Source organism: Microbacterium sp. LWO14-1.2 (assembly GCF_038397715.1).
Taxonomy (GTDB): Bacteria; Actinomycetota; Actinomycetes; order Actinomycetales; family Microbacteriaceae; genus Microbacterium.
This window is the reverse complement of record NZ_CP151633.1, coordinates 2522419-2577564: the sequence shown is the minus strand read 5'-3', so window position 1 is coordinate 2577564 and position 55146 is coordinate 2522419. Positions and strand designations below refer to the sequence as shown.

Annotated in this window: 55 protein-coding genes and 2 pseudogenes (2 of these 57 cut by a window edge); 21 read left to right on the top strand and 36 right to left on the bottom strand. The window is 65.5% G+C overall.

Going from position 1 to position 55146, the window contains the following annotated elements; all coding sequences use genetic code 11:
- Positions 1-566, bottom strand: the 5' portion of a protein-coding gene (locus tag MRBLWO14_RS12340; RefSeq protein WP_341933453.1) for a hypothetical protein. 319 nt of this gene lie to the left of the window's left edge; only the first 566 of its 885 coding nucleotides appear in the window; it begins with the start codon at positions 564-566; the stop codon falls past the left edge of the window.
- Between the two features lie 300 nt (positions 567-866).
- On the opposite strand from MRBLWO14_RS12340, the gene MRBLWO14_RS12335 reads away from it, so the two are divergent.
- On the top strand, positions 867-1385 hold the full coding sequence (locus MRBLWO14_RS12335; protein WP_341933452.1) for a hypothetical protein: 519 nt from the start codon (positions 867-869) through the stop codon (positions 1383-1385).
- Positions 1386-1387: 2 nt separating this feature from the next.
- Positions 1388-2851 carry a relaxase/mobilization nuclease domain-containing protein gene (locus tag MRBLWO14_RS12330; protein ID WP_341933451.1) on the top strand — a complete coding sequence of 488 codons (1464 nt, stop codon included), beginning with the start codon at positions 1388-1390 and terminating at the stop codon, positions 2849-2851.
- Between the two features lie 7 nt (positions 2852-2858).
- Here the strand turns inward: MRBLWO14_RS12330 and MRBLWO14_RS12325 are convergent, their stop codons facing one another.
- Entirely contained in the window at positions 2859-3389 is a 531-nt protein-coding gene (locus MRBLWO14_RS12325) for a helix-turn-helix transcriptional regulator (protein ID WP_341933450.1), read from the bottom strand.
- On the opposite strand from MRBLWO14_RS12325, the gene MRBLWO14_RS12320 reads away from it, so the two are divergent.
- The 5 genes from MRBLWO14_RS12320 to MRBLWO14_RS12300 all read left to right on the top strand — a co-directional run bounded on the left by MRBLWO14_RS12320 (position 3320) and on the right by MRBLWO14_RS12300 (position 7112).
- Complete coding sequence (locus MRBLWO14_RS12320) at positions 3320-4141, top strand: hypothetical protein (RefSeq protein WP_341936249.1); 822 nt, start codon at positions 3320-3322, stop codon at positions 4139-4141. The two genes, MRBLWO14_RS12325 and MRBLWO14_RS12320, sit on opposite strands and share 70 nt — an antisense overlap.
- Positions 4125-4736, top strand: coding sequence for a helix-turn-helix domain-containing protein (locus tag MRBLWO14_RS12315; protein ID WP_341933449.1), 612 nt, complete (start codon positions 4125-4127; stop codon positions 4734-4736). Before MRBLWO14_RS12320 ends, MRBLWO14_RS12315 begins: the two co-directional genes overlap by 17 nt.
- Entirely contained in the window at positions 4729-5295 is a 567-nt protein-coding gene (locus tag MRBLWO14_RS12310; protein ID WP_341933448.1) for a hypothetical protein, read from the top strand. Before MRBLWO14_RS12315 ends, MRBLWO14_RS12310 begins: the two co-directional genes overlap by 8 nt.
- A gap of 114 nt (positions 5296-5409) precedes the next feature.
- Positions 5410-6240, top strand: coding sequence for a hypothetical protein (locus tag MRBLWO14_RS12305; RefSeq protein ID WP_341933447.1), 831 nt, complete (start codon positions 5410-5412; stop codon positions 6238-6240).
- Positions 6237-7112, top strand: coding sequence for a DUF3037 domain-containing protein (locus MRBLWO14_RS12300; RefSeq protein WP_341933446.1), 876 nt, complete (start codon positions 6237-6239; stop codon positions 7110-7112). The genes MRBLWO14_RS12305 and MRBLWO14_RS12300 overlap by 4 nt, the downstream gene beginning before the upstream one ends.
- A 453-nt stretch (positions 7113-7565) precedes the next feature.
- Here the strand turns inward: MRBLWO14_RS12300 and MRBLWO14_RS12295 are convergent.
- Together MRBLWO14_RS12295 and MRBLWO14_RS12290 are read right to left on the bottom strand one after the other, a co-directional pair.
- Positions 7566-7945, bottom strand: a pseudogene (locus tag MRBLWO14_RS12295) (pyruvate carboxylase); the annotation flags it as partial.
- A gap of 148 nt (positions 7946-8093) precedes the next feature.
- On the bottom strand, positions 8094-8576 hold the full coding sequence (locus tag MRBLWO14_RS12290; RefSeq protein ID WP_341933445.1) for a MarR family transcriptional regulator: 483 nt from the start codon (positions 8574-8576) through the stop codon (positions 8094-8096).
- A gap of 112 nt (positions 8577-8688) precedes the next feature.
- Between MRBLWO14_RS12290 and MRBLWO14_RS12285 the strand changes: the two genes are divergently transcribed.
- Complete coding sequence (locus MRBLWO14_RS12285) at positions 8689-9312, top strand: NADPH-dependent F420 reductase (protein ID WP_341933444.1); 624 nt, start codon at positions 8689-8691, stop codon at positions 9310-9312.
- Positions 9313-9676: 364 nt separating this feature from the next.
- On the opposite strand, the gene MRBLWO14_RS12280 is transcribed toward MRBLWO14_RS12285, so the two are convergent.
- The 8 genes from MRBLWO14_RS12280 to MRBLWO14_RS12245 form a co-directional block, all read right to left on the bottom strand.
- On the bottom strand, positions 9677-10543 hold the full coding sequence (locus MRBLWO14_RS12280) for an NAD(P)-dependent oxidoreductase (RefSeq protein WP_341933443.1): 867 nt from the start codon (positions 10541-10543) through the stop codon (positions 9677-9679).
- A gap of 37 nt (positions 10544-10580) precedes the next feature.
- Positions 10581-11636 carry a LacI family DNA-binding transcriptional regulator gene (locus MRBLWO14_RS12275; protein ID WP_341933442.1) on the bottom strand — a complete coding sequence of 352 codons (1056 nt, stop codon included), beginning with the start codon at positions 11634-11636 and terminating at the stop codon, positions 10581-10583.
- 141 nt (positions 11637-11777) lie between these two features.
- Positions 11778-13034: a M24 family metallopeptidase gene (locus tag MRBLWO14_RS12270; RefSeq protein WP_341933441.1), complete on the bottom strand. Its 1257-nt coding sequence runs from the start codon at positions 13032-13034 to the stop codon at positions 11778-11780.
- 262 nt (positions 13035-13296) lie between these two features.
- A complete protein-coding gene (locus MRBLWO14_RS12265) occupies positions 13297-13686 on the bottom strand; it encodes a RidA family protein (protein ID WP_341933440.1) in 390 nt (129 codons plus the stop codon).
- A gap of 39 nt (positions 13687-13725) precedes the next feature.
- Positions 13726-14289, bottom strand: a complete 564-nt coding sequence (locus MRBLWO14_RS12260; protein ID WP_341933439.1) for a flavin reductase family protein — start codon at positions 14287-14289, stop codon at positions 13726-13728.
- Between the two features lie 55 nt (positions 14290-14344).
- A complete protein-coding gene (locus MRBLWO14_RS12255; RefSeq protein WP_341933438.1) occupies positions 14345-15631 on the bottom strand; it encodes an acyl-CoA dehydrogenase family protein in 1287 nt (428 codons plus the stop codon).
- A gap of 74 nt (positions 15632-15705) precedes the next feature.
- Complete coding sequence (locus MRBLWO14_RS12250) at positions 15706-16374, bottom strand: GntR family transcriptional regulator (protein WP_341933437.1); 669 nt, start codon at positions 16372-16374, stop codon at positions 15706-15708.
- 7 nt (positions 16375-16381) lie between these two features.
- Entirely contained in the window at positions 16382-16924 is a 543-nt protein-coding gene (locus tag MRBLWO14_RS12245; RefSeq protein ID WP_341933436.1) for a VOC family protein, read from the bottom strand.
- 155 nt (positions 16925-17079) lie between these two features.
- On the opposite strand from MRBLWO14_RS12245, the gene MRBLWO14_RS12240 reads away from it, so the two are divergent.
- From MRBLWO14_RS12240 to MRBLWO14_RS12230, 3 genes are read left to right on the top strand one after another with little or no spacing between them, the layout of a single operon-like run.
- A complete protein-coding gene (locus MRBLWO14_RS12240; RefSeq protein ID WP_341933435.1) occupies positions 17080-19257 on the top strand; it encodes a thiamine pyrophosphate-dependent enzyme in 2178 nt (725 codons plus the stop codon).
- A 2-nt stretch (positions 19258-19259) separates the two neighbouring features.
- A complete protein-coding gene (locus MRBLWO14_RS12235) occupies positions 19260-20561 on the top strand; it encodes a dihydrolipoamide acetyltransferase family protein (RefSeq protein WP_341933434.1) in 1302 nt (433 codons plus the stop codon).
- 20 nt (positions 20562-20581) lie between these two features.
- The gene (locus MRBLWO14_RS12230; protein WP_341933433.1) at positions 20582-21964 is read left to right on the top strand and encodes an aldehyde dehydrogenase family protein; all 1383 of its coding nucleotides are present in this window, start codon (positions 20582-20584) and stop codon (positions 21962-21964) included.
- A gap of 172 nt (positions 21965-22136) precedes the next feature.
- Here the strand turns inward: MRBLWO14_RS12230 and MRBLWO14_RS12225 are convergent, their stop codons facing one another.
- Positions 22137-23351, bottom strand: coding sequence for an acyl-CoA dehydrogenase family protein (locus MRBLWO14_RS12225; protein ID WP_341933432.1), 1215 nt, complete (start codon positions 23349-23351; stop codon positions 22137-22139).
- A 422-nt stretch (positions 23352-23773) separates the two neighbouring features.
- The gene (locus MRBLWO14_RS12220) at positions 23774-24109 is read right to left on the bottom strand and encodes a RidA family protein (RefSeq protein WP_341933431.1); all 336 of its coding nucleotides are present in this window, start codon (positions 24107-24109) and stop codon (positions 23774-23776) included.
- Between the two features lie 237 nt (positions 24110-24346).
- Here MRBLWO14_RS12220 and MRBLWO14_RS12215 point away from each other — a divergent pair, with 237 nt between their 5' ends.
- Complete coding sequence (locus MRBLWO14_RS12215) at positions 24347-25246, top strand: N-acyl homoserine lactonase family protein (protein WP_341933430.1); 900 nt, start codon at positions 24347-24349, stop codon at positions 25244-25246.
- A gap of 187 nt (positions 25247-25433) precedes the next feature.
- Here the strand turns inward: MRBLWO14_RS12215 and MRBLWO14_RS12210 are convergent, their stop codons facing one another.
- Genes MRBLWO14_RS12210 through MRBLWO14_RS12185 form a run of 6 tightly spaced genes read right to left on the bottom strand, consistent with a single transcriptional unit; the run spans position 25434 to position 32422 of the window.
- The gene (locus MRBLWO14_RS12210) at positions 25434-26450 is read right to left on the bottom strand and encodes a TerC family protein (RefSeq protein ID WP_341933429.1); all 1017 of its coding nucleotides are present in this window, start codon (positions 26448-26450) and stop codon (positions 25434-25436) included.
- Between the two features lie 27 nt (positions 26451-26477).
- Entirely contained in the window at positions 26478-27929 is a 1452-nt protein-coding gene (locus tag MRBLWO14_RS12205; protein ID WP_341933428.1) for a glyceraldehyde-3-phosphate dehydrogenase, read from the bottom strand.
- 21 nt (positions 27930-27950) lie between these two features.
- Positions 27951-28790, bottom strand: a complete 840-nt coding sequence (locus MRBLWO14_RS12200) for an aldolase/citrate lyase family protein (protein WP_341933427.1) — start codon at positions 28788-28790, stop codon at positions 27951-27953.
- A gap of 21 nt (positions 28791-28811) precedes the next feature.
- Positions 28812-29555 (bottom strand): cupin domain-containing protein, encoded by a 744-nt coding sequence (locus MRBLWO14_RS12195; RefSeq protein WP_341933426.1) that lies wholly within the window; start codon positions 29553-29555, stop codon positions 28812-28814.
- A 4-nt stretch (positions 29556-29559) separates the two neighbouring features.
- Positions 29560-30972 carry an NAD-dependent succinate-semialdehyde dehydrogenase gene (locus tag MRBLWO14_RS12190; protein WP_341933425.1) on the bottom strand — a complete coding sequence of 471 codons (1413 nt, stop codon included), beginning with the start codon at positions 30970-30972 and terminating at the stop codon, positions 29560-29562.
- A gap of 25 nt (positions 30973-30997) precedes the next feature.
- The gene (locus MRBLWO14_RS12185; protein ID WP_341933424.1) at positions 30998-32422 is read right to left on the bottom strand and encodes an SLC13 family permease; all 1425 of its coding nucleotides are present in this window, start codon (positions 32420-32422) and stop codon (positions 30998-31000) included.
- A 96-nt stretch (positions 32423-32518) separates the two neighbouring features.
- On the opposite strand from MRBLWO14_RS12185, the gene MRBLWO14_RS12180 reads away from it, so the two are divergent.
- Positions 32519-33220 carry a GntR family transcriptional regulator gene (locus MRBLWO14_RS12180; protein ID WP_341933423.1) on the top strand — a complete coding sequence of 234 codons (702 nt, stop codon included), beginning with the start codon at positions 32519-32521 and terminating at the stop codon, positions 33218-33220.
- On the opposite strand, the gene MRBLWO14_RS12175 is transcribed toward MRBLWO14_RS12180, so the two are convergent.
- Positions 33213-33536, bottom strand: a complete 324-nt coding sequence (locus MRBLWO14_RS12175; protein ID WP_341933422.1) for an antibiotic biosynthesis monooxygenase — start codon at positions 33534-33536, stop codon at positions 33213-33215. The genes MRBLWO14_RS12180 and MRBLWO14_RS12175 overlap by 8 nt on opposite strands.
- Before the next feature lie 95 nt (positions 33537-33631).
- Here MRBLWO14_RS12175 and MRBLWO14_RS12170 point away from each other — a divergent pair, with 95 nt between their 5' ends.
- The gene (locus MRBLWO14_RS12170) at positions 33632-34705 is read left to right on the top strand and encodes an Ldh family oxidoreductase (RefSeq protein ID WP_341933421.1); all 1074 of its coding nucleotides are present in this window, start codon (positions 33632-33634) and stop codon (positions 34703-34705) included.
- Positions 34706-34773: 68 nt separating this feature from the next.
- Here the strand turns inward: MRBLWO14_RS12170 and MRBLWO14_RS12165 are convergent, their stop codons facing one another.
- Genes MRBLWO14_RS12165 through MRBLWO14_RS12150 form a run of 4 tightly spaced genes read right to left on the bottom strand, consistent with a single transcriptional unit; the run spans position 34774 to position 38985 of the window.
- Positions 34774-35838, bottom strand: a complete 1065-nt coding sequence (locus MRBLWO14_RS12165) for an isocitrate/isopropylmalate dehydrogenase family protein (protein ID WP_341933420.1) — start codon at positions 35836-35838, stop codon at positions 34774-34776.
- A 9-nt stretch (positions 35839-35847) separates the two neighbouring features.
- Positions 35848-37470, bottom strand: coding sequence for a tripartite tricarboxylate transporter permease (locus MRBLWO14_RS12160; RefSeq protein WP_341933419.1), 1623 nt, complete (start codon positions 37468-37470; stop codon positions 35848-35850).
- Between the two features lie 10 nt (positions 37471-37480).
- Positions 37481-37972 (bottom strand): tripartite tricarboxylate transporter TctB family protein, encoded by a 492-nt coding sequence (locus MRBLWO14_RS12155; RefSeq protein WP_341933418.1) that lies wholly within the window; start codon positions 37970-37972, stop codon positions 37481-37483.
- Positions 37969-38985, bottom strand: a complete 1017-nt coding sequence (locus MRBLWO14_RS12150) for a tripartite tricarboxylate transporter substrate binding protein (protein ID WP_341933417.1) — start codon at positions 38983-38985, stop codon at positions 37969-37971. The genes MRBLWO14_RS12155 and MRBLWO14_RS12150 overlap by 4 nt, the downstream gene beginning before the upstream one ends.
- Before the next feature lie 138 nt (positions 38986-39123).
- On the opposite strand from MRBLWO14_RS12150, the gene MRBLWO14_RS12145 reads away from it, so the two are divergent.
- The gene (locus tag MRBLWO14_RS12145) at positions 39124-39780 is read left to right on the top strand and encodes a GntR family transcriptional regulator (protein WP_341933416.1); all 657 of its coding nucleotides are present in this window, start codon (positions 39124-39126) and stop codon (positions 39778-39780) included.
- A complete protein-coding gene (locus MRBLWO14_RS12140; RefSeq protein WP_341933415.1) occupies positions 39780-40949 on the top strand; it encodes an MFS transporter in 1170 nt (389 codons plus the stop codon). The genes MRBLWO14_RS12145 and MRBLWO14_RS12140 overlap by 1 nt, the downstream gene beginning before the upstream one ends.
- 29 nt (positions 40950-40978) lie before the next feature.
- Here the strand turns inward: MRBLWO14_RS12140 and MRBLWO14_RS12135 are convergent, their stop codons facing one another.
- On the bottom strand, positions 40979-41920 hold the full coding sequence (locus MRBLWO14_RS12135) for an aromatic alcohol reductase (RefSeq protein WP_341933414.1): 942 nt from the start codon (positions 41918-41920) through the stop codon (positions 40979-40981).
- Positions 41921-42027: 107 nt separating this feature from the next.
- Between MRBLWO14_RS12135 and MRBLWO14_RS12130 the strand changes: the two genes are divergently transcribed.
- Complete coding sequence (locus tag MRBLWO14_RS12130) at positions 42028-42411, top strand: MerR family transcriptional regulator (protein WP_341933413.1); 384 nt, start codon at positions 42028-42030, stop codon at positions 42409-42411.
- Between the two features lie 37 nt (positions 42412-42448).
- On the opposite strand, the gene MRBLWO14_RS12125 is transcribed toward MRBLWO14_RS12130, so the two are convergent.
- Genes MRBLWO14_RS12125 through MRBLWO14_RS12115 form a run of 3 tightly spaced genes read right to left on the bottom strand, consistent with a single transcriptional unit; the run spans position 42449 to position 44696 of the window.
- Positions 42449-42796, bottom strand: coding sequence for a cupin domain-containing protein (locus MRBLWO14_RS12125; RefSeq protein ID WP_341933412.1), 348 nt, complete (start codon positions 42794-42796; stop codon positions 42449-42451).
- Entirely contained in the window at positions 42793-44199 is a 1407-nt protein-coding gene (locus MRBLWO14_RS12120; protein WP_341933411.1) for an FAD-dependent oxidoreductase, read from the bottom strand. Before MRBLWO14_RS12120 ends, MRBLWO14_RS12125 begins: the two co-directional genes overlap by 4 nt.
- A 29-nt stretch (positions 44200-44228) precedes the next feature.
- Positions 44229-44696: an Lrp/AsnC family transcriptional regulator gene (locus MRBLWO14_RS12115; protein WP_341933410.1), complete on the bottom strand. Its 468-nt coding sequence runs from the start codon at positions 44694-44696 to the stop codon at positions 44229-44231.
- Positions 44697-44796: 100 nt separating this feature from the next.
- Between MRBLWO14_RS12115 and MRBLWO14_RS12110 the strand changes: the two genes are divergently transcribed.
- The 4 genes and pseudogenes from MRBLWO14_RS12110 to MRBLWO14_RS12095 all read left to right on the top strand — a co-directional run bounded on the left by MRBLWO14_RS12110 (position 44797) and on the right by MRBLWO14_RS12095 (position 49265).
- Entirely contained in the window at positions 44797-46230 is a 1434-nt protein-coding gene (locus tag MRBLWO14_RS12110; RefSeq protein WP_341933409.1) for a gamma-aminobutyraldehyde dehydrogenase, read from the top strand.
- 23 nt (positions 46231-46253) lie between these two features.
- Positions 46254-47142 (top strand): annotated as a pseudogene (locus tag MRBLWO14_RS12105) (amidohydrolase family protein).
- A gap of 81 nt (positions 47143-47223) precedes the next feature.
- Positions 47224-48027, top strand: coding sequence for an IclR family transcriptional regulator (locus MRBLWO14_RS12100; RefSeq protein WP_341933408.1), 804 nt, complete (start codon positions 47224-47226; stop codon positions 48025-48027).
- A gap of 53 nt (positions 48028-48080) precedes the next feature.
- Positions 48081-49265, top strand: a complete 1185-nt coding sequence (locus MRBLWO14_RS12095) for a 4-hydroxybenzoate 3-monooxygenase (protein ID WP_341933407.1) — start codon at positions 48081-48083, stop codon at positions 49263-49265.
- 49 nt (positions 49266-49314) lie between these two features.
- Here MRBLWO14_RS12095 and MRBLWO14_RS12090 read toward each other — a convergent pair whose 3' ends face one another.
- The 7 genes in view from MRBLWO14_RS12090 to MRBLWO14_RS12060 are tightly spaced (at most 33 nt apart) and all read right to left on the bottom strand, a layout consistent with a single transcriptional unit that may run on beyond the window.
- Positions 49315-50022, bottom strand: a complete 708-nt coding sequence (locus tag MRBLWO14_RS12090; protein ID WP_341933406.1) for a substrate-binding domain-containing protein — start codon at positions 50020-50022, stop codon at positions 49315-49317.
- Entirely contained in the window at positions 50019-50990 is a 972-nt protein-coding gene (locus MRBLWO14_RS12085) for an aldo/keto reductase (RefSeq protein ID WP_341933405.1), read from the bottom strand. Before MRBLWO14_RS12085 ends, MRBLWO14_RS12090 begins: the two co-directional genes overlap by 4 nt.
- Entirely contained in the window at positions 50987-51940 is a 954-nt protein-coding gene (locus MRBLWO14_RS12080) for a Gfo/Idh/MocA family oxidoreductase (RefSeq protein ID WP_341933404.1), read from the bottom strand. Before MRBLWO14_RS12080 ends, MRBLWO14_RS12085 begins: the two co-directional genes overlap by 4 nt.
- Before the next feature lie 33 nt (positions 51941-51973).
- Positions 51974-53377, bottom strand: coding sequence for a protocatechuate 4,5-dioxygenase subunit alpha/beta (locus tag MRBLWO14_RS12075; RefSeq protein WP_341933403.1), 1404 nt, complete (start codon positions 53375-53377; stop codon positions 51974-51976).
- Positions 53378-53379: 2 nt separating this feature from the next.
- Positions 53380-54315, bottom strand: coding sequence for an amidohydrolase family protein (locus MRBLWO14_RS12070; RefSeq protein WP_341933402.1), 936 nt, complete (start codon positions 54313-54315; stop codon positions 53380-53382).
- A 1-nt stretch (position 54316) separates the two neighbouring features.
- On the bottom strand, positions 54317-55009 hold the full coding sequence (gene ligK / locus MRBLWO14_RS12065) for a 4-carboxy-4-hydroxy-2-oxoadipate aldolase/oxaloacetate decarboxylase (RefSeq protein ID WP_341933401.1): 693 nt from the start codon (positions 55007-55009) through the stop codon (positions 54317-54319).
- A gap of 10 nt (positions 55010-55019) precedes the next feature.
- Positions 55020-55146, bottom strand: partial view of an amidohydrolase family protein gene (locus MRBLWO14_RS12060; RefSeq protein ID WP_341933400.1) — the 3' portion only. It continues 902 nt past the right edge of the window; 127 of the gene's 1029 nt are visible here — the last part of the coding sequence; the start codon falls outside the window, past its right edge; the stop codon is at positions 55020-55022.

The window sequence follows — 55146 nt, the reverse complement described above, 5'->3', positions numbered from 1 at the left end:
GGAACAAAGTACACAGCCCCAAGGCGCTGCTCAGCGGCAAGCTTCCTCAGAGAGGATCTCCCAGCCTGAGTCGAGTAGACGCGCTCCCAGTTCGCAATAAACTGTCCCCCGGTTCCGCTGATGTCGTCCAGGAAAACGATCGGTCGAAGCGTCTTGGCGCTCAGCAACTCGTGGATCAAGCGCTCGCTGTCGATGCACCTGGCGAAGCCCAACGCGCGAGCTGTTCGCAGGTATTGATATCCCGAGGCCGCGCCATCGCCCGCGAATGAAAGCGGGATCGAGGCGATCGCCTCCCCAAGGAATCTCTCCCACGCCTCGACCCGAGCGGACGCATCCCCGAACTCGGGTCGCGTCGATAGCGATCGGATGGTTGAACTGAGTGCGGCGATCCGGTGATCATCGTTGATGAAGACGAAGGAGTCAAGAAGCGCGTGCGCAACCTCACGGTCAATCCCGTGCTCAAAGTTCTCGACCCAAGCCTCGACATGGAGGTTTCGAGCCTTGGGCCAGACGCGGATACGCGAGAGGTAACGCCGAGCTTCGACGATGTCCCTCTCGTGGGTCATGAGTGCTCCTGGATGTCAGCGCGACACGGCCGACTTCCTGGCGATCGAGCCTGCGTCGGCGACGGGTGGCCGCTAGGAACTCGCCGTCAGCTAGAACCTAGCAGAGACGCGGACGGCCCCTGCGAGGCGTGCGCTCCGGACTCTTTAGCGAACCCATTACCGGCCGGCTCCGGATAGGTCACTTGATAGAGCGTCATACAGATAAACTGCTTGCCGTCTATGCGATAGGGTGATGAAACGCTCATATACGAGCAAGCAGTGGGCCGGTCTGCTAGGAACTCGATCGAGGTGGACCGACAGATGGCAGCGACCGGAAACGCGAAGAAGCAGACGACGAGTCACACGCGCCGAAAGAAGACGACCTTCGGTGAACGCCGCAGCATCCGCTTCAGCGAAGAGGAGGAGCGCAGCGTTCAGGACCTGCGCGAAGCGATCGCGGTGCGGTCAGGACGCGCGTTTGAGGACGTCACATTCAGCGAGGCCGTTCGACTCCTAGTGCGCGACAAGAAGAGCGCTGCAGAGATCGAGGCCCGCGCTCTCGCCATTCAGCGCGGCGGCGGGAACGCATCCGAGTGGGGCCTCTGGGCGATCTCGGAGCGACTCGGATACGAGCTCGCGCCGATGCGGCGGTACATCGCACGCATCGGCGGCGACCTCAATCGAATCGCTGGTCGGCTTGCCAAAGAGGAGAAGATTCCCTACGAGGAACTCGCAGATGCTCTGCAGGCCGCGGCTGACCTGCGGCATGTCCCCGATGACATCGAACGGCGCATCGCTCACCTAGTGCAACGCGGTCTTCCCGAGCGAGGCGTGAAGTAGATATGGCTGTCGTGATGGCGAGCTCCACACGCTCCGCCGACGACCTCATTCGTTACGTCCTCGAGCCCAAGAGCGATCAGCGCGGCGAGCGCTACGTGATGGCATCCGGGACGGGTGGGCTGCTCGTGTCGCTGGCCCGGGACCAGATGCGAGATGTCCGCGAGAGGTGGGGTAAGAACGAGCCCGGGGCGTACGTGCAGGCCTATCACGTCATCCAGAGTTTCTCAGCAAGAGATGAGCTCGACCCGGCCGATCCGAGCGATTGGATGACCGCACAGGACCTCGGGATTGCACTCGCCGAAGAGGTGTTCGCAGGACGGCAAGTGCTCGTCGTTACACAGCGGGATGGCGCCGGCGGTTGCCTCCACAACCACTTGGTCGCCTCGAGCGTGAACACTGAGACGGGCGACAGCTTGAATAGTTCGGTGGTCATGCATGCGCGTCTGGTCGAGACGCACGAGGCGGTTCTGGAGCGCGAGGGATTCCATCAGCCCGACGATTTGAGACAGGCATACACCGACGCGCTGGATCGCCGCGATCGTGGCGAGTCCAGCAGGCTCCGCCGCGCGCCAACGAAGGAGCAGCGCGCACTGATCGAGGCAACGCGCCACGCACAGTGGCAAGCCTTGCGCGCGACTGCCGAGTCGGGCACAGCACGTCGGCTCGAGCCATTCAGCTTGCTCGTTCTGAAGCACCGCATCGACAGTGCAGTGACGGCCCGAAGCACGACAGACTGGGTCACGTTTGTCACAAACGCGCGGACCGAAGGGGTGAGCGTGGAACGCGCGGAGGGAGATGATCTCGTGTCGTTTGGCATGATGCGTCGAATGCACGACGGATCCTTCCGCGCGCCTACGGCCAGCGATCGCCGCCGCGGTTCCACGATTGGCGAGGGTTACACCGTAACTGCCCTCGAACAACGGATCACCAGCCAGCTCGACGCGATCGCGAGGTCTGCGCGCACGATGACATTCGTCTTGACCGCGGAGGACGAAAGAGAAGTCGAGGCCCGCATGGCCATCTACTGGGCCGAGTTCGAGAATGAGCGCGCAAAACCGTTCCGCGCGCGGGGGTCGCTTGAACAGCAGCCTCCGCGAGACATCCCGTCAGCGGCGACAGGCGATGCGGATCCGAGCGACTCTGCGACTGGCGCACCGACGAGCGACCTGCAGAGAGAACGCGACTTGGACGACCTCCGCGTAGAGCTTGAAGGCAGCTCTCCCGGAAGTCTCCCAGCGCCGGTCTCTGCCGGCGCCAACGATAGCCTCAATCTGTCTGATCCCAGCACCGAGATCTGCGCTGACTACGAAGCTCCGCGGTCAACTCCGACGTCACCCGCACCCGAGAACCGCGATGCTAACTCGATCGCGGAGGCGAGACGACGTCGACCAAGACGACAGGCGATGTTCGACTTCGATTTGCAGGACGACACCTCGCCGCGTGTTGAGGGCGAGCTGGAACTATAGTCGACGGCTATCGACTGCGGAGATCCGGTACCGGCTTCGGAAGAAGATCCTCAATGGGCACCTGAAGGACCTGAGCGATCGAAAGGACTGAACGAAGCGCGGGGTTGGCTGCTGTGCCCCGCCGGGATTCACCGCTCTCGTACTGGCGGTAGATGAAGCGGCTCAGGCCAGCGCGAGAAGCCACTTCCTCCTGGCTCAGTCCCGCCTCGAGGCGAAGCCTGCGCAATTGCACCGAGAGCCCCAGGACGAACCTCTGCCACTCTGCATCCGCTGCGCTCGCGCCGTCCGTCACATCTTCAAGCGTTGCGAGAATGGCAGCCTTGTATGGGCTTACGCGTAAGCCATAGTGTTGTGCGCGGGGAGGCGGATCCGCAACGCATGCGAGATCGGCCACGCCCCCCCTTTCGGCCGAGCGACGTGCGCAGGCTGTCGGGACGACGGAGTAAGAGCGAAAGGACGATAGCGGCGATGCCCAATCCGCGATCAAAACGCAAGTCCGCCACCTGGTGGGGCGGTAAAGGCTGCCCGCCGGCCGCATGGATCGCAGCATTCGACGACTTCACCCAGGGAGCTTCCGGCCGCGAATGGGGCCTGGCAGCCTCGCTATTCGTCATGCACCATCATCGCAAACACTCTGAGGGGCCGACCTTCCGCGAAGTGTTCGAGCACCTTTTACCCGAGACAAACGGAGCGCCTTCGCTTCTTGCCGGGTGGGAGCCATCCGAGCGGTTGCAAACCGTCCACCGCTTCAGGTACTTCGTTCTGTCGAAGTGGAGCCAGCGAGGGTTCGTCGAGTTTGACAAGGGTGTCAGCCGAAGCCTCCGCACGGGGCCACAGTTCCGAGAGATCGCGATCCGGGAACGCCGCATCCAAGACCTGGTTCGCAAAAAGCCCCCGCGATCTGGGCGCGGGCCGAGCGACGCCGTGGCGGCTGCGACGCTCGCCCCGGAGGGCGCGGCGGCTCGACTTCGCATCACCGAGACCGCGTTGAGGCGCCTTACAAAGGCGGGATACCTCCGCCGGGTCACACACGAAGGTCAAGCGCTCTATCCGTCCTGGCAGTTCTCACCCCAGCCGGATAAGCCTGTCGTCGCCGGCATAGAGGTCGTCGCCCCCGCCATCCCGGAGCACTGGCCGTTGGCCGCAGAACACTACTTCATGGCCGCCCCGCGTATGGAACTTGCAGTCGACGGTCGGCACCGCTCCCCCAGCGACTGGCTCGACCTGGGCATGAATCCACACGTCGTCGCCGGCATTCTCGAGAAGTACTCCTATGACATCGGCCGTTGAGCACGCGGCGGGCGCGGGATCGGAGCCATGGACTCAAGCCGACGCTGACACAGTTTCGGAGTCCTTGAATCTGCTCATTGAGACGGCTGCGCAGCAGGGGCGCGACGGAAAGCTGGTGAGCGCTCTGTTGACCACTATGACGGCGTTCATCGCAGACCGGGGTGCGGACGTCCTCGCCCCGCCAGATCCGGAGGATCCGGGGCGCCGGCTCCGCCCTGAGTTCAGAGCGCGAATCGACGCAATTGTCGACTCTCTGAGTGACGACGAGACCGCCGCCTTCCTCGGGATCGGCGTGCGACAGGTGCGGCGACGCGCGCATCAAGGAGCGCTCTACTTCTTCACCGTGGGAAAGCGACGCCGCTACCCCGCATGGCAGTTCGATGAACTGCTCGGTGTGCTCCCCGGTATTCGCGACATCTTGCGGGCTATCCCGGAGGACTGGACTCCCGAGCGAGCACAGCTGTTCATGTCTGGGGTAGGTGCCGAGCTCACGATCGCCGACAAGCCGATTTCGCCGCGGACCTGGCTGATTGTCGGCTTAGACCCGATGGAAATCGTCAACCTGATCCGGGAGGGCACGGAAGAGAATGGATAAGCGATCATCGACGCCCGAAGAGGCGAAGCGCGCACTCGCTGCCATCGACAAGGGCCACCAACTCGAGGGTAAGCAGCTGAACGCGCGCGATCTCGACCGCGCTCAGCGCATTCTGACGGGAGAGCTCAGCCCGGAGGAGGCTCGGACCGAGCTGCGGGAAGCGCTGGACCTGGTCATCGACACCGAACGAAGGCACGTGGAGGCCATTGGCTGGACGGACGCGGCGCCCACTGGGGCTCTCGCCCGCCGCCTGACGGCGGTCCTAGGGCCGACGCTCGTGTCCACTCTCGCCGGCTCGAAGGACCTCCGCACCGCCACAGGGTGGGGCTCTCCGGATGGGCCGCTGCCGAGTGCTTACGCCTCGCTTCGGCTGGAATGCGCCTACGACGCCTGGCAGAAGATCAGCACCGCTGAAGGCGACGACGTCGCTAGAGCGTGGTTCGTCGGCAGCAATCCCTGGTTAGGAAACGACTCACCCATCACGGCAATCCGCGAGGGCCGGTTCGTGGACGTAGCCAACGCGGCTGAGGCGTGCGCGAACGATTCATTCAGCGGGTAAGCAAGTACGTCACGGCTGTCCAGCATTCCTGTGTTCGGAGCTTCGCGGCCGTGGACTCTATCCGGTCGCGGCACAATGCGTCGGTTGGCCGTGAGCGTTCGATAGGTTCAAGGCATGTCCCGGCACTTCGACGATCCCGGCCTTTGGGCCGGGCAGCTTGAGGCGTACGAGCCCGCCGTCGCGAGCATCATCCTCCGCGCGCCCCTTCAGCGCGCAAGATCCTCGGGCGCCGGTGCGTTCTTGGGCATCGCGGACGATGGTCTGCAGTACTGGTTCAAAGTGCCTGGCAACCCCCAGGGAAACTACGTTCTCGCGAATGAAGTGATCGTGGAGGGCGTCGGCGCGCTCATCGGCGCTCCGGTATGCAAGAGGGCTCTTGCCACAATCACCACCGCATCGATGACGTGGGACATGTATCCCGGACCGCCCGTCCCGAACGCCGTGACCGCGCACGCGTCCCGACACGTTGGTGGCGCCATCGACGACGATGCTCTCGGCTACACCCGGCGAGACGACAACGCGCGTAGGCAAGCGGCGCTCGTCGCGTTGTGGGACTGGTGTCTCGGCGACGACGAGCAATGGTTGTATGAGGCTGCCGCGCAGTCCTCCGTCTGGTCGTACGATCACGGGTTGTGGTTCACCACTGGGGAGGGCGACTGGGACTCCGAGGTCCTGCGCAGTCTCGAGGGCATCGATGGATCCTTCCGGCAACCACCGTCAGGCCTGAACGAGCAGCGGCTCTTGGAGGTCGCCGATCGCATCGAAGCAGTCACCCCAGAGGAGCTTCTGCGGGTGATGTCCCAGGTGCCCGTAGAATGGGGTATCCCCAGCGGCGACCTGGAAACGATGGGGTGGCTTCTGTATCGACGGGCACCGGCAGTCGCCCAGCGAGTACGAGGACTCGCCTCGCTCCCCACAGCTACCCAGACAGGAAATCCACGATGAACGAGCCATACCTTTATTGGCTCGTTCGCTATGTGCCAGACGTCGCCCGAGGCGAGAGGGTCAACGTGGCCGTCATCGTCGGGCGCGACGGCGGCGACTGGGCTATTCGATCTGCACCAAATCTTCGTCGCGCCAGTCGTATCGGCGGCGACGCGCAAGCGATCCGGCCCTGGCTCGAAAGTCTCGAGCGCTCCGTGCGCGACTACGAGCATCCCCCGCTTGCATTGTTCGCATCGCTGGAACCTCAAACGGTGAGCCGAGCGTGGCTCTCGCTGCTCTCTCACCGCTTCAACAACACACTTCAGCTCAGCAGCCCTGCGCCCGTGGAAGCGGTGTCTGCAGAGGACGCGGCAGGCTTCCTCTATTCCGTTCTCGTAGCTACCCCCGACATCAGCCCGCGTTCGAAGACTCGAACCCGGCTCGTCCAGCACCTGAGCGACCTGTATCTGCGCACGAGCAGCCTCGAGCTCGGAGAATCATTACTGAGACGACCTCGAGCCCTGGTCGGCAAGCAGCGCGGTCGTTTTGATTTCGCCGTCGTCGATGATCACGTCGATCAGCTGTCGCATGCGTTCGCGTTCGACGTGAAGGACACCGATTCACTGGAGCAGGAACTGCAGTCGTGGAACTTCGTTGTCACGCGGCTGCGGGATAGCGGCGCGATCGTCGCGGCCGGTCAGGAGGAGCGCACGGCCGAATCCGACGTGCCGGTCTCGGTGGTATTCCAAGAACCTCCTCGCAGCGCGGACTCTCGGACGTGGGACGTCTTCGATGCCGCCCTCGAGGCCTGGCGCACCCTGGGCGTCGACGCCGTGCCGGGATCCGAGATGGACCGTATCGCGGTCGAAGCCCGGGATCTTTTCCACGCCTAGAGCTCGCACATCACTCACGACCGGCTGTCCATGCGTTGAGCGACGGGCCCGCTTCAGGACGGTGCCCCACCCTCGGCAAGGCTGAGTTCGGCGCCTTCGATTCGGCGAGCCCGCCCCCGGGCCTGATCTGCTCACCGACGACCAGACCCCCGCGATCCCGTTCGGCGACAGCTCAAACGCCGCACACCGGCTCGGCCCTATCTCACTTCAACGTCTAGCCCATTGCCGACGATAACAACAGTTATCCAGATTATCGGCGCGAACCCCTTCTCAGTTCTCCGCCCGGCCGTTTACCGACGATAAGACCACTCATCGCAACTATCCGGCGCAACTCTTGCCATCTTGCGAGCCCCTGTGCCAGCTTGTTGTACGTTCGCGAGCGGGCTGCGCAGCTCGGGGGCGGGTTCACAGGTTTTCCGGTTTACGCCATACCTACTTCAGCGACCGCGTAGCCACGGTGTTCTGGCCGCGGAGTAACATCTGTATCGGTAGGTTCGGCACGGTCTCTCGGAGCGCGGCGAGCCTCTCCCACGGGCCCTCCCCGAGAAAGCGGAGCGCGACATCAAAGGTCGCACCGCCCCACGCCTCAACAGCGAGCAACTCCGGTGTGACGCGGACCCCGTACGGTGCGATCCTGACGAGGTCTTTCGTGCGAACTCATGTCGCGAATAGAGACTGATGCGCGTCACAGTAGGTCGTCTCCGTGACGCCCAAGGCCTCTTGCGCGCAGAGCGGTCGCGAAGCCTCGCGGTCCAAGTTCGAGTAGCCGCGCACGGTGCCCGGCAATTACGGGCTGTGAGTGGGTCGAGTTCAGGCAACTTCATTCTGGGCTCCCCGAACCCGGGACGACCGCTCCTCATTCTCACCCGCCTGCTTACGCAGCTTCGGCCAGCGACGGCCAGCTGGGTCGGGCGAGCCGCGCCCTGACGGGGTAACCGATACATGAGAGTCCCGGTCAAACGCGCCCCAGCCGGACGCGCCTCAGTCGAGTGAGGCGCGTCCGGCAGCGGTGAAGCCGACCCGTCGGTGTGGGTCGAGCCGGTCAACGAGGGGTTCCAGGATGCGGGCGAGAGAGCCGAGATCCTCCTCCGACAGCTGGTCCATCACAAGCTCCTTCGCGAGCGCGATGTGGTCAGGAACCGCCCGGACGAGCGCCCGCCGCCCCGTCGTGGTGAGACGAACGTTCACGACCCTAGCGTCCGTCGTTCCCCCGGCGCGTTCGACGAGGCCTCGAGCCTCCAGCTTACTCAGAACGCGTGACAGACGAGGAGGCGTCGCATTCACCGCCGCAGCGAGATCCTTCGTCCGAAGAGCGCTCTTCGAGGCCTGCCTCAGGGTGCCGAGGACCATGAACTCGAAGTGGGTCAAATCCGCGTTGGACTGCAGCTGCGCATCAAGCACTGCAGGAAGGAGCTCCGCCATCCAGACCAGCGCAAGCCAGGCGCGCGACTGCTCCTCCGTCATCCGCGGCACCGTGTAAGTCATGATTTCGTCAGCCTACGGGAATAGATGCACCTGCAACCAGGTTCACCTTGATAGTTGTATATGCAACTGAAACTGATCAGGAGGAAAGAACATGGCAAGCATCTCCGTCATCGGAACGGGAAACATGGGGTCGGCCATCGCCAGCATCGCAGCGAAGGGCGGCGCATCCGTGCAGGTCATCGCACGCGACGCCGCCAAGGCAAACACTCTCGCAGCCCAGTTCGACGGCACTGCCACCGCGTTCGGAGAGACCCTTGCCGGCGACATCGTCGTGCTCGCCCTTCCCTACCCCGCGCTCGAAGACGTCATCACGGCCTACGGGGAGCAGCTGAACGGCAAGATCGTCGTCGACGTCACCAACCCCGTCGACTTCGACAGCTTTGACGCACTCACCGTCCCCGCCGATTCCTCCGCCGCCGCGCAACTCCAGAGCGCACTCCCCCACGCGAAGGTCATCAAGGCCTTTAACACCAACTTCGCCGCCACCCTCGGCAGTGGCGAAGTCGGAGGCGTCCCCACCACCGTCATCATCGCCGGGGACGACGAGCAGGCCAAGACTTATCTCACCGAACTCATCTCGTCGGGCGGCGTCTCCGTCACCGACGCCGGTTCGCTCAAGCGCGCACGCGAATTGGAAGCCGTCGGCTTCCTCCAGCTCGTCCTTGCTGTCCGCGAAGAGATCGCATGGACCGGAGGTTTCGCGGTCCGATCCTGACGCTGTGACCGGCGGGCGCAGCCTTGCGTCACAGCTCGCCCGCCGTCCGCCGTCCGCCGTTAGAGATACGACACCCGCTCAATAATCAGCTGCGGGCAAGGCGGTCTTCTGGATTACACGATCGGCATCGCGTTGCGCCCGTCGAGACGGTGCCGCGTATCGACGTAACACGTCGATGGACGCGTTCGCACCCTCGCACTCGTCGAGATCACGACCACCCAGGCGCTCGGACGTCAACCTACGAGCGGGCATTCGCCCTTGGCTAAGCGCGTCGAGCGATAGGTCATTGTCACTCGGCGAAAGTCACTGCACTGAGCGAGAACGTGCCAGCCGCCGATGGCGGGCCTGGATTCGACAATCCCGCTCAGGACTGGCGGCGCGTGATCTCTGCCATGGCCGACCAGTCGAGAGAAGCCAGCTCCTCATCGCGCAAGGTCTGTTCAAAGATCTCGGTGAGCACCGGTGCGGTCGGCAATGCTGCTCGATATTCTCCTGCGGCGGCTCGAGCCAGCATCAGGTCTTTGAGCCCTAGCTCCGCGGAGAACCCCACGGGCTTGTAACCGCGCTCCGCGATCATCTTTCCGTATCCCGTGTAAGCACTTCCGGTGTAGGCGGCATCCGTCAGAATCTCGACGAAGGTGGGCCCGTCGACACCTCCCCGCTCGATCAGATTAACGGACTCCGCCAGAGCCTGTAGCGTGTGGATCAGGTTGTAGTTGACGCCGATCTTTACCAGATTCGCAAGCTCGGGCTGGTGCCCTAGGCGCCAGGTGCGCTTGCCGAGAACAGAGAGGAACTCCTCGGCGCGGTCGAGTGCCTCCTCGGAGCCGGCTGTGACGATGTTGAGACCACCGCTGGCTGCCAGGTGAGGACGACCCAGCACAGGAGCAGCGACATAATCGACGCCGGCCGCACGATGCCGCTCGGCCAGATTCCGCACGGTGTCCAGGCTCAGCGTCGACATGTTCACGTGCACCGAGCCGGCCGCAGCGCGGAGCGACTCATCCGTGAAAACCGCGTTGGCGGCCGCATCGTTCGCGAGCATGGAGATCGCGACCCCGGCGCAGAGGGCCTCGGCTGGTGTCTCGGCCGCGCGGGCCCCGGCAGCGACGAGTGGCTCCAGTGGACCGCTCGAGCGGTTCCATACGAGCACGTCGTGCCCGGCATCGATGAGACGGTGAGCCATGCCTGCACCCATGGTGCCGAGGCCGAGGAAACCAACAGTGGTCACGAGAAACTCCGTTCGGTGGTGAGGGGAGAGAAGAAGCTCAGGGTGAGTATGCGGTCGTCGAGCCGCGCTCGATGAACTCGGGCTCGAGCGTCTGACGGACTTCGGTCGGCCGCACTCCTTCTAGGAGATCGAATGCTATGCGCGCACTGCGACGCCCCAGCTCGAAACCGGGCATACGCACCGTCGTGAGCGGCGGGTTGAGATGGTCGACGAGCGGCGCGTCGTTGTACCCGACCACCGAGATGTCCTCAGGACAACGCAATCTGGCGGCTCGAATCGCATCGATGGCGCCGATCGCCATCAGGTCGTTGTGCACGAAGATCGCCGTCGGCCGCCTGTCAGGTGGCTGACGAAGAAGCATCTCTGCCTGACGTCGCCCTTCCTCGACATTGCTGTCCGGCGCGTGGGCACCGGTCGACACGTCCGCGGCCTCTGGATGCTCACGCAGAGCCGCCTCGAACCCGCGCGCCCGCTCGACGAACGAAGAGATCTGGAACGTACCGGGAATCTGTGCGATGCGCCGGTGGCCCAGGGACAGGAGGTGGCCGGCCGCGACCCTGGCACCGACGAAGTCATCAGGCAACACTTCGAGATGGCGTCGTTCGATTCCGGACTGCGCCGAGGAACCGAATCCTCGCACCGCCAGTACCACCGGAACACGCCGCTCGAGGTCTGCGACGAAGTCCTCATCGTCGACCTGCGCGGCGCTCAGGATGATGCAGTCCACCTGATTGCGCAGCAGCCGTGTCACGACGCTGCGAAGTATCGCCGGGTCGTCGTGGGTTTCGGCGACGAGCGGCGTGTATGTGCCAGTGCGGACTTCGTGCTCGATCCCCCGCAGCAAGGAGACCACGAAGGAGTTGGCCAAGTCGGCGACGACGACACCGATGGTGCCCGTCCTTCCCCGGCGAAGACTCTGTGCGACCGCGTTGGTGCGATAGCCGAGCCCCTCGGCGATGGCGACCACCCTGGCCTTGGTCGCATCGCTCACGAGGTGGGCCTGGTCATCACTCAGAGCTCGCGACGCAGTGGCGACATGGACGCCGGCCTCACGGGCGACGTCCTTCAGATTCGGTACTCGAGATTCGGCCATATTCGCACTGTAACGCCCGTTGATTCGTCCCCGGCGCAGGGAGTCCGCGCTCCCCGTCACGCGGACCGATCCCCTGGGGTCTCGGTCCGCGCGAATGACGCCGTCACTCTGACCCACGCTCTCGTGAGATGTTTCCCTCGCTCAATAGGGGTTGGCGACCATGAGTTCGTCGGCGGGGTACTTCGTGAGAATCACCGGCCCTTCCTCCGTGACGACGACCTCTTCTTCGATGCGCGCGGCAGAGTAACCGTCGCTTGCGGGGCAGTAGGTCTCGACTGCGAACACCATTCCGGTCTTGATCTCGACGGGTTCGCGGTAGCTGTTCAGTCTCGAGATGACCGGTCGTTCGTGGAGTCCGAGCCCGAGGCCGTGGCAGAACTGCAGCCCGAAGGCCGACAACTCGTCTTCGAAGCCGAGGGTCTCCGCCGTGGGGAACAAGGACGCGATCTCGTCCGAGCCCACACCCGGCTTGATGGCGGCGATGGCGTTGTCCATCCACTCCCTCGCGCGGGAGTAGGCGCTCTTCTGCGGGCCCGTGGCGCGGCCCACGCTGAACGTGCGGTAGTAGCACGTGCGATAGCCGTTGAACGAGTGGATGATGTCGAAGAACGCCTGGTCTCCCGGACGGATGATCCGATCGGTGAAGTTGTGCGGGTGCGGGTTGCATCGCTCGCCGGAGATCGCGTTGATCGCTTCCACCTGGTCAGACCCGTACTCGTAGAGCTTCTTCGCGGCCATGGCGACGATGTCGCTCTCGCGCACGCCAGGCTTCAGCGCCTCGACGATGTCGGTGTACACGCCGTCGACCATCGCCGCAGCCTGGTTCAGCAACATGATTTCGTCGGAGCTCTTGATCTCGCGAGCATCGAGCATGTGCTGCTGGGCATCGACCACCGTGAGGCCCTGGCGCTGCATCTCGAACAGGAAGGGAGGCTCGACGATGTCGATCCCGACGGGTGCATTGTGCAGACCCATGTCCTTCAAGATGCCCTTGATCTCGGTCACCGCGTCGACCATGAGACCCGCCGTGGGAGCTACCGCGCCTCGGAAGCCGAGGAAACCAGGGTGATTGTGATCCTGCTTCAACCACGGCGAATAGAGCTGGTGGTGCTTCACCGCGGAACCGAAGTCCCACAGGTGCGGCTCGCCGCCTCGTGTGAGCAGGGCGTACCGGATCATCTTGTCGCCCAGAGCGCCTCCCACCCAGGACGACGTGGTGTAGCGGATGTTGTAGAAGTCGAACAAGAGGAACGCGCCGCATTCGCTCGCTTCCAGGGCCGCTTGGGCGCGCTGGAGGCGGTAATCCCGCAGGCGGGAGAAATCGACCCGCATCTCGTAGTCGACACCCATCTGTCCGGGCGTCAGGAGCGGTCGGGGAGTGTTGGCGGCCTCGGCCATCAGTGGCGGCCTCTCTGTCGGGACGGTTGTCATAGTCGACGTTACCGTAAATTCAAACGATTGCATTCACGCACGGAGGCCGATTCCTGGGGAATCGCCACCGCTTCCCCACGACGAACGCGAGGTAGCCACTTGGCGTCCGACTCACCACCCGACCGCGGAACAGGCGGGGTGGGCAGCGCCGTGATGTATGGAGCGCAGACAGAGCGCCTCCGGGTGGGCTTCCCTGCTCATGAAGCGAGGATGCCCACCCTGTCGGCCGTCAGCGCACCGCGGCGATGCCGTCGATCTCGATCGTGGCGCCGTTGTAGAGCGAGTGGACACCGATGACGGTGCTCGCGGAAGGCGTGGTTGTGTTGATGATGCGGTTGCGCGTCTCGCGCCAGGTGTATAGCTTCTCCTGGTCCAGCTCCGTGATGTACACGTTCACGCGAACCAGGTCGTCGTACGTCACGCCAGCCGCGTTCAGAGCGCGCTCGAACTCGCCGTACGTAAGCTCGATGGCACGGACGAAGTCGGTGGGGACGGAGCCGTCCTCTTCGAAGCCGACCTGGCCCGAGATGAAGACCAGCTCGCCCGCGGTAACGCGAGTGCTGTCCGAGATACCGGGCACCACGGGCGCCGGGATACGGGAGATGCGTTCGTTGGTCATATTCATTGCTCCTTGTTGTTGCGGATTGTCGAACGAGTGTTATTCGTCTCGCCCGTAGACGACGCAGAACGGGACGGACGAGGTCGGAAGCGAGGATCGGTCCGAGAGCGTGTGCCACCGACGGTTGTGATAGACGAGGGGCACGGGCTCCTTGTCGACATCGTCGCCGTGCAGCTTGGATTCGATCGCCTCGACGAGGATGAGGGTCGAGCCGTTGGCATCCACACGCTGTACGACCCGCCCGCGCAGCCAGTGCGCCCCCGGATAGTAGGGCTCGCCGGTGGGGAGCCGCCCCCACTCGACGTCCGGGCCGAATCGGTCGACACCGCGCTGCGCCCCCAGCTTGGCCAGCGCGATCTGATCCGCGGCGAGCATGTGCACGACGACCGTCTCGGCTTTGAGGATCGTCGGCGTGCTCGAAGAGAGGGCTGACGCGGAAAACACGAGAGTCGGCGGGTCGATAGACACGGACGCGACAGAGCTGACGGTCATCGCGACCGGTCCGTCGCCAGCGTCGGCGGTGACGATCGCGACGCCGGCCGGATGCGACCGGAAGGCGAAGCGGAAGTCGTCGGCGGAGATGGCGGAGGGCGTCTCAGTCATGGTCATTTTCTCACCGTTCACTTGGTTGGTTCCGAAGTCGGGTACAGCTCGGGACTCATACGACGGGCAAGACGAAGCGGGCATCGCCTTCACGGCCCACCATCACCCTGCCCAGAGCCTCGTAGCCGCTCGCAGAGAGGGTGTGCCCGTGTCGGGCCGCCGCTGCCTGGTCGCGCCAGATCCGCTGGAGAACCGACGAATCGGCGAACCCTGCGGAACCGTGCGCCGTCACGAGGTCGCCGATGAGCTGAGTGATCGTATCGATGACCCAGCCCGCCTTCGCGCGCAGGGCGATCCGGTCGGCGTACGGCGCATAGTCTCCCCGCTCTGCCGTGCGGTAGATCTCGTCGGCGACCTGTTCTGCCAGCGCTTCGGCCGCGGCAAGCTGCACGGCGGCCTTCGCGAGCGTGTACTGGAAGATCGTGGAGTCAGCCTGACGGTCGTATCCCGTGAAGGCGATCGACTTCGTTTCCGCCGCCGCTACGACGAAATCCAATGCCGCGCGCCCCATTCCGAGGTGTGGTCCCACCAGGTTCATGAAGAGAGAGGGCACGAACATCGTCCGGTACGACGTCCCGTGGTTGCTGCCGATGTACTCGCCCTCGATCGCGGCAGTCAACGGGAAGATGCGATGACTCGGCACGAAGACGTCGGTCGCGAGCTGAGTCACGCTCGCGGTCGACTTCATTCCGGCGACGAACCAGTCATCTTCGAAGGTGAGGTCCTCGCGCGGGATCAACGCGACACCGGCGTCGACGATCTCGCCCGCACCGTTCTTGAGTGGCACACCGAGGAGCGACCAATCCGCCTCGCGGCTGCCCGTGCCGTATGTCCATCGACCGGTGATACGGAATCCCCCGTCGACGGCGACCGCTTCTGACGTGGTGGCCAGCACGATGGAGACGAGTGCGCCCGCCTTCCCGCGCTCACCCCAGACGTCTTCCTGCGCCTGATCGCTCATGAGGCTCAGCACCCACGCGCCGGTGTTGTAGATGCCGGCCATCCAGGCGAGACTGCCGTCGCCTGCGCCGATCGCGCTGGTCACAGCCTGCACGTCGCGGGTACTGGCTGCGAGCCCGCCGAACTTCTCCGGTGCAGACACGTTGAAGGCACCCGTAGCCCGCACGGCTTCGAAGACACGCTCCGGAACGCGTCGAGAGAGATCCCCCTCGCGTCCGCCTTCCGCGAGCTCGGGGCGGAGCCTCATGACCTGGTCGACGATGTCGGCGGTCGATGGTAGAACAAATGTGTCAGACATGGGTGTTCCTCCTCGGGGCGGTTGATCGTTTGAAGCGAATGGCGAACTGCAAACGATTGCTTCTACTTGATCGTAAGCCGACATTGTTGCGGTGATGTTTCGCGGTCATGTGTGGTCGGCTGCGGCGTCGCTCGCACGGGGATTCCGCCTTCTGTGCGCTATGCATCGAAGACCCCCGGGTGGCGAGCAAGTTCCAATCGACTGCGGCGGATGTGCCGTCGGAGCACCTGCTCAGCCTCTTCGGCATCTCGCCGACGAAGAGCCGTGACGAGCAGATGGTGGTCGTGATGGACTGCATCGTCACCCTCGCGGTAGAAGAGACGCGTCGCGGTCCGCCGATAATGCTGCGTGCGATTCCACAGCCGGAAGACTGTCTCGCCGAGAACAGTCGTTTGCACCGCCTGCAGGCTCGAATGGTGGAACTCGCGGTCCAGGAGCAGGAAGCGCTCGACATCCGACGTGCTCGCCATCGCGTCAGCGAGGACATCCATGCTGTCGATCACCGAGTCTGGCAGGAGGGGGACATTCAACCCCAGGAGCAGTGGCTCCAGGCTCTCCCTCATTCGATACATCTCTTCACAGTCCGACATCGTGAGCCTCGACACCCACGCACCGGTGTTCGCGACGATCGTCACGAGTCCCTCCGCCTCCAGCATCCGCAATGCCTCGCGGACGGGCAGCCGACTGGCGCCGAGCTGGTCGGCGAGTTGGCCCTGACGGATACGCTCGCCCGGCGCGTACTGACCTAAGAGGATGGCATCGCGCAACGTCGCCGCAATGCGAGCGCCGGTCGCGCCATGGATGAGCGTGCTATTCGCTATCGACATGCGCGGCTCATCGTTCGGGGTGCGCCGGGTGCCAGAGCAGCCGGTCGGATGACTGTTCGTAAGCCTTGCCGTCGGGAAAGCTCACGAGCTCGAACTGCAGACCCCACGGGCTGGTGAAGTAGACCCAGCGCTGGCCCTCCGCGGCGTGTGCGCTGGACGTCGGCGAACCCATGACGTCGACGCCGTTCTCCTTCAGGTAGCGCACCGCCTCATCGAGTTCATCGACGTAGAACGCGATGTGATATCCGCCGAGGTCGCTGTTGCGCGGGTGGGGGGCCTGACCATCGGCAGCTTCGTAGAGGAACACCTCGAAGTTGGCCCCGTTGCCCAGGCGGAAGAAGCGAATCTCGCTGATGACGGTGCGCGGATGCACTCCCAGATGGGTGTGCATCCAGTCATCCTCGGACTGCTTCGATCCGAGGGTGTAGACGCGGTCGCAACCGAGGATGTCGACAAGGAAGCGCTCGGCTTCTTCGAGATCCGGGACGGTAAATCCGATGTGGTCGGTCCCGCGGATGCCGGGGATACCCCGTCGCACGGCGTCAGCCATATGTGGACTCCTCTGTCACTGCAAAATTGGATACACCGTACCCATATCCGGAGTCTACGACGGAGTATTCAGATATGCAAACGTTTGTATTGGATCCGATACTCCGCTACCGTCGACTCAGCGGTCAGGTGATCGCGCGAGAGGAATGGGCGAAGATGCCGAAGAAGAAGCGACTCCAGACCGGCGTCGACTGGTTCCAGCTGACCACCACCGACGCGGATTGGAATGCCGCCGATCCCGCACTTCTGGGGACCATGCTGAGTGAGCTGCATCTGATCCGCGCCTTCGAGGAGACTGTCCTCGAGATCGCCGGCGAGGGTCTCGTCCATGGCCCCGCGCACTCGAGCATCGGACAGGAAGGCGGCGCCGTCGGCTCGATCGTCGGGCTGCGTTCGACGGACGGCGTCAACGGCTCTCACCGCGGGCACCACCAGTTCCTTGCCAAGGCGCTCACCCACGTCAGCGCCGGCACGATCGATCCCGCCGAGCCGGTGAACGATGCCATCCAGACCGTCCTACAGCGCACACTCGCCGAGATCCTCGGCCTCGCACAGGGGTACTGCCGCGGCCGCGGCGGGTCGATGCATTTGCAGTGGTTCGAAGCCGGCGCACTCGGCACCAACGCGATCGTCGGCGGAGGCGCACCGATGGCCACCGGTAACGCCTGGGCGCAGAAGCACTCGGGCACGACGGATCTCTCCATCAACTACTTCGGTGACGGAGCGGCACAGATCGGTTCCGTCCTGGAGTCCATGAACCTCGCTGCCGCATGGAAGCTGCCCGTCTGTTTCTTCGTCGAGAACAACCTGTATGCCGTGTCGACCCGCGCGGACGAGATCACCGCGGACCCCCGGTTCTCCGTCCGCGGCCAGGGCTTCGGCATTCCTTCGTGGCGCGTCGACGGCATGGACCCGCTCGCGGTGCACCTGGCAACTCTCGAGGCATCCGAGCGGATGCGCTCGGGCGAAGGTCCAACCGTCATCGAGGCCGAGGTCTACCGGTTCTTCCACCAGAACGGCGCGTATCCCGGCAGTGCGTTCGGGTATCGCACAAAGGAAGAGGAGGCGCACTGGGTTGCCCGTGACCCCCTGGATCTCGTTGCCCGGCACATGATCCGCCGCGGACTCATCGACGATGCCGGTGTCACAGCCCTTCGCGAGCGTGTTCAGGCCGCGATGACCGAGGCCACCGCTCAGCTTCTCGAGTCGGACCCGGACCGTCCCGGAAAGCGCCGCATCCGCCCGAAGCTGTGGCCCGAGACGAGCTTCGTCAACGTGGGCGTCCGCGGCGACGGCACCGAGTTGCAGGGTCTCCCCGCGCTCGACGAGTCCACTCCCCTGCGCCCGGTGAAGTTCATCGACGCCGTCTCCCAGGTGATGGACCGCCGCATGGAGACGGACCCGCGCATCGTCGTGATGGGCGAGGACGTGCACCGCCTCAACGGAGGCACCAACGGCGCCACCAAGGGGCTGCCGAAGAAGTACGGCGAGGAGCGCATCCTGGGCACCCCGATCAGCGAGAACGCGTTCGTCGGTCTCGCCGGCGGCCTCGCCCTGGACGGGCGCTTCCGCCCGGTCGTCGAGTTCATGTACCCCGACTTCATGTGGGTGGCCGCCGACCAGGTCTTCAACCAGATCGGCAAGGCGCGTCACATGTTCGGCGGGGACAATGATGTACCCCTGGTGCTGCGCACCAAGGTCGCGATGGGTTCCGGCTACGGGTCGCAGCACCTCATGGACCCCGCGGGCATCTTCGCGACCAGCCCCGGCTGGCGCATCGTCGCCCCCTCGAACGCGAGGGACTACGTCGGTCTGATGAATGCGGCTCTCGCACTGCAGGACCCCGTGCTCGTGATCGAGCACGTCGACCTCTACGGAGCCGCCGACGAGATCCCGGAGGGCGATCTCGACTACGTCATCGAGCCGGGCTCGGCCGCGGTGCTTCGCGAAGGCTCCGACGTCACGGTCCTCACCTACCTGTCCATGGTCGCGCACTCCAAGGAGGCCATCGAGCAGACCCGGATCGATGCCGAACTCATCGACCTGCGTTGGCTCGACCGGGCATCCATCGACTGGGACACGATCGGTGAGAGCATCCGCAAGACGAATGCCGTGCTGATCGTCGAACAGGGTTCGCAGGGCACGTCCTACGGTGCATGGCTGGCCGACGAGATCCAGCGGCGGTTCTTCGACTGGCTCGATCAGCCGATCGCCCGTGTCACCGGCGAAGAGGCATCGCCCAGCATCTCTCGTGTGTTGGAGCGGGCAGCCATCGCCCGCACGGAAGAAGTAGTCGCGGGGCTCGAAGCCGTCCGCGCCGGATTCGGATCCTGATCATGGTGGAAATCATCCGTATGCCCGCGATCCTCGCCGGCGCCGAGGAAGCGGCCGTCCAGGCGTGGCTCGTCGCCGCGGGCGAGACCATCGCACAGAATCAGCCGATCGCCGAGATCGAGACCGACAAGGCGAGCGTCGAAATGCTCTCGGAAGTCGCCGGAGTGGTCGGCCGACTCCTGGTGCCCCAGGGCGACAGCGTCGCGGTGGGCGATCCGATCTTCGTGATGCTCGCCCCCGGCGACACCGAGAAGGACATCGACACCGCGCTCGCCGCGATCGGGCTGGGGGCGCCGGCATCGCCCCCGCCATCAGAGCCGGAACCGGCGAGCGCCGTCCCGACGATCGCATCGACGGCCTTGTCGGATAAGACGCGCGCGCTCGCCGCGGAGCGGAGCGACGAGGTCGAGACACGCCGACTCGTCGCAACTCCCATTGTTCGCCGGCTCGCCGCTCAGCACGGCGTAGCGTTGAGCGATGTGCAGGGGACCGGCCCGCACGGCCGGATCGTGCGACGCGACTTCGACGCTCATCTTGCACACCTGACGGCGGCTCCCTCCGCCGCTCCAGCACAGGAACTCTCCGATGCGACCCCCGCAGCGGCAACGCCGAGCAGTGGAGCGGCTTACGAGGACATCCCCCTCGATCGGATGCGCAAGGCGATCGCCCGCCGCCTCACCGAGAGCAAGTCCACGGTGCCGCACTTCTACCTCGTGGCCGACTGCCGCGTGGACGCATTGATGGCCCTGCGTGCGACGGTGAATGAGACGGCGAGCCGCAAGATCTCGGTCAACGACTTCGTGGTGAAGGCCGTCGGTGCGGCTCTCATGGAGGTCACGCAGGCGAACGCGACGTGGAACGGCGACAGCATCCGCCAGTTCTCGTCCGCTGATGTCTCGGTCGCGGTCGCCTCGGAAGGCGGCCTGACAACCCCGGTCCTGCGCGGCATCGAACGCATGTCCCTGACGGAGGTGAGCGCGACCATCGCCGAGATGGCCGAGCGCGCACGCGCAGGGCGGCTCAAGCAGCACGAGCTCGAAGGAGGCAGCTTCTCGGTCTCCAATCTCGGGATGTACGGCACGTCGCAGTTCACCGCCATCCTCAACCCGCCGCAGGCGGGAATCCTCGCGGTCGGGGCCGCGCGGTCGGTGCCGGTGATCGACGCGGACGGGGCGCTTGCGACCGGGAAGGTCATGACCGTGACCCTCTCGGCTGACCATCGCGTGCTCGACGGGGCGGTCGCGGCCCAGTGGCTCGCCGCCTTCCAGCGACGCATCGAGAACCCTCTCACCATCCTGATCTGACCTGAGGAAAGAAGACGACCATGGCAATCATGCGAAGTGTCAACCCCACCACCGGGGAGGAGCTGGCGACGTTCGAGCACGACAGCGACGATGTCGTCGAGCAGAAGCTGGCCGCCGCCAGCGCCGCCGTGCCCCAGCTCAATGCGGCAGGGTGGGCACGACGAGCCGAACTCATGAACGCCGCCGCCGATCTACTGGAAGCAGACCTCGAGCAGGTCGCGGCGATGATCACCGACGAGATGGGCAAGCCCATCGCACAATCGCGTGGGGAGGTGACGAAGTCCGTCTACGCCATGCGCTACTACGCGGAGAACGCCGAAGCCTTCCTCAGCGGACGCACCCTCAACGACCCCTCCGCCGTCGGAGCGACCCGGGCTGGCACGCGCTTCGACCCGCTCGGCGTCGTCCTCGCCGTCATGCCGTGGAACTACCCCATCTGGCAGGTCGTACGCTTCGCCGCACCGGCTCTGATGGCGGGGAACGCCGGCGTCTTGAAGCACGCCTCGAATGTGCCGCAGGCCGCGGTATACCTCGGCCGCCTCTTCACCCGGGCTGGGTTCCCCGAAGGCTCTTTCTCAACCCTGCTCATCGGTGCCGGACGGGTTGAGGGCGTGATCCGGGACCCGCGCGTGTCTGCCGTCACCCTGACCGGTTCGGAGCCGGCAGGGCGTTCGGTCGCGTCGATCGCGGGAGACGTGTTGAAGAAGGTCGTGCTCGAACTCGGCGGATCCGATCCATTCATCGTGATGCCCTCCGCCGACCTCGATGCCGCCGCGGAGACGGCCGTGAAAGCCCGCACCACCAACAACGGCCAGGCCTGCATCAACGCGAAGCGCTTCATCGTGCACACCGACGCATACGCCGCGTTCGCCGAGAAGTTCGCCCAGAAGATGGCACAGCTGAGGATCGGTGATCCGCAGGATGCGAGCACCGACATCGGCCCCCTGGCCACTTCCTCGGGCCGCGACGACATCGTCGAGCTCGTCGACGATGCCCGGGAGAAGGGCGCGAGCATCATCGTGGGCGGCTCCTTCGATGACAGCGCCGACGGCTGGTTCTACCCGCCGACCGTGATCGCGGGGATCACCCCCGAGATGCGCCTGTTCGAGGAGGAGGCCTTCGGACCGGTCGCGAGCCTGTATGAGGCGGCTTCGCTCGAAGACGCTCTGGCGATCGCCAATAGTCTGGACTTCGGCCTGGGCTCGGCGTTCTGGAGCTCGGACGAAGCGGAGATCGACCACGCCATCAAGGCGATCGAGTCCGGCGCCGTCTTCGTCAACGGCATGACGATCTCCTATCCCGAGCTGCCCTTCGGAGGCATCAAGCGCTCCGGTTACGGCCGCGAGCTTTCCGCCGAGGGTATCCGGGAGTTCTGCAATCTCAAGACCGTGTGGGTCGCTTGACCCACCACGCGGCGTGAGGAGCTCACCCGCGAGCGCCCACGCCGCAAGACGGCCCCGTGGAGAAATCCGCGGGGCCGTCTTGCGTGTCCCGGACGAAGCAGCTCGGCGACACGAGAAGGCCCTCGGGGCGGTCGGCGTCTCCGTCGCCGCCCCGAGGGCCTTCCCCTGACGATCAGAAGGGCTGGACGTTGTCCTCGATGCCGAAGAGGAACTTGCCGTAGACCTCGGCGCCGATCTCCGGGTGCACCAGAGCGTGACGGCTCGCCGTCTCGCTGTTGCGCCAGAAACGCTGTAGAGGATTGATCTCGGCGAAGCTGAAAGCCCCGGCGATGCTGAGGCAGCGGTTGATCGACTTGCGCACGAGCGCTGCCGCCTGGCCGTTGTCCATACGAGTCCTGGCACGCTCCTCCACCGTCATCGGACGACGGTCGCGAGCGGCGGAATCGATGGTCGCGACGCTGCGCGTGACGAGCAGGTACGCCTGGTCGGCCTCGGACTGTGCCTTCGCAAGCTCGATCTGGTGCACGACCGAGTTCTTCGCGTGCTGGTACACGGAGTACGTGATCGGCTTCTCACCGACGCTGCGGGCGATCTCGATGGCGCCGCGCGCCATGCCGATCTGCGCCGCGCTCAGCACGATCTCCGCGACGGGAACGAAGGAGGCGTTGTAGTTGTCCTCCTCAGCCCACTCCCGAGGGTACTGCTCGGTTGCCAGGTCGCCGATCGGCACGATCCGGTGCTCGGGGATGAAGATGTCCTCGACGAAGACAGTGTTCGAGCCCGTTGCGCGCATGCCCGCCACGTACCAAGTGTCCCTGATGTTCGAGTCCACGCGCGGGATCAGAACGAGCGAGTTCACGGCGAGCCCGTTCTCGTCCTCGCTGGTGCGTACCGGAACGATCGACCAGTCCGCGTGCAGCGAACCGGTCGAGTAGCCCCACTCACCGGTGAGGCGGATGCCGCCTTCGACGTGCTCGACCTTCTTGGTGGAGTTCGCCTGCATGAAGGGGCCGCCGGGCGAAAGGACTGCGGCGACGGATGCGCGGGGGTTCGCACCGAAGACGTCATCCTGAGCCTGTTCGGGGAAAAGAGTGGCGAACCACGTGGACGAGTTCAGCAGCGCTGAAACCCAACCAGTCGCTCCGTCAGCCTGCCCGACAGCCGCGACGGTGTCGATGAAGGTGCGGAAGTTTCCGCCGAGACCGCCCCAGCGCTTCGGGATCGAGATGTGCAGAAGCCCGGCATCCCGCATCGCTGTGATGACCTCATCCGAGACACGGCGGTTCTCCTCACCCTGCTGGGCGTACTCGCGGATCAGAGGCTGCAGTGTCTGCGCCTTCGCGATAATCTCGTAGTCGGGGCCGGGGGCGCCGAAAAAGGCGTCCATGACTGGCGCTTCTTGAACTGAACTGCTCACTGTCGCTCTCCTTCGATGACTCTGGCCTGAAGCCTGCACGTTACTGCAATCGTTTGCTTCTGAAGATGATGCTATACGGCGGACGAGGACTTTTGTGTTTCAGTTTTGAAAACTTCAGGCTCGCGGACGCACAGCGAGGAGCCGAGCGGGACCACCGGGCTGCCGGACGTCGACCTGCACCGGCACGCAGAGGAAAGCATCCGATTGGGCGATGCTACCGACGTTGCGCCACGATACAACGTCCATTGCACCGGCGGTGCCCCACCAGGCCAGAGCCGCGCCGACGTCGCCGATCGGAGCCCGCCTCGGAGTCGCTATCGGGTTCTCCCGAAGATGCTCCCGCGGCACCACCACAAGGATTCACCCGGGTGCGGGAGGGGACCAGACCTAGCTCAGACTGCGGCGATCGCGTCAATCTCGATCACGGCTCCGTTGTACAGTGAGTGCACTCCGACAGCGGTGCTTGCCGGAAGTCGATCAGGATCGAGAATCGAATCGCGCACTCGGCGGTACGCCTGCAGCTTGGCCTCGTCGAGATGCTTGATGTAGACGTTCACCCTCACGAGGTCATCGAATGTCGCACCACCTCGATGCAAAGCTTCTCTCAGTGCTTCGAAGGTCAGTTTGATGGATTCCTCGTCGTTTCCTGGGTGCGGCGCGTAGACCCCCGACACGTAGAGGAGCCCGGTGGTCGTGTCCAGGACACTGTCGGAGATCCCGGGGACCACCGGAGCAGGAATGCGTATTAGCCGATCAGAAGGCAAGCTCTCTCCACTCACTCAGGACGACGGTGCTGCCGGAAACGCTCAAGAGTGCGGCTTCACGCTGCAGCCCCTTCGATGACGTTACCGTCTCATTAAGACTATTGCAATCGTTTGTAGATGTGGGTACACCTGGGTTAACTGCACAAGCGCGCAGCATCGACAGCTCTCACACGAAGCCCGAACCCGAGAAGGACACCACGAATGAGCGAACGCAAGACCGACTACTCTATTTACTCCCTTGAGTTCTGCCAGGGCACGATGCCCCATGACTTCTTCGGAGGTTCAGGCCTCTACAGCAACGCAGGGACGGTGCGCATCCCGATGCTGTACACCCTCCTCATCGGCGGGGAGGTCGGGGGCAAGCAGCACGTCGCCCTCGTGGACTGCGGCTTCCGCGATGACTACTGGCTCGACCGCTACCCGTTCCAGAGCTGGGAGAGCCCCGCCGAGGTCCTCGCCAAGGTCGACCTAACCCCCGAGGACATCGACATCATCCTCGTCTCTCACATGCACTTCGACCACATGGGCAACTTCGAAGCATTCCCCAATGCGCAGCTCTATGTGCAATTCGACGAGTACGTGGGCTGGTCCGAAGCGGTGAACCTCGCGAATCAGATGCCGAGCGACGCCGACCGCGCATGGATCTTCTCCTCATTCGACCCCACCGATCTGACTCGCGCAGCCAAAGGCATCGCGGACGGCCGCATCCGCTTCGTCAACGGCGATGAGGAACTCCTCCCCGGAGTCACCGCACGCCTGGCACGAGACTCCCACACCTTCGGATCCCAGTGGTTCAAAGTCGAGACCCAGAGCGGCCCCTTCGTCGTCGCCGGAGACACCGTCTACTGGTACTCCAACGTCGAGAAGATGTGGACCCCCGGCTACGGCCAAGGTAACGACTTCAACCTCATCCGGCTATACAAGACCCTCAAAGAAGAACTCAAAGAGGAAACCAGCCGCATCATCCCCGGCCATGATGTCGACATTGTCAATCGCTACAAGTCCTGGACCACTGACAGCGGCAACTACGTCATCGAGGTCAACACACGCGAGAACGAGGCCTCCCGCGCCCCCGCCGACGCAGGCATCCTCCTGACCTGATCCGACAGACGAGGTAGACCGCGCTTGCACCCGACAACGAGTGCAAGCGCGGTTCCGTCGTCAGCGTCGAGAGCGTTTCGGAACGCGCGACGCCGCTTTCAATCCGACGTTTCGGATCAGGTATCCGGAAGAACTTCTCGGAGACATCGATGCGATCCACCCGACGCTCGCCAGGCTCGACCGCGCCTCAGTCCGACGTGAAGTTCGCGACCTCGTCAGTGAGGCGGTGTCCGCGCTTGGCTGCGTCACGTCGAGCCTTGATAACGCTCGCCACGGTCGATACTGCCATGGCTGCAACGATGACGCCGAGCGACGTCCAGGTGTTGATCTCGGGCGCCCAGTCGATGTGCTCGCCGCCGTTGAGGAACGGGAGCTCGTTGACGTGCATGGCGTGGAAGACGAGCTTGACGCCGATGAAGGCGAGGATGAACGCGATGCCGTACTTGAGGTACTCGAGCCGTTCGAGCAGACCTCCGAGGAGGAAGTACAGCTGGCGCAGACCCATGAGCGCGAAGACGTTGGCGGTGAAGACGATGAACGGGCTCTGGGTGATTCCGAAGATCGCGGGGATGGAGTCGAGCGCGAAGAGGAGGTCGGTGGTGCCGATGGCGATGAGGACGATGAGCATCGGTGTGAAGTGCTTGTGGCCGTTCTCGGTCACCTTCAGCTTGATGCCGTTGTACGTGTCGGTGATCCGGATGCGCTTGCGCAGCGCGCGGACGATGAAGCTGTCCAAGTCGTCATCTTCGTGGTCACGCAACTGCTGGATAGCGGTCCAGACGAGCCACGCTCCGAAGATGTAGAAGATCCAGGAGAAGTTATCGATGAGTTGTGCGCCCAGGAGGATGAAGATGCCTCGCAGGAGCAGCGCGATGATGATGCCAATCATCAGCACTTCCTGCTGATTCTTCTTCGGCACGGAGAAGCGAGCCATGATGATGACGAACACGAACAGGTTGTCGATGGACAGGCTGTACTCGGTCAACCATCCTGCGAGGAACTGCCCTGCCCATTCACCGCCCGCGAAGTTGAGCATCAGCAGGGCGAACACGAGGGCAAGACCGACGTACAGGCTCACCCACAGCGTGGCTTCCTTCATGGATGGTACGTGCGGGCGTCGAACGACGATGAGCAGGTCGATGATGAGGATCGCGACGAGCGCGACCATCGAACCAATCTCGAAGAGAGGGGGCAGTTCAGGCATCGGAATGCTCCTTGTGGTGGCACGCGACTATGCGGGGAGGGTCTCGGCCAGCACGCGCTCGCGCGCGGGGATCACGATGGGATGGATGCCGGCCATACGTTCGAGGACGCGCACGACCTGGCAGCTGTAGCCGTATTCGTTGTCGTACCAGACGTAGAGGGTGAGGTTGACTCCGTCAGCGACGGTCGCGAGCCCGTCGACGATGCCGGCGCGGTGGGAGCCGACGAAGTCGGTCGACACGATCTCCGGCGATTCGACGTAGTCGATCTGCTGGCGCAGGGGCGAGTGCAATGACACTCGGCGCAGGTAGTCGTTGACCTCGTCGCGAGTGACCGCACGCTGCAGCGTGAGGTTGAGGATGGCGAGGGACACATCTGGAGTGGGCACACGGATGCTGGAGCCGGTGAGCTTTCCTTCCAGCTGAGGAAGTGCTTTCGCGACAGCCTTCGCGGCGCCCGTCTCGGTGATGACCATGTTCAGCACCGCGGAACGTCCTCGTCGGTCGCCCTTGTGGAAGTTGTCGATGAGGTTCTGGTCGTTCGTGAACGAGTGGACGGTCTCGACGTGGCCACGCGCGACACCGTAGGCATCGTCGAGCGCTTTCAGCACAGGGGTGATGGCGTTCGTCGTGCAGGACGCTGCGGACAGGATCCGGTCGGTGGAGTGGATCGTGTCGTCGTTGATGCCGTGGACGATGTTCTTCAACGGGGTCTTGCCGGGCGCAGTGAGCAGAACCCGGGATACGCCGGGACTGCGGAGATGCTGCATCAGGCCCTCTTCGTCACGCCAGCGGCCGGTGTTATCCACGACGACCGCGTCGTGGATGCCGTAGCTGGTGTAGTCGGTGGCGGCGGGGTCGTCGGAGTAGATGACCTGCACGCGCACACCATTGGCGATGAGGACGTTGGCCTCGTGGTCTACGGAGACGGACCCGGAGAACGGGCCGTGGACGGAGTCGCGCAAGAGGAGGCTGGCGCGCTTGTCGAGGTCGTTGCCCGATCCGCGGCGCACGACGATGGCGCGAAGCCGCAGTCCGTGTCCGTTGCCGGCCTGGGCGATGAGGATGCGGGCGAGCAGTCTGCCGATTCGGCCGAATCCGTAGAGGACAACGTCCGTGCTTCCGGCTTCGGTGTCAGGGATCTCAGCGAACAGCGCACTGAGGACGTCAGCCTCAGACGCCGCGACTGCGGCGGCGACACGGGCGATGTCTATCGAGGACGGCGCCGGTGCTGCGGCGAGGAGAGCCTCGAGGACGGAGGCAGTCTGCTCCAGAGCGATGGCGGGGTGGCCCATGTCGGCCGCTCGGTCGTGCGCGGCGATGACCCCGGTGGCGGAGAGGTTGATGAGGTGGTGACCGTGGATGGATGTCACCACTCCGTGGTCCCGGTACAGCTTCCCGATGAGGGGAATGAGGTTCTCGGCGAGCTCTTCGCGACGCACCCAGCTGTCGCGGTGGGAGTCGAAGGCGGATTCGGTCACGGCTGTTCTCTCGGTTTGGCGTCAGTCGATGCTGAGGCGGAAGGCGTGTGCGAGTTCTCTGATGCGTTGCGCGCGTCCGAGGCGCGGAAGGTCGCTGCCGTCGCGGACGACACCTCCCCGGTCATCGAAGTCGGCGAGAAAGTCGCGGGCCCAGATCACGTCGGAGCGCGAGGGGCTGAAGGCCTCGTTGACGACGGTGGGCTGCGCATCAGAGAGGCAGAGCTTGCCCGTCATCCCGAGTGCCACTCCGACCGCGGATTGCTCGCGCAGGGGCGCGTGTCCCGGGGTGACAGTGGGACCGTCGATGGGGCCTGGTAGCCCACCGATGCGGGATGCGATGACCAGGCGAGACCGCGGATAGGCCATGGCGAGGTCGTCGGCGCTGGCTCCCGTGTCGCGGCGGTAGTCGCCGCTGCCGAAGGCGAGTCGGGCCGCGCCTTCGGCCCGTGCGATGCCGACTGCCTCTTCGATGCCGAGTGCGGACTCGATGAGGGCGATGACGGGCGTCTCCCCGCCGAGACCTATGAATGTCTCCGTCACAGCCGTGGCCGACTCGACTTTCGCGAGGACGACGCCGCGGAGCCCTCGGAAACCTTTCAGCTCCGCGACGTCGTCGGCCCAGAACGGGCTCTCGTGATTGTTGATGCGCACCCAGGCGCTGTTGTCCGAGAGCCAGCTGGCGACATCCTGACGCGCGTCGTCCTTGAACGACTCATCGACGGCGTCCTCGATGTCGAGGACGATCTCGTCAGCGTCGCCCTCGGCAGCGACCTGGAACCTGCCAGTGTCCCGCGCGGAGACAAGGAGCCAGGATCGGGCGAGGTCGCTGCCGAGAGAGGTGCTGTCGAGAATGTCAGTCATGAGCGTCGTCAGAGGTCGGGATCAGAAGGCGGCGAGGACGTTGCGAAGGTGCTCGACCTGCGGGGTGCCATCGACGTGCGGGCCGATGAGTTCGCGCCACGCCAGGAACGCACCCGATTCGCGGAAGGTGACCATGTGGTCGTCGATGGACTCCCAGCCGACGAAGAGGCGGTACACGGTCGGCTTCTCCTCGGACGATTCGAGCCGGAACGTGCGGGCTCCGTGCGCCCGCTGGAACAGCGGCGCCGCCTGCGCGACGGCCTCCTCGAACTGCTGCTGGTGCCCGTCGATGACGGTGATGGTGGCCATCTCCGTCACGATTCGCACTGCGCCCGCTGCGGCGTCTGCCGACTCGGCGTCGACACGTCCGTACTCTCCGGACTCCGTGAGCGTGCGGGTCGCGTCGAGCGATCCATAGGTCCACAGGATCCGCATCTCCTCCGTTTCCGAGGAGTTCTCGAAGTGGTGGGGAATGTTCGCGGGCACGAAGGTGGTGTCGTACGTGTTCAGGGCGGTGCGTTCGCCGTTGATGTCGACGACGGCGGTGCCCTTGATGACCATGACGGACTCGGCCACGTTGTGGATGTGGTGTCCGATGGCCGCGCCGGGCTCGAATATGGTCACGCCGTTGAGGTAGGTCGTGCCGCCCCGGGAGGCGGTGACCAGTGGAACCGTCTTCGCCCCTCCTCCACGGTTCTTCGAGGGGAGCTCGTCCGGGCGGAAGACGTGCGTGGGCTGGGAGGTGATGTCGTTCGTAGCGGTCATCGGGTCACTCGCCGATCTTCTCGGCGACCGTCGGAGCCGGGGTCTTCGCCGGTCCGATCCACACCGTCTTGATGTTCACGAACTCGCGCAGCCCGTAGTCGCCGAGCTCGCGGCCGTATCCCGATGCCTTGATGCCACCGAAAGGCAGGCGGGCGTCGGAGGCCACCATGCCGTTGACGAACACGGCGCCGGCGTCGATCTGTCGCGTCAGCTTACGAGCAAGGTCGAGGTCCTGGGTCCACAGCGCCGCGCCCAGACCAAACTCGGTGTCGTTTGCCAGTTCGACGGCGTGGTCCGCGTTCTTCGCGCGGATGATGGCGGCGACGGGGCCGAAGGTCTCCTCTTCGAACGCGGTGTCCCCCGGCTCAACGTAGTCGATGACGGTCGGCGGGTAGAAGTAGCCGGGGCCGTCAAGCGGTGCGCCACCGAGCTTGAGGACGGTGCGTCCGTGCTCGAGTGTGCGCAGAACCTGGTCGTGGAGCTCGTCGCGGAGGTTGCCGCGGGCCATCGGCCCGATGTTGGTGTCATCCTCGAACGGGTCACCGATCTTCAGCGCTGCGGCGTGCTCGACGAATGCTGCCACGAACTCGTCGGCAACAGCGTCCTCGACGATGAAGCGCTTGGCGTTCACGCAGCTCTGTCCGACGTTGGTGAAGCGCGCCTTGACCGCAACCTTCGCAGCCTCGGCGATGTCGGCGCCTTCGAGAACGATGAACGGGTCGGACCCGCCGAGCTCGAGCACCTGCTTCTTCAGGGCCTTGCCCGCCTGGGAGGCGACGATGCGACCGACCTCGGTCGAACCGGTGAGGGTCACGGCGGCGATGCGGTCGTCTTCAATGAGGGCGGCGACGCGGTTCGACTCGATGAGCACCGTGGTGCAGAGGCCCTCAGGCGCGCCGGCTTTGCGCACGATCTCTTCCACGGCGACAGCGGCCGCCGGCACGTTGTTCGCGTGTTTCAGGAACGGTGCGTTACCGGCAGCGAGGGCGGGAGCGGCGAACCGGAAGAACTGCCAGAACGGGTAGTTCCACGGCATGATGGCGAGGACCACACCGAGCGGGTCGAAGACGACCGCGCTCTCAGTGGCGTTCGAGGCGATGCGCTCGTTCGCGAGGAACTTCGGCGCCTGCTCGGCGTAGTAGTCGAGGGTGACGGCGCACTTCTCGACCTCGGCGCGGGCCTCGACGATGGGCTTGCCCATCTCCCGGGTGATGATCTGCGCGTACTCTTCCTTGCCTTCGCGCAGCACCTCTGCGATGCGACGGAGCAGCGCGGTGCGGTCCTCGATGGACGTGCGACGCCAGCTCTTCTGCGCGGCGACGGCCGCGTCGAGCTTCTGCTCGAGCTGCTCGGGCGTGTGAAGCTCGAACGTGGCGACAGTCTCTTCCGTTGCCGGGTTGACCGAACTGATGACCATGATTGTGCCTTTCTTAGAACGAGCGTCAGAACAGGGGGTAAGCGAACAGGCCGCCGACGACGAGCATCACCAGGGCGACGATGGTGCCGCGCCAGATGACCTTCTTGAAGTGCTCGCCGAGGTTGACGTTGGCCAGACCGATGAGAAGAAGGAACGACGCCACCAGGGGGCTCGACTGGTGCAGTGCCTGACCCACCAGAGATGCGCGTGCCATCTCGACCGGCTCAATGCCGAAGTGGGTCGCCGTCTCAGCGAGAATCGGCAGAACACCGAAGTAGTACGCGTCGTTGGTCATGATGAAGGTCAGTGGAATACTGAGGATTCCAGCGATAGTCGCCATGAACGGCCCCAGCGCCGGCGGGATGATGTCAACGAGCCAACCGGCCATCGCCTCGACCATTCCGGTGCCGCTCATGATGCCGGTGAGGACCGAGGCCGCGAACACCATGCCGACGACGGAGATGACCGACGAGGCGTGCGCCTTGAGCTGTGCGGACTGCTCCTGCACACGGGGGAAGTTCACGACCAGCGCGGTTGCCGCGGCAATCATGAAGATGACGACGGGCTCGGTGACATCCATCACGAGGACGGTCATGACTGCAAGGGTGAGGATCAGGTTGAACCAGATCAGACGCGGACGTGCGTTCGGTCGGTCAAGCAGCTGCGTCCCGTCCTCGTTGGTCGGAACGGCGAAGTTGTTGGTCAGCACGACGGACGAGTCCCAGTCGCCACCGTTCGCCGCGGCCTTGCGCGTTGCGCGGTCGGCCGAGGAGTGCTTCAGCTCCACCCCGATATCCGCCTTCTTGAGGAAGCCGGGCGACTCGGTCAGCACGAGCTCGCCGATGCGCTTCGTCTCACGCCGTCCGAGGAAGTAGGCGATGATGATCACCGTTGCGAGACCCGCGATGATGGACGGGATCATCGGAACGAAGATGTCGATGGGCGACACGTTCAGTGCTGCTGCGGCGCGCGCGGTGGATCCACCCCACGGGACGGTGTTGAGGACACCATTGGACATCGCCGCCACCACTGTGAGGATCACCGGGCTCATACCGAGTCGCAGGTAGATCGGCAAGAACGCCGAGGTCACGATGATGAAGGTCGTCGAACCGTCCCCGTCCAGCGACACGATGGAAGTCAGCAGCGCCGTGCCCACAACGAGGCGGGTGGGGTGATTGCCGACGAACTTCAGAATCAGTTTGATGAGCGGGTCGAACAGCCCGACGTCAATCATTGTGCCGAAGAAGATGATGGCGAAGAACAGAAGCCCTGCGGTCGGTGCGAGCTTGAGGAACGACTCGACGATCATGTCGCTGAGGCCGAGGCCAGCTCCCGTGAAGAGGCCAAAGATGATGGGAACCAGGATCAGGGTTGCAACCGGCGTGGCCTTCTTGGCCATCACCAGGTACATGAACACGGCGATCATCAGGAAGCCGAGTATCACGAGCATCGTCGCTCCTTTTGCATAGAGGGGAACCTTGCGCAGTCGAGCGCGTCCATACAGTTATACATGCAGGTATACCTGTTTGTAAACTAGGATGGATTCATGAGCTCCGAGGACAGCGTCTGGCGCGGCAAAGCAGAGCGCGCGTATGCGCAGTTGCGCTCCGACATCGAGACCGGCGTGCTCGCGCCAGGTCAGACGCTGTCGGAGATCGAACTGGTCGCGTACACCGGAGCGTCTCGCACGCCTGTCCGCGAGGCGATCCGGCGCCTCGCCGCTGAGGGGCTCGTGGACCTCGCTCCCCGTCGAGCACCTACGGTGTCCCGCATTTCCCTGCGGAGCGCACGGGCGCTTTTCGACTTCCGTCGCATCGTCGAGCCCATCGCGGTGCGGATGGTCACTCAGAAGGCTGCGGATAACCCCTCGCTCCGAGAGGCCTTCCTCCGCGTGCTCGATGCGTTCGCTTCCATCCGAGGCGTCGAGTACTCCCCCGAGTTCGCGGCGCGTTTCCGCGACGCTGCGGCGGAGTTCGACCGGCTCATCGCGGTGAATACGCCGAACGAGTACCTCGGACGCTCCATCGTGGACCTGCGGCCTCATAGCGCGAGACTGCGATATATCGCGCATGGAGACCTCTCGCGCCTGCAGGAATCCGTCGCCGAGCACATGAATATGTGCCATGCCATCGTCGACGGCAACGCCGACGCCGCGGCTGAGGCGATGACCACTCACCTCAACCACGTCGACCAGGCAATCTTCCGTCAGCTGATGACCGGCGACGCCGGCGAGCTCCTCGTCACCTAGACGGAACAGTCTCCGAGGCGCCGAACAAACGTCGCCCTTCAGTGATGGTCTGAGACCCAGGAACGATGGTCTCAGCGACCGCCTGCTTCCACGCCGCGTAGTGCGCCGCGGACCGGTGCTCGACGACGAACGCGTCCCTGTCGCGGTAGATCTCATAGAAGGCGAACCGCTGCTCGGCTGCGTCGAGCTCGATGACGTCGAAGTAGTAGCAGCCCGGCTCATCGCGGACGGTGGCATCCGCGTTCGCAGCGATTGCAGCACGGAACTCATCGAGCTTCCCCTCGATGACCTGTACTTCCACCCAAACCGAGTGCATGGCAACTCCTCAAACCTCGTGATGCGAACTTTCCGTAGGTAGTGTATACCTGTAGGTGTACACATCTCATCCTGACTGATCGGACGGGCAGACCAATGGACGCTCAGCCTTCCCTCGACGCGGCACCCACTCAGTTGGTGTCCCCGTCTTCGCTTCGGACCTTCGCAACGCGAATCCTCACGTCGCAGGGCGTACCCGATGCCGATGCCGCTTTGGTCGCAGATAGCTTGGTCGCGGCCGACGAGTGGGGCCATCAGTCGCACGGCGTGCTGCGTCTGCCCTGGTATCTCGAGCGATTGCGCACCGGAGCGATGAAGACGGTGACCGCACCGTCCACCGTTATTGACACCGGAGCCCTCGCCATCTACGACGGCCACGACGGCATCGGACAGGTGCTGACCGAGCACGCGCGGATCGAAGCGGTGCGCCGCGCTCGAGAGCACGGCATCGGTGCGGTCGGCGTGCGAAACTCCAACCACTTCGGCACCGCGATGTACTTCACCCGCCGCGCCGCCGCCGACGGCTGCGCAGCGATCCTCACGACGAACGCCTCGCCTGCCATGGCCCCATGGGGCGGTCGCGAGAAGCGTCTGGGCACCAACCCCTGGTCTATCGCAGCGCCCTACGGTGACCGCGTCGTCGCCGTAGACATCGCCAACACCGCTGTGGCGCGCGGGAAGATCTACCTCGCCCGCCAGAAGGGCGAACTCATCCCCGACAGTTGGGCACTCACCGAGGACGGCGCACGGACCACCGATGCGGCCGAGGCAGTCCACGGTGTCATCTTGCCGATGGCCGCGCACAAGGGTTACGCCATCACCTTCATGATGGATGTGCTGTCGGGCGCCCTGACGGGCAGCGCCGTCGGCACCGGAGTGCACGGCCCGTACGAGGCGGACAAGGCCAGCGGCGCCGGCCACCTCTTCCTCGCCATCGACGTGAACGCTACCGGTGACCCCGAGGGATATGCAGAGCGCGTCTCCCACCTCGTCGACGAGGTGAAGAGCACTCCGCTCGCGCAGGACGCGAACGAGATCTTCTACCCCGGCGAAGTGGAGGACCGCTCTGCTGCTCGGGTGGCAGAGGCCGGCGGTCTGCAGCTTCCGGAGCAGACGATCCTGGACCTGCAGCTCATTGCGGACGAGCAGGGAGTGGAGTTCACCCTGTAGTTCTCCGCACCCACACTCGTGGGCCCCTCGCACTCCCTGGCGAGGGGCCCACGTTATGTTCGGAGTGGTCAACGGTGCGACAACGCCTCGACGACATGGCGGGTGAACTCCGCAGTACCGAGTGCTCCGCCGATGTCGCCCGTACGCGTCTGCGGGTTGCTGAGCACACGATCCACAGCGGCCTCAATGGCCCCCGCGGCATCCTGCAGTGCAACCGAGCCGTCCTGTCTGCCGCGCCAGTCCAGAAGCATCGCCGCGGACAGGATGAGCGAAGTCGGGTTGGCGATTCCGCGACCCGCGATATCGGGCGCGGAGCCGTGCTGCGCCTGCGCGACGGCGATGTCGTCGCCCACGTTCAGGGAACCACCCAGGCCCAGGCTGCCGGACAGTTCGGACGCTTCATCCGAGAGAATGTCGCCGAACATGTTCGTCGTCACGATGACGTCGAAGTGGTCGGGCCGCTTGATGAGCGCCGCGGCCGCCGCATCGACGATGAGTTCAGTGAGCTCGACGTCCGGGTACTCCTCAGCGACCTTGCGAACCTCGCGGAGGAACAGCCCGTCGGAGAGCTTCACGACGTTGGCCTTGTGGACGGCCGTGACCTTGTTGTTGCGGCGTTGAGCGATCTCGAACGCCGCACGTGCAACGCGTGACGATGCACGCGCCGTCACCTTCCGGATGCTGAAGGCGCTGTCGGGATCGGGCATGAATTCGCCGGATCCGGCGAACATGTTCCTGTCGGAGTAGAACCCCTCGGTGTTCTCGCGCACGAGGACTAGGTCCATCGGCGTCCGCAGAATGCTCATGTCCGCTCGCGACCGGCACGGCCGGACATTGGCGAACAGATCGAACTGCACGCGGAGTTCCGCCGAGGGGTTGAATCCGCCCTCGTGCTTGGCCGGGTACTCGTAGTGCGATACCGGGCCGAGGATGACTCCGTCCGCTTGGGGAACTCGCTTGAGGACGTCGGCCGGCAACGTCGTGCCGACCTCCGCGAGGCTCTTCAGGCCGATGTCGGCGCTTTCGATCTCGAAGGTCACGTCGTGGGTGCGCTCGACGGCGCGGAGCACTTCGAGGGTGGACTCGGTGATCTCTGGCCCGATGCCGTCTCCGGGCAGTACAAGGATGTGCATGGGGTCCTCTCAGGGGGTGGTCTTGTCGCCGGCGGACGCCTTGGCAGCCACCTTCGCCTCGCGGCGGGCGGTGCGCTTGTCGACGGTGCGAAGCGTGGAGGTGGCGAAGCCCGCGTCGACCTCATCCAGACCGACCTCGGCCGCGGTGCGGCGCTCCCAGCGCTTCAGGAAGAAGGGAACGATGGCGACGAGGATGACGAGCACGTAGCAGGCGATGGAGAACGGCGAGTGGATGAGCGCGAGTGCGTCGCCGTCCGAGATCGCCAATGCACGTCGAAGCTGCTGCTCAGCGACCGGGCCGAGGATCACACCGATGATGAGTGGTGCGATGGGGAAGCCATACTGCCGCATGAAGTAGCCCAGGATGCCGACGACCAAGAGGACGAAGACGTCGAACACGGACCCTTTGAGGCTGTACGCACCGAGCAGGGCGAAGATGATGATCCCCGCGTAGAGGTACGGAGTCGGGATCCGGAGCACCTTCACCCAGAGCCCGACGAGCGGGAGGTTGATGATGAGGAGCATCAGGTTTCCGATGAGGAGCGCTGCGACAAGACCCCAGACGAGCTCGGGCTGCGTCTCCAGCAGTCGCGGCCCCGGCTGGATGCCGTACTGCTGGAACGCAACGAGGATCACCGCGGCCGTGGCTGTTGTCGGCAGCCCGAGCGCGAGCAGCGGCATGAGAGCACCTGCGGCATTGGCATTGTTGGCCGCCTCGGGGCCGGCGACACCCTCGATGGCACCGTGTCCGAACTCCTCCTTGTGCCGGGAAAGGCGCTTCTCTGCCGCGTACGACAGGAAGGTCGGGACCTCGGACCCTCCGACCGGGACTGCGCCGAGGGGCCAGCCGATGAGCGTGCCGCGGAGCCACGCAGGCCAGGAGCGCTTCCAGTCTTCGCGGGTCATCCAGTGCTTGCCCTTGTTGATGGCCATGATCTGCGGCTTGCCCTTGCGCATCTTGGCCGCGAGGTAGACCGCTTCACCGAGCGCGAAGAGTCCGACGATGATGACGATGGAGCTGACGCCATCGAGTAGGCGAGGGATCCCGAAGGTGAACCGTGCGACGCCGCTCTGAGCGTCGAAGCCGATGAGGCCGATGACCAGACCGATGCTGACACTGACAAATCCGCGGGCGGGCGAGGCTCCCAGGAGCGCTCCGACCGTCATGAACGCGACCACGATGAGGGCGAGATAGTCCGCTGGGCCGAGGAGGATCGCGACATCGACGACGTAGGGGGCGACGAACGCGAGCAAAACGGTGGCGATGGTTCCAGCGACGAACGATCCGATGGCGGCAGTCGCGAGGGCTGCTGCCGCGCGCCCGGTCCTTGCCATCTTGTTGCCTTCGACGGCTGTCATCATCGACCCGGACTCGCCTGGAGTGTTCAGGAGGATGGATGTGGTTGAGCCACCGTACATCGCGCCGTAATAGATGCCAGCGAACATGATGAACGCCGCTTCCGGGGCGACCGTATAGGTCAGGGGCAGGAGCAGAGCGATGGTGAGCGCGGGTCCGATGCCGGGGAGAACACCGACGAAGGTTCCCGCGAGGACGCCGAGGAATGCGAAGAGCAGGTTCCCCGGAGTCAGCGCGACGGCGAAGCCGTCGATGAGTCCTTGCAAGCCTTCCATGATGGGACTTTCAGAAGAGGCCTTCGAACGGTCCGAGGGGTAGGTAGATACCCAGCACCTCGGTGAACAGAAGGAAGATGAGCACGGGGAGAACGACGGAGACGACGGTCATGAGCCACCAGCGCCGAGCACCGAAGGTCAGCAGCAGGCCGAACATGCACAGCGGCGCAGCGATGAGGTAGCCGAGCGGGTCCAGCAGGACGCCGAAGGCGATGACCGAGGCGACCAGGAGCGCGACGCGACCGAAGTGGAACTTCTGCGTCGGGTCGGCGAGCTCGGACTCTTCCGGGGACGCGGAGCGGCCACGCAGGATCTCGAGCAGAGTCCAGGCTGCAGCGACCGTGAGCAGGCCGCCGGCGAAGTACGGCATGAACCGGGGGCCGACGTTGCTCGCGGCAACAGGGATCGGAATCGCCGCCGTCTCGATGAGAACGAAGATGCCGAGGACAAGGAGGAGCCCGGCGAACGCGAGCTCCCCCTTGCTCTGAATCGAGAGCTTCATACCAGCCCGAGGTCCGCCAGCAGCTGCTGTGTCTGCTCCTGGACGGACGTCAGCTCGGTACCGAAGTCGTCACTGCCCAGCCACTCGTCGCTCCAGCCGTTGGTCTCGAGGACCTCTTTCCAGCTGTCGGACTTCACGACGTCTTCGAACAGCGCCTCGAGCGTCGCGCGGTCCTCGTCGCTGATCCCAGGAGGGGCGAAGACTCCACGCCAGTTCACAAGGGCGGAGTCGGGGTAACCGGCGTCAGCGATGGTGGGAGCGTCAGGTGCGATCTCCAGCGGCTCGGCGGACGCCGTCGCGAGGATGCGAAGGTCGCCATTCTCGATGGCGTCGGCGAACTCGCCGTAACCGGAGATGCCCGCCGCGACCTGGTTCCCGAGAAGAGCGATGAGCGCTTCCCCGCCACCGGAGAACGTGACGAAGTTCACGTCCGTGGCCTCGAGGCCTGCGTCCTGAGCGAGCATGCCGCCCCACATGTGGTCATACCCGCCCTGGTTGCCGATGGCGATGGGGTTCTTGCCCGGGTCGTCCGCCAGCGCGTCGAAGAAGTCTTGAAGCGTCTCGTGCGGGCTTGCGGCCGGCACGACGATGACGTCGTACTCGCCGATGAGGCGGGCGATGGGCGTCAGCTCTTCGAGCGTGTTCGGGGCGTTGTTCGTGATGGTGGCGCCGACGAGCGACAGTCCGCCGATCATCAGTTCATCCGGATCGGTCTTGGTCACGAACTCCGCCAGTGCCACGGTGCCGCCGGCGCCTTCCGTGTTGGAGACCTGGACGCGGGAGACGAGGTCTTCGCCCTTGAGCGTGGCCTCGATGGCGCGGGCGGTCTGGTCGTAGCCGCTGCCAGGACCGGACGGCGCGTCGATGGATACGCCTTGGCGCAGGATGTCGGGGGCTCCCCCGCCTCCCGCGCCGCCGCTGTTGCTGGCCGAGCAGGCGGTTGCGCCAAGGACGGCGGTAAGGGCGACTGCCGCGAGGGCGAGACGGACACTTCTCTTTCGGGTGAGCATCATCATTGATCTCCGCTGTGTGCGCAGTGCGTGCCGCTACTTTGCGGCGCCGACGCGATCTGCGTTGTCGGAAACGTAGCACTTCGTACATCTGTATACAACTATGCAACTGGTACAAGTATGCTGACGGCGGAGGTGGACATGGCGAACGCAACGATGCGGGGCTCGGGTAGTCATCTGGCGTACTCGGAGCTTCGTCGCAAGGTGCTCACACTCGAATTGCAGCCCGGCTCCCGACTCTCGGAGGAGAGCCTGGCGACGTCTTTGGGGGTGAGTCGCACGCCGCTGCGTGAGGCCGTGAGGCAACTCGTGTCGGAGAGCCTGCTCGAACGCCTCCCCACTGGCGGGCTCGTGGTGCCGCAGCTGAACCAGACCGAGATCTCAGAGCTGTATGACGTTCGCGCATCCCTCGAGTTGTTGATGGCTGGCGAAGCAGCGTCCCGTGCGACGGCTGCCGATATCGAAGAGTTGGAAGGGATCGTTGCCCGTAACGCCGCGATGGTCGATTTTCCGGACGACGCCATGCGATACGGCCAGGCGCTGCACAGTGCCCTTGCCGACATCGCCGGCAATGACTGGGCGGTGCGCCTTCACGCCCAGGTCTCCAGCCAGATGGAGCGTTATCGCCGGTTCACCAACCACAGCGCAGCCCGACGGCAGTCCGCTCTTGAACAGCATCGTGCACTGGTACGGCTTGTAGCTGACGGCGATGTCGAAGGCGCCCGCCGAATGGCCTTCCAGCACGTGATTGACGCGCGGGACGAGGCGCTGCGCGCTATCGGCGCGAATCTGGATTGATGAAGCCGTTCGGGCGTCTGTCGCTCGCGTCGCTTCTGCTGCATTCGGCGCTGATCCAGGCCGCCATCTTCCTCATCCGTCCTACCGCGTCGTATCGAGCGCTGGAGCTGGGGGCGCCGCCAGCGGCGCTCGGCGCGATCGGGGCAGCGTTCGCCGTGCTCCCTCTCCTCTTGGCCGTACCCGCGGGCCTTCTCGCTGACCGCATCGGCTCTCGGCCGATGATCCTCATGGGATCCGTCATCACACTTGGTGCGGCAGTGACATTCCTCTTCTGGGGCGGCGACCTCGTTGGCCTGATAGTCGCGACAGCGGTCCTCGGCGCCGGCCACCTGGCGTGTATCGTCGGCCAGCAGAGCGCGGTTGCCCACACCTCGCGAGGTGGGCGACTGGACTCGATGTTCGGCTACTACACGTTCATGGCTTCGCTTGGTCAGGCCGCCGGACCGTTGCTGATCCCGCTTGTCGGGGGCCACGGGCTTACGCCTTCGACGAACGCCCTGTTCAGCGCGGGAGTGTGCATCGCGGGTGCGCTCGTCGTCTTCGGTGCGCTGATGCGTAACGCGAAGTCCGAGAAGCCCTTGAACCGTGCCACCGACGGCAACACGTGGTCGATCCTCCGAACCCCAGGCGTCGCCCGTGCTATTGGCACGAGCGCGCTCATCGTCGCAGCCGTGGACCTCACCCTGGTCTACATCCCGGCGCTGGGCGTCGAACGGGAGATGACCGCCGCATCCGTCGGCGCGTTGCTCACCATCCGGGCGGTCGCGTCGATGGCGTCCAGACTGTTCCTCGGTCGTGCGGCCGCGCGCATCGGGCGAGCCCGGCTGATGGGGGTAAGCATCGCCATGGCCGCCATCTCGTTCCTGATCCTCGCCACCCCCGTGCCCGAGTGGGCGATCTTCGCCACGATGGTCACCCTCGGCCTCGGCCTCGGGGTCGGACAGCCGCTGACCATGTCCTGGGTGACGGAGCAGGTCCCACCCGGGCGTCGGGGAACAGCCCTTGCGGTGCGCCTCGCCGGGAACCGGTTGAGCCAGGTCGTGCTCCCGTCCGCAGTCGGATCTCTCGGCAGCATCGCGAGCGCCGGCGCCGTGCTGGGAGTGACGGGCTTGCTGTTGGTCGGCACTTTGGTGCTGATCGGGACCGTGCGTTTCGATGAAGACCCCTAGCTCCGCCAGCGTGATGCGTATGCCGCCGGTCAGGGGACGAGGTTGGCCCTCACCCACTCGCGGAGCGTTGTCGTCCTGATTTCCTGACGGGCATTGTAGGTAGTTGCCTTATCCCAGGCAACACCGCGCCCCTGCGCGAAGGCGGCACGATACTTCCGCGTCATATCATGAGGGTCGTCGGCGAGTTCCTCCATGAGCTGAGATTCCGACCACACCCTCAGCGCGAACGGATGTCCGAGCGCGTCCCCGAGCGTCTCGGCGACCTCTCCGTAGGTTACGGTGTCGCCGGCGACGTAGACGATCTCATTCTGAATTCGAGGTTCAGCGAAGAGGATCTCTGCGGTGAGCGCACCGATATCCTCCGGCGTCGTCACGGTGACGGCGGTCTCTGCTGACCCGAGCGCGTTGACGGTACGACTGGGTAGATCAACCATCCCCGAGCCGGGCTCAAAGAGGTAGTTCATGAACATGCCGGTCGAAATGATCACCCACTCGGTCTCTTCCTGCGACCGCAGGAGGTCTCGGACATCGAGCTGCGAGTCGAAGATATCCTGTGGGCTGCCGCGACCGATGACATCGAAGTCCACGCCGAACTGCCAAGGGAAGTACCGGGGTACTTTCGCCGCCAGTGCCGCGCGGGCGACCTTCATGGGAGCGTCAAGGCCCGCGGTGATCCCCGTGCATCCGATGACGGTGTCGTACCGGGTGAAGATGCTCACAAGCTCGTCGATCGTGTTCTGCACGAGGTCGCCGGGAACAATGCCTATCCCCAGATCGCGAATCTCGGCGAGATCGCGCTGCTTCGCCGGTGCCCCGGAATCGATGGTGGCGGAGCGGAGCAGAACGTCCACCGAGGAGCCTGGGACACCCATGGCGCGGCGCATGACGTTCCGCAGCACGGGCATGCCTAGCTCTCCTGCTCCGATTACGAGAATTTTCCTGGACTGGCCGTCCCACTCATGTCCTGACATCAATGCTCCTTTCCTTGCGTCTCGTGTGTCGAGGCGCCTGCATCCACAGAGCGTAAACTTTGACACTAGTGTCAAGGTCAAATCGGGATCGGTAGAGGAGAGTGAGCATGAAGATCAGCGAAGCCGCGGCCAAGGTCGGGGCACCTGCAAGGATGCTCCGGTACTACGAGCAGCAAGGCCTCATCGCGGCCTCGCGCTCAGGGAATGGATATCGCGACTACTCGGAGGAGCAGGTCGAGCATGCCCGCCACGTCCGGGCTCTGGTTGAAGCCGGTCTTTCGACACGCATGATCAAGATCGTCCTGGATATCGAGGCACCGCTCGAACGACAGCAGGCGGTTTCGTGCAGCCGTGCGTCAGCCGAGGACCTGGCCCGGGAGTTGCGTGTGGTCGAGAACCGCATCTCGTGCTTGGAGAAGAGCCGCGATGCCGTGATCCGCTACCTTCGAAGCTCGGAACATTCTGACGTGCTAGCCTCCTTCGCGCGATGAAGGAGATCATCCTGCAGATGCGAGCCGCATGATGCTCTCAGCAGATGTACACCTTGCGCAGGGTCTCGGTGACCGTCCACACGGTGCGTTGCCCTTCGGTCAGATACACGATCGATCCAGGACCGACTTCGATCGCGGTGAGCGGAGGCTCGACGAAGTCGATGCGCGCATGACCGGCCAGCACGACGAAAACTTCGTCGACCTCGATGTCCGATGCCGTGCCGGGCGTCATCTCCCAGATGCCGACCTCGATCTCACCGAGGGCAGCCAGCGCACGCGTGGCGGTCGTCGGCTGACCGAGCACTACCTCGTCGACAGGCAGCGGCTCGTGCACGAGCGGTAGTGCCGCGGCATCCACTCCCGCCCCGGCGGCGAGCAGGCTCACGAGTCGAATCCCATGCCGACGGCGTCGAGCGTCCGGAGGAAGAGGTTGCGCTTTCCCTCGTTGTGATCGGCGCGGTCCATCGCGGCGCGCACGAGGTTGATGCCGATCGCGGCGGCGGGCTCCGGAGGGAACGGGATGGGCTTCTCGCGCACCATCGCCAGCTCCGTGCGTTCGGTCTGCTCTCCCGAGAGTTCGTCGAGCATGACGTCGGCGGCGAACCGGGCGGCGCCGACGCCGAGCCCCGTGAAGCCGGTCGCGTAGGCGACCCGTCCCCGGCGGGCGGTGCCGAAGAAAGCGCAGAACCGGCTCGACGAGTCGATGGCGCCCGCCCAGCGGTGCGTGAAGCGCAGCCCTTCGAGCTGCGGGAACGTCGTGAAGAAGTGCGAGGCGAGTCTGCGGTGGCTCTCCATCCGGTCCTCGTACTCGGGGCGCACCTTGCCGCCGAAGTGGTACACGGCGTCGTAGCCGCCGAAGAGGATCCGGTTGTCGGCGGTGAGGCGGTAGTAGTGGAACTGGTTGGCGCTGTCTGCGAGGCCCTGGCGGTTCGACCAGCCGATCGACGTGAGCTGTTCGTCGCTCAGCGGTTCGCTCATCAGCACGTAGTCGTACACGGGGACGGTCATGAGCCGATTGCGCCTGAGGAGCGACGGGAAGACGTTCGTGGCGAGCGCGACGTCGTCGGCGATCACGCGTCCGCCGTCGCGGGTGACGACGGTCATCGGTCCCGTGCCGTCGCCCTCGATGCCTCGCACGAGCGAGTGCTCGAAGATCTCGACGCCCAGGTCGGCGGCGACCCGCGCGAGCTCGAGGCCGAGCTTCGCGGGATGCACGAGCGCCGTGGCATCGCGGTCCCACGCGCCGGCGAGGAAGGTCGGCGAATGCACTTCGGCCTGCACGGCCTCGCGGTCGAGGAAGCCGTCCTCCTCGCGGAGCCAGTCGACCTGATGAGGTTCGACGGCGAGCGTGATCGCGCCGGTGCGTTCGAAGTCGGCATCCATCCCGTATCGCTCCACGGTCCGGGCGATGCCGTCGAGGTTCTCGAGTCCGAGCTCCTCGAGTCGGTCAATCTCCTGCGGCCAGCGGGTCAGTCCGTTCTCGTGGCCGTGCGTGAGGCTCGCCTCGCAGAAGCCGCCGTTGCGGCCGGAGGCCGCCCACGCGATGCGCGACGCCTCGAGCAGCACGACCCGGCGCTGCGGGTCGCGCTCCTTCGCACGCACCGCGGTCCACAGTCCTGCGTACCCGCCGCCGACGATCACGAGATCGGCGGACACCGGGCCGGTGAGCGCCGGATGCGTCGGCCGCTCGACGTCGTCGAGCCAGAAGACGCTCAGCGCCGTCCCCTGCAGAGACGCGTCGATGACGGCATCCGAGGGGCGCTGGCGTTCGAAGACGGTGGTTCCCATGAATCTCTCCTTGTTTCCGGGCCGCGCGGTCAGCGCGTACCCCAGTTGTAGAGGTCTTTGTAGAGGCCGGCGTAGAGCAGGCTCTCGGTGTGGATGACGCCGGGGATGGTGCGGATGCGGGTGGCGATGAGGTCGAGCAGATGGGCGTCGCTCTCGCACACCGCTTCGACGAGGATGTCGTAGGTGCCGAGGGTCACGACCACGTAGGCGAGTTCGGTGATCTCCGTCAGCTGCTCTGCGACCGCACGGGGGTCGCCGGTGACGCGGATGCCGATCATCGACATGCGCTTGAAGCCGAGCTGCATCGGGTCGGTGACGGCGACGATCTGGATGATGCCCGCCTCCGTCATCCGCTGCACGCGCTGCCGGGCCGCGGCCTCGCTGAGCCCGACCTCGCGGCCGATCTCGGCGTAGGGGCGCCGGCCGTCCTCCTGCAGCAGCTCGACGATCCGCTTCGAGATGTCATCAAGGACTGGCTGTTTCGTTGCGGCACTCATGTGATGATATTGACAGCATCATCCAACATTCGCAACTGATTCCATTGCGTAGCCCCTGTAGAACTTCCGTATTCGCAATATTGTGGCTACTATGACCGTCATGGCCACAGAATCCCTGCAGAACTTCATCGGCGGTCGACGCGTTCCCGTGAACGGCGCAGGGCGGATGCCGCTGATCGACCCGGCGACGGAGGAGACGTACGGCGAGCTGCCCGTGTCGGACGCCTCCGACGTCGACGCCGCGTACGCCGCGGCCGCCGCCGCGTTTCCCGTCTGGCGCGACACGACCCCGGCCGACCGGCAGCTGGCCCTGTTCCGCATCGCCGACGAGATGCAGGCCCGCGCCGAGGAGTTCGCCGACCTGGAGTCGAAGGACACCGGCAAGCCGCGGGCCAGCCTCGTCGCCGACGAGATCCTGCAGTCCATCGACCAGCTGCGGTTCTTCGCCGGCGCCGCCCGCAGCCTCGAGGGCCGCGCCGCCGCCGAGTACCTCGCCGGCCACACCTCGTTCGTGCGCCGCGAGCCCATCGGCGTCATCGGCCAGGTCACGCCGTGGAACTACCCGCTCAACATGGCGGTGTGGAAGATCGCGCCAGCGCTCGCCGCCGGCAACACCGTGGTGCTGAAGCCCGCCGAATCGACCCCGCTGACCACGCTGTTGCTCGCCGAGATCGTGGCCGTGCACACGCCCGTCGGCACTCTGAACGTCGTGCTCGGCGACCGCGACACCGGGGTGGCGCTCGTCGAGCATCCGACGCCGCAGATGGTCGCGATCACCGGGTCGGTGCGGGCGGGCATGGCAGTGGCCCGCTCGGCCGCCGCCGACGTGAAGCGCGTGCACCTCGAACTCGGCGGCAAAGCGCCGGCGATCGTCTTCCCCGACGCCGACCTCGACAGGGCGGCCTCGGGCATCGTCACCGGCGCGTTCTTCAACGCCGGGCAGGACTGCACAGCCGCCACCCGCGTGCTCGTGCACTCCTCTGTGCACGACGAGTTCGTCGCGGCGCTGGTCGAGAAGACGAAAACGGATGCCCGCACCGGTGCACCGCATGAGGAGGGAGTCCTGTACGGGCCCCTCAGCAGCGCGGCCCAGCTCGCCCAGGTGCAGGGCTTCGTCGACCGGCTGCCGCCTCACGCCACGATCGAGACCGGCGGGCGTCACCAGGGAGACGCGGGCTACTTCTTCGAGGCCACCATCGTCTCGGGTCTGCACCAGGACGACGAGGCCGTGCAGAGCGAGATCTTCGGACCGGTGCTCACCGTGCAGGCCTTCGACACCGACGAGGAGGCGCTGGCGATGGCGAACGACGTCCCCTACGCTCTGGCCTCGTCGGTGTGGACGCGTGACCACACCAGGGCGATGCGCTTCTCCCGCGACCTCGACTTCGGGTGCGTGTGGATCAACACCCACATCCCGTTCGTGTCCGACATGCCGCACGGCGGCTTCAAGCACTCGGGCTACGGCAAGGACCTCTCGCAATACGGCTTCGACGACTACACCCGCATCAAGCACGTCATGACCGCGCTCGACTGAGCGCGACCCGCCGCCAGACGATCATGATTCGTTACGAGCCAGCCATCGACCTCGAGACGATCTCCGCGATCGACGTGCATGTGCACATCGAGGTCGACAGACACGGACGCACCTCGCTGCCTGATGACCTCTCGAGTGCCGCATCGGAGTACTTCTCTATTGACGGCCCGCGCCCGGACCTCGACTCGGTTGCGAAGTATTATCGGGAGCGCCGAATGGCAGCGGTCGTGTTCACGGTCGGCGCGACGACGCAGTTGGGACACACAGGCATCTTCAGCGAGGAAATCGCCGAGGGCGCAGCGCACAACAACGACGTCCTCATCCCTTTCGGATCGGTCGATCCACGCCTCGGCGCCGCGGCTGTGGATCGCGCACGCCGTTTGATCGACGACTACGGTGTGCGCGGCTTCAAGTTCCACCCCACTCTGCAGGGATTCGATCCGAGCGACGAAACGCATCACGCGCTTTACAGGCTCCTTGAGGGTGCCGGAGTGATCGCCCTCTTCCACACGGGACAAACCGGCATCGGCGCCGGACTCCGAGGAGGGCGCGGTCTGCGCCTGGGGCTCTCGAACCCGATGCTGCTCGACCCGGTGGCTGCGGACTTCCCCCGACCTACAGATCATCATGGCCCACCCGTCCGTGCCCTGGCAGGACGAGGCGCTGTCTGTAGCGACCCACAAGCCCAACACCTGGATCGACCTGTCCGGTTGGAGCCCCAAGTACTTCCCCGAGAACCTCGTGAGTCATGCCAACTCGCTTCTCCGTTCCCGCATCCTGTTCGGATCGGACTTCCCGCTCCTCACCCCCGAACGCTGGATGAGGGACGCCGAGAAGACCTCGCTCAAGCCCGCGGTGATGCCGGGGATCCTCAAGGACAACGCGGCGCGACTACTCGGTCTCGCAGACTGACACCGTCGGAAGGAGCACCATGACCACCACCGTCGCCTCCTGCTCTCCCTCGTCATCGGATTCCAGGCCTTCATCAAGCTGATGGCGAATTCTTCGACTGGCGATTCCGTCGTCGCCCGCGTACTCCGTGTCTTGGACACGTTCACACCCACTCGCACGGTCCAGACGCGCAGTGAGATCGGCCGTCGAGCGGGCCTCCCGAGCTCGACCGCCCATCGCATCGTGAACGACCTGGTCGAGAGCGGTGTGCTGGAACGCGACGAGCACAACGGCATGCGGGTGGGTGTGCGCCTGTGGGAGCTGGCGACTCGGTCGTCCGACGCGCTCCGTCTGCGTCAAGCTGCGTTGCCCTCGATGGAGCGGGTGCAGGCGCGGATCGGGGAGCACACCCAACTCGCCGTCAGGGAGGCCGACGAGGCGCTGTTCCTGGAACGCCTCAGTAGCCCCGAGTCCGGAGCGAACATCACCAAGATCGCCGGCCGCCTTCCCCTGCACGCATCATCCTCGGGATTGGTTCTGCTCGCGTTTGCAGATCGCGCGACTCGGGAGCGGGTTCTGAGCCTACCGATGAAGCGTCTGACGAAAAGCACGATCACGGAGAGTTCCGACCTGCGGAGGAAGCTCAATGAGGTCCGCAGTGTCGGGTTCAGCATCGCTCCCGGTTACGTCGAAGAGGTCTCCACAGGTGTCGCAGTGCCCATCCGCGGCGAGCGCGGTGTCATCGCTGCGCTTTCGGTGGTCCTGCCCCGCGACTCCCCTACGGAAGGCCCGTTGGTGGCGATCATTCAAGCCGCGCGAGACATCGAACGCGCGCTCGGCGCTCATCGGCAGCGATCGATCGGATCCCCATTGAATGGGAATCTCGGTGGTGTAGCGCCCCGCTGATTGGAGACTGAGACGGGCCCGCAGGCCTCGAGAATCACGTCAGAGGAGACGACATGCCCGCTCCCAGCCGCACCCGGGTCGCCATCATCGGCGCAGGCCCCGCAGGCCTCCTTCTCTCGCACCTGCTCTCGAGCGCCGGGATCGAGTCGATCGTCATCGATTCCCGCACCCGCGAGGAGATCGAGTCGACCATTCGCGCGGGGATCCTCGAGCAGGGCACTGTCGAGCTTTTCGAGCAGACCGGCGCCTCGACGCGGGCGCGCGCCGAGGGGCACCGTCACGAGGGCATCGAGCTCCGCTTCGCGGGCGAAGGACACCGCATCGACTTCGCGGGGCTGACCGGACGTGCCGTATGGCTGTATCCGCAGCACGAGGCACTGAAGGACCTCATCGCCGCGCGCCTCGCCGACGGTCAGGACCTCCGCTTCGGGGTCACGGCGAAGTCGGTGGAGGATGCCGAGGGCGACCGCCCTCGTGTCGTCGCCACGGACGCGGCCGGCGAGCGGTTCGAGATCGAGGCCGATTTCGTCGTGGGCGCGGATGGCTCGCGCAGCGTCGCACGCGCAGCCGTCACCGGCTCGCGCTCGGGCGGATACTTCCGCGAGTACCCGTTCGCCTGGTTCGGCATTCTCTGCGAGGCACCGCCGAGCGCGGACGAGCTGATCTACTCCAACTCCCCCGACGGCTTCGCGCTCATCAGCCAGCGCAGCGACACGGTGCAGCGCATGTACTTCCAGTGCGATCCCGACGACGACCCCATGGCCTACAGCGAAGCGCAGCTGTGGGAGGAGCTGCAGAAGCGGGTGCCCGGCACCACCCTCATCGAGGGCCGCATCTTCCAGCGCGACATCCTGCGGTTCCGCAGCTTCGTGGCACACCACCTGCTGAGGGGGCGCGTCGCCCTCATCGGCGACGCCGCCCACACCGTGCCGCCCAGCGGGGCGAAGGGCATGAACCTCGCGGTCGCCGACGTGGTCATCCTCGCGAAGGCGCTCCGCGCCCTGCTTCTCGAGAACGACTCCCGTCTCATCGAGGCGTTCCCCGAGACCGCGCGACAGCGCATCTGGAAAGCGCAGCAGTTCTCGTGGTGGATGACGAGCCTGCTGCATGTCGCCCCGGACGCGACCGACTTCGACCGCCTGCGCCAACTCGGCGAACTGCGCACGGTCGTGGAGTCCGAGGCCGGACGCACCTACCTCGCCGAGGCGTATACGGGATGGCCGCTCGCCGGTCTCTGAGCGGGTGCCTCTGCTGCGCCGGCCTCGGCCGGCGCAGCAGGCGGCGTCGTCACGAGGCGGATGCCGCGTGGAAGCTGTGCGCGATCGCGATCGCCGAGGCCTCCGGCGAGGCGAAGAACTCGAGGACCGCACGGGCCGCCCCCGGATCATTAGAGCTCCGCGAGACGGCACCCGAGAACACGGTGTCGATCGCGCAGTCGTCGGGGAGCACCCCGGTCACCCGGATGCCCGGCTGGCCCACGAGCTCGCTGAGCTGCTGGAAGCCCAGATCGACAGATCCCTGCGCCAGCAGCTGCGCCACCGGCACGCCGGGGTGGGCCTGCAGGAGCTTGGGGCCGACGGCATCCGTGAGACCCCATGCCCGGATCATCTCGAGCAGCGCCGTACCGCTCGGCCCTGTCGAGTACCCGACCCTCGCCGCTGAGCGCAGCGCGTCGCGCACGCCGGCCGCATCCGCGAAGGCGGCTTCGTCCGGCCGCTCGGCTCGACCGGCGCCGCCTGCGGTCACGGCGACCGCCACCTGCGAGATCACGAGCGGTGTGAGCGAGTCGTCGTCGACATGCCCCTGGGCGGCGAGGGCGGAAAGGGCTCCGGCGGCGAGGAAGACGAGGTCGAATCCCTCGCCCTCGGCGACGCGTCGGGCGGCCTCGACCCCTCCCGTCGACTCGATGTGCACGCGCGGGAGACCCACCTCGGCCGCGGCGACCGTGAGATCGGCGAGCAGATGCCGGGTGGCCATCGACGACACGGCTCTCATGCGGCCTCGAAGGTCTCGGTGTCGACGTCCGCAGCGGGACCCGGCGCGTACCGCGGTCCGGAGACGGTGTCGGTGCCGATGAGCCGTCCCGCCCTGCGCAGGATCTCCGGCGGCACCTCGACGTCGACGGCGGCGAGATCCTCGCGCAGATGCGTCGGATCCGTCGTGCCGGGGATCGCGACGACGTGCTCTCCGCGCGAGAGCACCCACGCGAGGGCGAGCTGCGCGGGAGTGCACCCGGCCTCGTCGGCGAGCGCGTGCCAGTCCGGAAGCAGCGCGGCGTTGATGGGCCAGTGCTCGGGCTGGAAGCGGGGCATGGAGCGACGGATGTCGTTCGACGCCAGGTGCGCCGGGTCCGACACCCCGCGGCTCAGGAAGCCGCGGGCGACGGGCGAGAAGGCGACGAACGCCACGCCGGACTCGCGGGTGGCGTCGAGCATGCCGAGTTCGGGGTTCCGACTCCAGAGCGAGTACTCGTTCTGCACGGCGGCGATCGGAGCAGTCCGCTGCGCCTCTCGAAGACGCGCGACCGACACCTCCGAGAGCCCGATCGCGCCGATCCTGCCGTCATCGACGAGCTCCGCCAGCGCGCCGACGCTCTCGCCGATCGGCACCGAGCGGTCCCAGCGGTGCAGATAGTAGAGGTCGATGCGGTCCACGCCGAGGCGACGCAGCGATTCGTCGACCTGGGTGCGCAGGGTGTCGGGGCGTCCGTCGATCGTGCGCACGCCGTCAACGAGCGCCATCCCGCCCTTGCTCGCGAGCAGCACCTCGTCGCGCCGACCGGCGACCGCCCTCCCGACGAGCTCCTCGTTGCGACCGCCGCCGTACAGGGTCGCGGTGTCGAGCATCCCCACTCCCGCGTCGAGCGCCGCACACAGCAGAGCCAGGCCGTCCGCGTCCGACGGGGGCACTCCGTAGGCGTGGCTCAGCGACATGCAGCCGAGGCCGATGCGGGGCAGGATCACGCGAGCTGCTCCTCCAGCGCGCCGAGCACGCGGTAGCAGTCGATGACCTGACGCAGCGACGAGTTCGGCTCGCGTCCTTCGCGGATCGCGGCGACGAACTCGCGGTCCTGCAGCTCGATGCCGTTGAAGCTCACGGCCACCTGCGACACGTCGATCTGCTGATCCCTGCCGTCGTAGAGGTCGTCGTAGCGGGCGACGTACGTGGCGGTGTCTCCGATGTAGCGGAAGAACGTGCCGAAGGGCCCGTCGTTGTTGAACGACAGCGACAGCGTGCAGATTGCCCCGGTCTCGCTCTTCAGCTGGATCGACATGTCCATCGCGATGCCGAGCTCGGGGTGGATCGGGCCCTGGATCGCGTGCGCCTGCACGATGCGCCCCGCCTGGTAAGCGAAGAGGTCGACGGTGTGGGCCGCGTGATGCCAGAGGAGGTGGTCGGTCCACGAGCGCGCCTCGCCCTTGGCGTTCGTGTTCGTGCGGCGGAAGAAGTACGTCTGCACGTCCATCTGCTGCACGGCGAACTCGCCGGCGGCGATGCGCTCGTGCACCAGCTGGTGGGAGGGGTTGAACCGCCGCGTGTGGCCGACCATTGCGACGCGGTCCGAGGCCTCGGCCACGGCGAGGGTGGCCTCGGCGTCGGCCAGCGAGTCCGCGAGCGGGATCTCGACCTGCACGTGCTTGCCGGCCGCGAGCACCGCCTGGGTCTGTGCGGCGTGCAGTCCGGTGGGAGTCGCGAGGATCACGGCGTCCACGTCGTCGCGCTCGAACACGGCATCCAGCCCCACGACGGCGGTCGCGACGCCGTACTGCGCGGCGACGGCATCCGCCTTCTCCTGCGAAGTCGCGCTGACGACCGTCACCTCCGCGTCCTCGATGTTCGCGAGGCCGTCGAGGTGCTTCATGCCGAAGGCGCCGTTGGCGCCGACAACCGCGATTCGGATCTTGTCTGTCATGCGGGTTTCCTCCCGGGGCTCCGGTTCAGGACGTCAGGCGTTCGACAGCGCTGCCGTCGCCTCGGGCTCGCTCGAGCCCTCGGGCGCGGAGCTGCGCGTCGGCACGGCCGCATCGGCGTCGTCTTCGGCGAGGGCGGGCGTGCGGACCGGGTTCGACAGGACGAGGTGTCCGACCGCGGTGTTCGACGCGGGGACGTGATAGAACCGGTGGCCCACCTCGGGAGCCTCGCCGCCGAACTGGTCGTCCATCGCGCCGCGGGCGATGAGCCAGTCGACGAGCTCGATCCCCTCAGAGCCCGCCTCGTCGACGTACTCCATGTGAGGCCACTCCGTGAGTCCGAGCGGGTCCGCGATCAGGTGGTCGAGGAACGCGTTGTCCCACTCCTTGTTGATGAGTCCGGCGCGCGGCCCCTGCAGCTGGTGGCTCATGCCGCCGGTTCCCCAGATCTGCACGTTCAGCTCTTCGCCGTCCCACTTGTCGATCGCGCGGCGCAGAGCCTTGCCCAGCTCGTAGCAGCGTCGGCCGGACGGCACCGGGTACTGCACGACGTTCACGGCGAGCGGGATGACTCGGACCGGCCACTCCTCGACCTCGCCGTACACGAGGGACAGCGGCACGGTCAGGCCGTGGTCGACGACCATCTCGTTGACGAGGGTGAGGTCGAAGTCGTCCTGGATGATCGACTGCGCGAGGTGCGCGGCGAACTCCGGGTAGCCCTTCACATCCGGAACGGGACGAGGACCATAACCCTCGTCGGCGACCGGGTACTCGTCACCCGTGCCGAGGACGAAGGTGGGGATGATCGAGGCGTCGAAGGCCGTGGCGTGGTCGTTGTACACGAGGATCACGACATCGGGGGTGTTCTCCTTCGCCCATGTGCGGGTCCACCGGTAGCCGTCGAAGACCTTCTTCCAGTACGGCTCCTCCGTCTTGCCGAGATCCATCGCCGCACCGATCGCCGGGACGTGCGACGTGAACAGCGCCGAGGTGTAGCGGGCGGGGGCGTCCGGCCGGACGGCGGTCGCCTTCTCGGTCGACCGGGGCGTCCATCCGTCGAGGTCCTTCAGGCGGTTGCCCTCGGGGCGACGGCCGCCGGCGACCATCATGTCCCGGTACGCGGCCTCCGACATCCCGGTCATCGAGCCCGCCATCTGCTGGAAGCTGAGTCCGTGGGTCGCGCCGATCTTGCTGAGGAAGTAGATGTTCCCTCCCTCGGCGATCATGGTGTTAAGGTCCATGTCGAGCACCGCCTGGCGCTGCACCGGGTTCAGCGGCCACTCGTCGAGGTACGCCTCCTGATCCGCGAGGAACCGCTCCCGGTTCTCGGGCTTCATCAGCGACATCGAGAACTGGTTGAGGTGGTATCCCTTGCGCGCCTGCTCGGCGTCGTAGATCGTCGTGCCGGGGACGTCCTTGTACGGCTTGTCGAGTGCCATGGTCATTCTCCTTCTGGCCAGTACAGCCGCCGCGGGTTGTCGACGAGCAGCTGCCGCTGCAGGTCGGCGGTCGGGGCGATCTGCGGGATGTAGTCGACCAGGAGCCCGTCGTCGGGCATGTGGTCCTTGAGATTGGGGTGGGGCCAGTCGGTGCCCCACAGCACGCGGTCGGGGAACTCCTCGACCACGCGACGGGCGAAGGGCACGACGTCGGTGTACGCGTGCTGCTCGCCGTGCAGAGCGCGTGGACCGTCGATGCTGAGCCGCTCGGGGCACGACACCTTGGTCCACACGCGGGGGTTCTCGCGCAGGAAGCTCAGGAACAGCTCGAACTCCGGGCCGTCCGGATCCTTCGAGACATCGGGGCGACCCATGTGGTCGACGACGATATCCGTCGGGATGCCGGAGAAGAAGTCGTACAGCTCGGGGAGGTCGTCGGCTTCGAAGTAGATCACGACGTGCCAGCCGAGCGGCGCGACCTTCGCGACGATGTCTTCGAGCGAGTCGGTCGGCACCCGGTCGACCAGGCGCTTGACGAAGTTGAAGCGCACGCCGCGCACACCCGCCTCGTGCAGCTCGGCGAGCTCTTCGTCGGTCACATCGCGCCGCACGGTCGCGACGCCCCGGGCGCGGCCCTCGCTGCGGCGGAGGGCATCGAGGAGTGCGCTGTTGTCGGCGCCGTGGCAGGTGGCCTGCACGATCACGTTGCGGTCGAAGCCGAGGTGGTCCCGCAGGGCGAACAGCTGCTCCGCCGACGCATCGCACGGTGTGTACTTGCGTTCCGGCGCGTAGGGGAACTCAGCCCCCGGCCCGAACACATGGCAATGCGCGTCCACCGCACCCTCCGGCACCTGGAACATCGGCGTGCTGGGGCCGTCGTACCAGTCCAGCCATCCGGCGGTCTTCTCGAAGCCGCCGCTCGTGTCTCCGTGCGACACGTCAGTCCTCCCGGTACTCGAGGCCGGCGGCGGCGAGCTTCTCGCGCATGCCGTAGATGTCGAGGCCGAGCATGCCCTCGCGGAACTTCTCGCGCTTGGCCTCTTCGTTGTCCTCGCGTGCGCGGCTCGCGTCGGCGACCGCTCCGACCAGCGCGCGCGGCACCACGACGACGCCGTCGACGTCGGCCACGACGACATCACCCGGGTTGACCAGGGCATTGGCGACCACCACCGGGACGTTCACCGAGCCGAGCGTCGCCTTGACCGTCCCCTTGGAGTGGATCGCCCGCGAGAACACGGGGAAGTTCATCCGCTCAAGGTCGGCGACGTCTCGAACTCCGCCGTCGATCACGAGCCCCTTGCACCCGCGCGCGGTGAGCGAGGTTGCGAGCAGCTCGCCGAAGAAGCCGTCCTCGCTCTCCGTCGTACAGCCCGCGACGAGGACATCACCCGCGCTCACATGCTCCGCCGCGACGTGGAACATCCAGTTGTCACCTGGCTGCAGGAGCACGGTCACCGCGACGCCGCACAGCTTCGCTTCGGGATATACCGGACGGATGTAGGGGCGGAGAAGCCCGACCCTGCCCATCGCCTCATGAATGGTGGCGACGCCGAACTGGGAGATCCGCTCGACGTCGTCAGGATCGGGTCGCTCGATGTTCGTGTGGACGATACCGAGGTCGTTCAGGCGCATGGCGTACCTTTCAGAGCCCGCGGGCGGTCAGTGCTCGGTCGAGCCGCGGGTAGACCCGGCGGGCGTTGCCCTCGAAGACGGCGAAGCGCTCGATATCGGTCAGATTCGGCGTCGCGTCGACATAGCGCCTCGTGTCA

Bases quoted from the DNA above. Each gene is read 5' to 3' on its own strand.
- MRBLWO14_RS12230 (WP_341933433.1), top strand. From the start codon at position 20,582: ATGGCAATCATGCGAAGTGTCAACCCCACCACCGGGGAGGAGCTGGCG.
- MRBLWO14_RS12285 (WP_341933444.1), top strand. From the start codon at position 8,689: ATGGCAAGCATCTCCGTCATCGGAACGGGAAACATGGGGTCGGCCATC.
- MRBLWO14_RS12215 (WP_341933430.1), top strand. From the start codon at position 24,347: ATGAGCGAACGCAAGACCGACTACTCTATTTACTCCCTTGAGTTCTGC.
- MRBLWO14_RS12075 (WP_341933403.1), bottom strand. From the start codon at position 53,377: ATGGCACTCGACAAGCCGTACAAGGACGTCCCCGGCACGACGATCTAC.
- MRBLWO14_RS12275 (WP_341933442.1), bottom strand. From the start codon at position 11,636: ATGGCCGAATCTCGAGTACCGAATCTGAAGGACGTCGCCCGTGAGGCC.
- MRBLWO14_RS12160 (WP_341933419.1), bottom strand. From the start codon at position 37,470: ATGGAAGGCTTGCAAGGACTCATCGACGGCTTCGCCGTCGCGCTGACT.
- MRBLWO14_RS12270 (WP_341933441.1), bottom strand. From the start codon at position 13,034: ATGGCCGAGGCCGCCAACACTCCCCGACCGCTCCTGACGCCCGGACAG.
- MRBLWO14_RS12185 (WP_341933424.1), bottom strand. From the start codon at position 32,422: ATGCTCGTGATACTCGGCTTCCTGATGATCGCCGTGTTCATGTACCTG.
- MRBLWO14_RS12170 (WP_341933421.1), top strand. From the start codon at position 33,632: ATGGACGCTCAGCCTTCCCTCGACGCGGCACCCACTCAGTTGGTGTCC.
- MRBLWO14_RS12235 (WP_341933434.1), top strand. From the start codon at position 19,260: ATGGTGGAAATCATCCGTATGCCCGCGATCCTCGCCGGCGCCGAGGAA.
- MRBLWO14_RS12165 (WP_341933420.1), bottom strand. From the start codon at position 35,838: ATGCACATCCTTGTACTGCCCGGAGACGGCATCGGGCCAGAGATCACC.
- MRBLWO14_RS12210 (WP_341933429.1), bottom strand. From the start codon at position 26,450: ATGCCTGAACTGCCCCCTCTCTTCGAGATTGGTTCGATGGTCGCGCTC.
- MRBLWO14_RS12250 (WP_341933437.1), bottom strand. From the start codon at position 16,374: ATGTCGATAGCGAATAGCACGCTCATCCATGGCGCGACCGGCGCTCGC.
- MRBLWO14_RS12245 (WP_341933436.1), bottom strand. From the start codon at position 16,924: ATGGCTGACGCCGTGCGACGGGGTATCCCCGGCATCCGCGGGACCGAC.
- MRBLWO14_RS12135 (WP_341933414.1), bottom strand. From the start codon at position 41,920: ATGTCAGGACATGAGTGGGACGGCCAGTCCAGGAAAATTCTCGTAATC.
- MRBLWO14_RS12150 (WP_341933417.1), bottom strand. From the start codon at position 38,985: ATGATGCTCACCCGAAAGAGAAGTGTCCGTCTCGCCCTCGCGGCAGTC.
- MRBLWO14_RS12335 (WP_341933452.1), top strand. From the start codon at position 867: ATGGCAGCGACCGGAAACGCGAAGAAGCAGACGACGAGTCACACGCGC.
- MRBLWO14_RS12225 (WP_341933432.1), bottom strand. From the start codon at position 23,351: ATGGACGCCTTTTTCGGCGCCCCCGGCCCCGACTACGAGATTATCGCG.
- MRBLWO14_RS12300 (WP_341933446.1), top strand. From the start codon at position 6,237: ATGAACGAGCCATACCTTTATTGGCTCGTTCGCTATGTGCCAGACGTC.
- MRBLWO14_RS12120 (WP_341933411.1), bottom strand. From the start codon at position 44,199: ATGGGAACCACCGTCTTCGAACGCCAGCGCCCCTCGGATGCCGTCATC.
- MRBLWO14_RS12310 (WP_341933448.1), top strand. From the start codon at position 4,729: ATGGATAAGCGATCATCGACGCCCGAAGAGGCGAAGCGCGCACTCGCT.
- MRBLWO14_RS12190 (WP_341933425.1), bottom strand. From the start codon at position 30,972: ATGGTCATCAGTTCGGTCAACCCGGCAACGGAAGAGACTGTCGCCACG.
- MRBLWO14_RS12115 (WP_341933410.1), bottom strand. From the start codon at position 44,696: ATGAGTGCCGCAACGAAACAGCCAGTCCTTGATGACATCTCGAAGCGG.
- MRBLWO14_RS12260 (WP_341933439.1), bottom strand. From the start codon at position 14,289: ATGACTGAGACGCCCTCCGCCATCTCCGCCGACGACTTCCGCTTCGCC.
- MRBLWO14_RS12145 (WP_341933416.1), top strand. From the start codon at position 39,124: ATGGCGAACGCAACGATGCGGGGCTCGGGTAGTCATCTGGCGTACTCG.
- MRBLWO14_RS12265 (WP_341933440.1), bottom strand. From the start codon at position 13,686: ATGACCAACGAACGCATCTCCCGTATCCCGGCGCCCGTGGTGCCCGGT.
- MRBLWO14_RS12240 (WP_341933435.1), top strand. From the start codon at position 17,080: ATGCCGAAGAAGAAGCGACTCCAGACCGGCGTCGACTGGTTCCAGCTG.
- MRBLWO14_RS12090 (WP_341933406.1), bottom strand. From the start codon at position 50,022: ATGAGAGCCGTGTCGTCGATGGCCACCCGGCATCTGCTCGCCGATCTC.
- MRBLWO14_RS12095 (WP_341933407.1), top strand. From the start codon at position 48,081: ATGCCCGCTCCCAGCCGCACCCGGGTCGCCATCATCGGCGCAGGCCCC.
- MRBLWO14_RS12180 (WP_341933423.1), top strand. From the start codon at position 32,519: ATGAGCTCCGAGGACAGCGTCTGGCGCGGCAAAGCAGAGCGCGCGTAT.
- MRBLWO14_RS12080 (WP_341933404.1), bottom strand. From the start codon at position 51,940: ATGACAGACAAGATCCGAATCGCGGTTGTCGGCGCCAACGGCGCCTTC.
- MRBLWO14_RS12175 (WP_341933422.1), bottom strand. From the start codon at position 33,536: ATGCACTCGGTTTGGGTGGAAGTACAGGTCATCGAGGGGAAGCTCGAT.
- MRBLWO14_RS12195 (WP_341933426.1), bottom strand. From the start codon at position 29,555: ATGACCGCTACGAACGACATCACCTCCCAGCCCACGCACGTCTTCCGC.
- MRBLWO14_RS12110 (WP_341933409.1), top strand. From the start codon at position 44,797: ATGGCCACAGAATCCCTGCAGAACTTCATCGGCGGTCGACGCGTTCCC.
- MRBLWO14_RS12305 (WP_341933447.1), top strand. From the start codon at position 5,410: ATGTCCCGGCACTTCGACGATCCCGGCCTTTGGGCCGGGCAGCTTGAG.
- MRBLWO14_RS12200 (WP_341933427.1), bottom strand. From the start codon at position 28,790: ATGACTGACATTCTCGACAGCACCTCTCTCGGCAGCGACCTCGCCCGA.
- MRBLWO14_RS12100 (WP_341933408.1), top strand. From the start codon at position 47,224: ATGGCGAATTCTTCGACTGGCGATTCCGTCGTCGCCCGCGTACTCCGT.
- MRBLWO14_RS12130 (WP_341933413.1), top strand. From the start codon at position 42,028: ATGAAGATCAGCGAAGCCGCGGCCAAGGTCGGGGCACCTGCAAGGATG.
- MRBLWO14_RS12155 (WP_341933418.1), bottom strand. From the start codon at position 37,972: ATGAAGCTCTCGATTCAGAGCAAGGGGGAGCTCGCGTTCGCCGGGCTC.
- MRBLWO14_RS12140 (WP_341933415.1), top strand. From the start codon at position 39,780: ATGAAGCCGTTCGGGCGTCTGTCGCTCGCGTCGCTTCTGCTGCATTCG.
- MRBLWO14_RS12255 (WP_341933438.1), bottom strand. From the start codon at position 15,631: ATGTCGGCTTACGATCAAGTAGAAGCAATCGTTTGCAGTTCGCCATTC.
- MRBLWO14_RS12320 (WP_341936249.1), top strand. From the start codon at position 3,320: ATGCCCAATCCGCGATCAAAACGCAAGTCCGCCACCTGGTGGGGCGGT.
- MRBLWO14_RS12315 (WP_341933449.1), top strand. From the start codon at position 4,125: ATGACATCGGCCGTTGAGCACGCGGCGGGCGCGGGATCGGAGCCATGG.
- MRBLWO14_RS12290 (WP_341933445.1), bottom strand. From the start codon at position 8,576: ATGACGGAGGAGCAGTCGCGCGCCTGGCTTGCGCTGGTCTGGATGGCG.
- MRBLWO14_RS12330 (WP_341933451.1), top strand. From the start codon at position 1,388: ATGGCTGTCGTGATGGCGAGCTCCACACGCTCCGCCGACGACCTCATT.
- ligK (WP_341933401.1), bottom strand. From the start codon at position 55,009: ATGCGCCTGAACGACCTCGGTATCGTCCACACGAACATCGAGCGACCC.
- MRBLWO14_RS12325 (WP_341933450.1), bottom strand. From the start codon at position 3,389: ATGCGGCCGGCGGGCAGCCTTTACCGCCCCACCAGGTGGCGGACTTGC.